48 protein-coding genes, 1 tRNA gene and 7 pseudogenes (2 of these 56 running past the window's edge) are annotated in these 57,671 nt (G+C 50.5%); 12 read left to right on the top strand and 44 right to left on the bottom strand.

Annotation, left to right across the window (positions count from 1 at the left end; translation table 11 throughout):
- Positions 1-537, bottom strand: a pseudogene (locus OC597_RS16035) (tyrosine-type DNA invertase); it reaches 58 nt to the left of the window's first position.
- A 335-nt stretch (positions 538-872) separates the two neighbouring features.
- Between OC597_RS16035 and OC597_RS16030 the strand changes: the two are divergent.
- A complete protein-coding gene (locus tag OC597_RS16030; protein WP_262209520.1) occupies positions 873-1,790 on the top strand; it encodes a bestrophin family protein in 918 nt (305 codons plus the stop codon).
- A 51-nt stretch (positions 1,791-1,841) separates the two neighbouring features.
- Here OC597_RS16030 and OC597_RS16025 read toward each other — a convergent pair whose 3' ends face one another.
- Genes OC597_RS16025 through OC597_RS16015 form a run of 3 tightly spaced genes read right to left on the bottom strand, consistent with a single transcriptional unit; the run spans position 1,842 to position 7,616 of the window.
- A complete protein-coding gene (locus OC597_RS16025; protein ID WP_262209518.1) occupies positions 1,842-3,248 on the bottom strand; it encodes an efflux transporter outer membrane subunit in 1,407 nt (468 codons plus the stop codon).
- A complete protein-coding gene (locus OC597_RS16020) occupies positions 3,245-6,418 on the bottom strand; it encodes an efflux RND transporter permease subunit (protein WP_262209516.1) in 3,174 nt (1,057 codons plus the stop codon). The genes OC597_RS16025 and OC597_RS16020 overlap by 4 nt, the downstream gene beginning before the upstream one ends.
- Positions 6,411-7,616 (bottom strand): efflux RND transporter periplasmic adaptor subunit, encoded by a 1,206-nt coding sequence (locus OC597_RS16015; RefSeq protein ID WP_261424346.1) that lies wholly within the window; start codon positions 7,614-7,616, stop codon positions 6,411-6,413. The genes OC597_RS16020 and OC597_RS16015 overlap by 8 nt, the downstream gene beginning before the upstream one ends.
- Positions 7,617-7,904: 288 nt before the next feature.
- Here OC597_RS16015 and OC597_RS16010 point away from each other — a divergent pair, with 288 nt between their 5' ends.
- Together OC597_RS16010 and OC597_RS16005 are read left to right on the top strand one after the other, a co-directional pair.
- Positions 7,905-8,612: a heavy metal response regulator transcription factor gene (locus tag OC597_RS16010; protein ID WP_261256065.1), complete on the top strand. Its 708-nt coding sequence runs from the start codon at positions 7,905-7,907 to the stop codon at positions 8,610-8,612.
- Positions 8,612-10,066 (top strand): heavy metal sensor histidine kinase, encoded by a 1,455-nt coding sequence (locus OC597_RS16005; RefSeq protein WP_262209504.1) that lies wholly within the window; start codon positions 8,612-8,614, stop codon positions 10,064-10,066. The genes OC597_RS16010 and OC597_RS16005 overlap by 1 nt, the downstream gene beginning before the upstream one ends.
- A 1-nt stretch (position 10,067) precedes the next feature.
- Here the strand turns inward: OC597_RS16005 and nac are convergent, their stop codons facing one another.
- A complete protein-coding gene (gene nac, locus OC597_RS16000) occupies positions 10,068-10,991 on the bottom strand; it encodes a nitrogen assimilation transcriptional regulator NAC (protein WP_261284947.1) in 924 nt (307 codons plus the stop codon).
- Positions 10,992-11,340: 349 nt separating this feature from the next.
- On the opposite strand from nac, the gene OC597_RS15995 reads away from it, so the two are divergent.
- Positions 11,341-11,416: transfer RNA gene (locus tag OC597_RS15995), tRNA-Asn, on the top strand.
- Positions 11,417-11,523: 107 nt separating this feature from the next.
- On the opposite strand, the pseudogene OC597_RS15990 reads toward OC597_RS15995, so the two are convergent.
- The 26 genes and pseudogenes from OC597_RS15990 to admX all read right to left on the bottom strand — a co-directional run.
- Positions 11,524-11,692 (bottom strand): annotated as a pseudogene (locus OC597_RS15990) (bifunctional tetrahydrofolate synthase/dihydrofolate synthase); the annotation flags it as partial.
- A 95-nt stretch (positions 11,693-11,787) separates the two neighbouring features.
- Positions 11,788-12,702 carry an acetyl-CoA carboxylase, carboxyltransferase subunit beta gene (gene accD / locus OC597_RS15985; RefSeq protein ID WP_261416635.1) on the bottom strand — a complete coding sequence of 305 codons (915 nt, stop codon included), beginning with the start codon at positions 12,700-12,702 and terminating at the stop codon, positions 11,788-11,790.
- Between the two features lie 183 nt (positions 12,703-12,885).
- Positions 12,886-13,073: pseudogene (locus OC597_RS15980) on the bottom strand (hypothetical protein); the annotation flags it as partial.
- A 231-nt stretch (positions 13,074-13,304) separates the two neighbouring features.
- Complete coding sequence (locus tag OC597_RS15975; RefSeq protein ID WP_262209500.1) at positions 13,305-14,186, bottom strand: hypothetical protein; 882 nt, start codon at positions 14,184-14,186, stop codon at positions 13,305-13,307.
- Positions 14,187-14,476: 290 nt separating this feature from the next.
- On the bottom strand, positions 14,477-15,190 hold the full coding sequence (locus OC597_RS15970; RefSeq protein ID WP_262209498.1) for a 4'-phosphopantetheinyl transferase family protein: 714 nt from the start codon (positions 15,188-15,190) through the stop codon (positions 14,477-14,479).
- A gap of 79 nt (positions 15,191-15,269) precedes the next feature.
- Positions 15,270-16,478 carry an MFS transporter gene (locus OC597_RS15965; RefSeq protein WP_262209496.1) on the bottom strand — a complete coding sequence of 403 codons (1,209 nt, stop codon included), beginning with the start codon at positions 16,476-16,478 and terminating at the stop codon, positions 15,270-15,272.
- Between the two features lie 71 nt (positions 16,479-16,549).
- The gene (locus OC597_RS15960) at positions 16,550-18,274 is read right to left on the bottom strand and encodes an AMP-binding protein (RefSeq protein ID WP_262209494.1); all 1,725 of its coding nucleotides are present in this window, start codon (positions 18,272-18,274) and stop codon (positions 16,550-16,552) included.
- Positions 18,275-18,297: 23 nt separating this feature from the next.
- Positions 18,298-21,201 (bottom strand): beta-ketoacyl synthase N-terminal-like domain-containing protein, encoded by a 2,904-nt coding sequence (locus OC597_RS15955; protein WP_262209492.1) that lies wholly within the window; start codon positions 21,199-21,201, stop codon positions 18,298-18,300.
- Positions 21,198-21,512 carry a Dabb family protein gene (locus OC597_RS15950; protein ID WP_261416641.1) on the bottom strand — a complete coding sequence of 105 codons (315 nt, stop codon included), beginning with the start codon at positions 21,510-21,512 and terminating at the stop codon, positions 21,198-21,200. The genes OC597_RS15955 and OC597_RS15950 overlap by 4 nt, the downstream gene beginning before the upstream one ends.
- On the bottom strand, positions 21,505-24,138 hold the full coding sequence (locus OC597_RS15945) for a beta-ketoacyl [acyl carrier protein] synthase domain-containing protein (protein WP_262209489.1): 2,634 nt from the start codon (positions 24,136-24,138) through the stop codon (positions 21,505-21,507). Before OC597_RS15945 ends, OC597_RS15950 begins: the two co-directional genes overlap by 8 nt.
- A 57-nt stretch (positions 24,139-24,195) precedes the next feature.
- Positions 24,196-24,603 carry an ester cyclase gene (locus tag OC597_RS15940; protein ID WP_261416643.1) on the bottom strand — a complete coding sequence of 136 codons (408 nt, stop codon included), beginning with the start codon at positions 24,601-24,603 and terminating at the stop codon, positions 24,196-24,198.
- A gap of 200 nt (positions 24,604-24,803) precedes the next feature.
- Positions 24,804-26,492 (bottom strand): non-ribosomal peptide synthetase, encoded by a 1,689-nt coding sequence (locus tag OC597_RS15935; RefSeq protein WP_262209487.1) that lies wholly within the window; start codon positions 26,490-26,492, stop codon positions 24,804-24,806.
- A 197-nt stretch (positions 26,493-26,689) separates the two neighbouring features.
- Positions 26,690-28,258 carry an AMP-binding protein gene (locus OC597_RS15930; RefSeq protein ID WP_262209485.1) on the bottom strand — a complete coding sequence of 523 codons (1,569 nt, stop codon included), beginning with the start codon at positions 28,256-28,258 and terminating at the stop codon, positions 26,690-26,692.
- On the bottom strand, positions 28,245-28,514 hold the full coding sequence (locus tag OC597_RS15925) for a hypothetical protein (RefSeq protein ID WP_262209482.1): 270 nt from the start codon (positions 28,512-28,514) through the stop codon (positions 28,245-28,247). The genes OC597_RS15930 and OC597_RS15925 overlap by 14 nt, the downstream gene beginning before the upstream one ends.
- A gap of 108 nt (positions 28,515-28,622) precedes the next feature.
- Positions 28,623-30,248: a phenylalanine aminomutase (D-beta-phenylalanine forming) gene (locus OC597_RS15920; RefSeq protein ID WP_262209480.1), complete on the bottom strand. Its 1,626-nt coding sequence runs from the start codon at positions 30,246-30,248 to the stop codon at positions 28,623-28,625.
- 342 nt (positions 30,249-30,590) lie between these two features.
- On the bottom strand, positions 30,591-30,986 hold the full coding sequence (locus OC597_RS15915; RefSeq protein ID WP_262209478.1) for a hotdog family protein: 396 nt from the start codon (positions 30,984-30,986) through the stop codon (positions 30,591-30,593).
- Positions 30,986-31,810: a transglutaminase domain-containing protein gene (locus OC597_RS15910; RefSeq protein ID WP_262209477.1), complete on the bottom strand. Its 825-nt coding sequence runs from the start codon at positions 31,808-31,810 to the stop codon at positions 30,986-30,988. The genes OC597_RS15915 and OC597_RS15910 overlap by 1 nt, the downstream gene beginning before the upstream one ends.
- Position 31,811: 1 nt before the next feature.
- The gene (locus OC597_RS15905) at positions 31,812-32,144 is read right to left on the bottom strand and encodes an ApeI family dehydratase (protein WP_261416650.1); all 333 of its coding nucleotides are present in this window, start codon (positions 32,142-32,144) and stop codon (positions 31,812-31,814) included.
- 131 nt (positions 32,145-32,275) lie between these two features.
- On the bottom strand, positions 32,276-34,480 hold the full coding sequence (locus OC597_RS15900; RefSeq protein WP_262209475.1) for a beta-ketoacyl-[acyl-carrier-protein] synthase family protein: 2,205 nt from the start codon (positions 34,478-34,480) through the stop codon (positions 32,276-32,278).
- A gap of 20 nt (positions 34,481-34,500) precedes the next feature.
- Entirely contained in the window at positions 34,501-35,250 is a 750-nt protein-coding gene (locus tag OC597_RS15895) for an SDR family NAD(P)-dependent oxidoreductase (protein ID WP_262209473.1), read from the bottom strand.
- Positions 35,243-35,911, bottom strand: a complete 669-nt coding sequence (locus OC597_RS15890) for a hypothetical protein (RefSeq protein WP_262209471.1) — start codon at positions 35,909-35,911, stop codon at positions 35,243-35,245. The genes OC597_RS15895 and OC597_RS15890 overlap by 8 nt, the downstream gene beginning before the upstream one ends.
- A 29-nt stretch (positions 35,912-35,940) precedes the next feature.
- Positions 35,941-36,228, bottom strand: coding sequence for an acyl carrier protein (locus tag OC597_RS15885; protein WP_261416654.1), 288 nt, complete (start codon positions 36,226-36,228; stop codon positions 35,941-35,943).
- Between the two features lie 274 nt (positions 36,229-36,502).
- A complete protein-coding gene (locus OC597_RS15880) occupies positions 36,503-36,910 on the bottom strand; it encodes a hypothetical protein (RefSeq protein WP_262209469.1) in 408 nt (135 codons plus the stop codon).
- A 131-nt stretch (positions 36,911-37,041) separates the two neighbouring features.
- A pseudogene (locus tag OC597_RS15875) lies at positions 37,042-37,894 on the bottom strand (IS3 family transposase).
- A gap of 366 nt (positions 37,895-38,260) precedes the next feature.
- Positions 38,261-38,521, bottom strand: a pseudogene (locus tag OC597_RS15870) (FAD-dependent oxidoreductase); the annotation flags it as partial.
- Between the two features lie 47 nt (positions 38,522-38,568).
- Positions 38,569-39,483 (bottom strand): HTH-type transcriptional regulator AdmX, encoded by a 915-nt coding sequence (gene admX / locus OC597_RS15865; RefSeq protein WP_261416656.1) that lies wholly within the window; start codon positions 39,481-39,483, stop codon positions 38,569-38,571.
- 162 nt (positions 39,484-39,645) lie between these two features.
- Here admX and OC597_RS15860 point away from each other — a divergent pair.
- A pseudogene (locus tag OC597_RS15860) lies at positions 39,646-39,891 on the top strand (IS3 family transposase); the annotation flags it as partial.
- A 157-nt stretch (positions 39,892-40,048) separates the two neighbouring features.
- On the opposite strand, the gene OC597_RS15855 reads toward OC597_RS15860, so the two are convergent.
- From OC597_RS15855 to OC597_RS15845, 3 genes and pseudogenes are all read right to left on the bottom strand, one after another.
- On the bottom strand, positions 40,049-40,660 hold the full coding sequence (locus OC597_RS15855; protein ID WP_262209467.1) for a dTMP kinase: 612 nt from the start codon (positions 40,658-40,660) through the stop codon (positions 40,049-40,051).
- A 110-nt stretch (positions 40,661-40,770) separates the two neighbouring features.
- A complete protein-coding gene (locus tag OC597_RS15850; protein WP_207978229.1) occupies positions 40,771-40,989 on the bottom strand; it encodes a DUF6500 family protein in 219 nt (72 codons plus the stop codon).
- A 176-nt stretch (positions 40,990-41,165) separates the two neighbouring features.
- Positions 41,166-41,615 (bottom strand): annotated as a pseudogene (locus OC597_RS15845) (nucleoside/nucleotide kinase family protein); the annotation flags it as partial.
- A gap of 358 nt (positions 41,616-41,973) precedes the next feature.
- Between OC597_RS15845 and OC597_RS15840 the strand changes: the two are divergent.
- The 3 genes from OC597_RS15840 to OC597_RS15830 all read left to right on the top strand — a co-directional run bounded on the left by OC597_RS15840 (position 41,974) and on the right by OC597_RS15830 (position 45,598).
- Positions 41,974-44,412, top strand: coding sequence for a penicillin acylase family protein (locus OC597_RS15840; protein ID WP_262209464.1), 2,439 nt, complete (start codon positions 41,974-41,976; stop codon positions 44,410-44,412).
- Between the two features lie 271 nt (positions 44,413-44,683).
- Positions 44,684-44,980 (top strand): hypothetical protein, encoded by a 297-nt coding sequence (locus OC597_RS15835; RefSeq protein WP_262209463.1) that lies wholly within the window; start codon positions 44,684-44,686, stop codon positions 44,978-44,980.
- Positions 44,981-44,998: 18 nt separating this feature from the next.
- Positions 44,999-45,598 (top strand): hypothetical protein, encoded by a 600-nt coding sequence (locus OC597_RS15830; protein ID WP_261256036.1) that lies wholly within the window; start codon positions 44,999-45,001, stop codon positions 45,596-45,598.
- 12 nt (positions 45,599-45,610) lie between these two features.
- On the opposite strand, the gene OC597_RS15825 is transcribed toward OC597_RS15830, so the two are convergent.
- Positions 45,611-46,543: a LysR family transcriptional regulator gene (locus tag OC597_RS15825; protein WP_262209461.1), complete on the bottom strand. Its 933-nt coding sequence runs from the start codon at positions 46,541-46,543 to the stop codon at positions 45,611-45,613.
- Positions 46,544-46,687: 144 nt separating this feature from the next.
- Between OC597_RS15825 and OC597_RS15820 the strand changes: the two genes are divergently transcribed.
- Positions 46,688-47,578 carry an SDR family oxidoreductase gene (locus OC597_RS15820; protein WP_261256031.1) on the top strand — a complete coding sequence of 297 codons (891 nt, stop codon included), beginning with the start codon at positions 46,688-46,690 and terminating at the stop codon, positions 47,576-47,578.
- A gap of 63 nt (positions 47,579-47,641) precedes the next feature.
- Here OC597_RS15820 and OC597_RS15815 read toward each other — a convergent pair whose 3' ends face one another.
- Both OC597_RS15815 and OC597_RS15810 read right to left on the bottom strand, forming a co-directional pair.
- Positions 47,642-48,085 (bottom strand): DMT family transporter, encoded by a 444-nt coding sequence (locus OC597_RS15815; protein WP_261256026.1) that lies wholly within the window; start codon positions 48,083-48,085, stop codon positions 47,642-47,644.
- Positions 48,086-48,107: 22 nt separating this feature from the next.
- Positions 48,108-48,629, bottom strand: coding sequence for a GNAT family N-acetyltransferase (locus tag OC597_RS15810; RefSeq protein WP_261256024.1), 522 nt, complete (start codon positions 48,627-48,629; stop codon positions 48,108-48,110).
- Between the two features lie 39 nt (positions 48,630-48,668).
- On the opposite strand from OC597_RS15810, the gene OC597_RS15805 reads away from it, so the two are divergent.
- Positions 48,669-49,238 (top strand): helix-turn-helix domain-containing protein, encoded by a 570-nt coding sequence (locus tag OC597_RS15805; RefSeq protein ID WP_085117530.1) that lies wholly within the window; start codon positions 48,669-48,671, stop codon positions 49,236-49,238.
- A gap of 27 nt (positions 49,239-49,265) precedes the next feature.
- Here OC597_RS15805 and OC597_RS15800 read toward each other — a convergent pair whose 3' ends face one another.
- The 3 genes from OC597_RS15800 to OC597_RS15790 form a co-directional block, all read right to left on the bottom strand.
- Positions 49,266-49,559 (bottom strand): DUF2623 family protein, encoded by a 294-nt coding sequence (locus OC597_RS15800; RefSeq protein WP_219016254.1) that lies wholly within the window; start codon positions 49,557-49,559, stop codon positions 49,266-49,268.
- Positions 49,560-49,712: 153 nt separating this feature from the next.
- A complete protein-coding gene (locus OC597_RS15795; RefSeq protein WP_262209459.1) occupies positions 49,713-50,300 on the bottom strand; it encodes a nitroreductase family protein in 588 nt (195 codons plus the stop codon).
- A gap of 86 nt (positions 50,301-50,386) precedes the next feature.
- Positions 50,387-51,268, bottom strand: a complete 882-nt coding sequence (locus OC597_RS15790; RefSeq protein WP_262209458.1) for a LysR substrate-binding domain-containing protein — start codon at positions 51,266-51,268, stop codon at positions 50,387-50,389.
- Between the two features lie 120 nt (positions 51,269-51,388).
- Here OC597_RS15790 and OC597_RS15785 point away from each other — a divergent pair, with 120 nt between their 5' ends.
- Together OC597_RS15785 and OC597_RS15780 are read left to right on the top strand one after the other, a co-directional pair.
- Positions 51,389-52,024 (top strand): flavodoxin family protein, encoded by a 636-nt coding sequence (locus tag OC597_RS15785; RefSeq protein ID WP_262209456.1) that lies wholly within the window; start codon positions 51,389-51,391, stop codon positions 52,022-52,024.
- Positions 52,025-52,169: 145 nt separating this feature from the next.
- Entirely contained in the window at positions 52,170-53,279 is a 1,110-nt protein-coding gene (locus OC597_RS15780) for a glycosyltransferase family 9 protein (protein WP_262209454.1), read from the top strand.
- Here the strand turns inward: OC597_RS15780 and OC597_RS15775 are convergent.
- The 4 genes from OC597_RS15775 to OC597_RS15760 all read right to left on the bottom strand — a co-directional run.
- Positions 53,257-54,441: an O-antigen ligase family protein gene (locus tag OC597_RS15775; protein ID WP_262209452.1), complete on the bottom strand. Its 1,185-nt coding sequence runs from the start codon at positions 54,439-54,441 to the stop codon at positions 53,257-53,259. The two genes, OC597_RS15780 and OC597_RS15775, sit on opposite strands and share 23 nt — an antisense overlap.
- On the bottom strand, positions 54,419-55,327 hold the full coding sequence (locus tag OC597_RS15770) for a WaaZ-like lipopolysaccharide core biosynthesis protein (RefSeq protein WP_262209451.1): 909 nt from the start codon (positions 55,325-55,327) through the stop codon (positions 54,419-54,421). Before OC597_RS15770 ends, OC597_RS15775 begins: the two co-directional genes overlap by 23 nt.
- 264 nt (positions 55,328-55,591) lie before the next feature.
- Entirely contained in the window at positions 55,592-56,710 is a 1,119-nt protein-coding gene (locus OC597_RS15765; RefSeq protein WP_261284958.1) for an alkylhydroperoxidase domain protein, read from the bottom strand.
- Positions 56,707-57,671: the 3' portion of a putative FMN-dependent luciferase-like monooxygenase gene (locus tag OC597_RS15760; protein WP_261256005.1), read on the bottom strand. Its footprint extends 82 nt past the window's final position; the window shows 965 of its 1,047 coding nt (coding positions 83-1,047); the start codon falls outside the window, past its right edge; it ends in the stop codon at positions 56,707-56,709. The genes OC597_RS15765 and OC597_RS15760 overlap by 4 nt, the downstream gene beginning before the upstream one ends.

The following is a 57,671-nucleotide window of genomic DNA, read 5'->3' as shown; positions in this document are numbered from 1 at the left end:
TTGAAACGCTGCGAATTGCTGGCGGTGTAGAGCACCGTATGGTTGATATTACGGTGACCCAGATAATCCTGTATCAGTCGGGTATCTGCCCCCAAATCGGCCAGCGCAAACCCACAGGCATGACGCAACATATGCGGGTGGGCAATGACATCCACACCGGCCAGACGGCCAAATCGTTTGAGCAAGCTGTATACCGCCTGCCGACAAAGCGGACCGCCCTTTTGCGATAAAAACAGCCAGGGCATTGACCGGTCGTCCAGCGTAAACCTGTGCCAGCCAGGCATGCAAATAGGGCAATTCCTCCTGAGTTAATGGGTGGGTGGTGGAAAAGCCGTTTTTCAACCGCCTGACATGAACGATGCCGGCCTCCAGATTAATGTCTGACAACGTCAAACGAACCAATTCACTGACCCGAAACCCGTGAATAAAACACATTTTTAACAAGCAGGCATCCCGTTGCGGGTGTCGCCCTTGTACCGCAGCGCGTAAGATTTTTTCAATCTCATTGCGGGTTAAATATTTACGTTGCTTCACCATAGTCTCACCTTACTAAGCAGATTTATCTTCTCCTATGTTGATACCGAGCAGACAGTCTGACCGCAGGTCGCCTTCCCCCGCTCGACGGGAGCATCCCGCGCCCACGCTATTACCTTAGCCTATGCATCATCAGAAAATGAAATAAAAATCTGGGGGTTATGCTGAATAGCGTCGAGGATTGGCACGGACAGAACTTACCTTTTCGCTCCCGAAACTTAACAGGGGCAGTATTCAGCCTGCTGCGAGCTTTTTAACTTTTGAGGCTCAGACCGTTGATGAACAGGCCGCAAATCTGTTACAACTGCGGCTTCTATTCCCCAGTCAGCCCCACACCTATGATTGTCAGACCTCAGCAACACTGGTTCAGACGGCTTTTCGTCTGGCACGGTTCAGTGCTCTCCAAAATTCTGTTTCGCCTCAGCCTTAACGTGGCGATGTCGATTGTCGCCGTACTCTGTTTTCAGTGGTACGAACATCTGGGCGTCAAGCTGACCCTGGCCCCCTTCAGTTTGTTAGGCGTGGCGATCGCTATCTTTCTCGGCTTTCGTAACAGCGTCAGTTATGCGCGCTTTACCGAAGCGCGGCTGCTGTGGGGCAGCCTGTTGATCGTCCAGCGTTCGCTGCTGCGCCAGATTAAAAGCCTGCTGCCGCAGCAGGACCAGGCGGCACGGGAATTCGCCTCCCTGCTGATGGCCTTCAGCTATTGCCTGAAACACCAACTGCGCGGCACTGATATCAGCGCAGACCTACAGCGCCTGCTCCCCAATGCCGATCTGCGGGCGATTGCAAACAGTGCTTCCCCCTGTAACCGGCTGTTGCTGATGATGGGGCAATGGCTGGGTGAGAAGCGGCAATCGGCGCAGTTGTCGGACATGCTGTTTCATAGCATCGATCAGAATCTTAACCGGTTGTCGGAGATCCTCGGCGGCTGCGAACGCATCGCCAATACGCCGATCCCCTTTGCCTACAGCCTGATCGTCCACCGCACGGTTTATCTGTTCTGCACCCTGCTGCCCTTCGCACTGGTGCCGGATCTACACTACATGACGCCGCTGGTGTCGGTGTTTATCTCCTACACCTTTATCTCGCTGGACTCGCTGGCGGAAGAACTGGAAGATCCTTTCGGCACCGCTGCCAACGATCTGCCGCTCAATGCTATGTGCAATGCGATTGAGATCAACCTGCGTGAAGTGAATGATGAAACGGACCTGCCGGCCGCCGCGCAGCCAGACAGCCGCTACCAACTCAGTTAATCTGTTACCGCTTCAGGCCGGTGTAAACCGCGCCTGAAGCCCCAGTGACAATTACTCTCGCCAGCCCCCGCCCAACGCGCGATAAAGATCGACCAGATTGGTCAACCGTGCCAAACGAGTTTCCACCAGAACCTGTTGCGCCGCATACAACGAGCGCTGAGAATCCAGCACGTTGAGGTAGTTATCCACGCCCTGTTGAAAACGCTGCTGCGACAGGGTGTAGGCTCGCTGGTTTGCCGCCACCAACCGCGTCTGTGCCAGGATCTGCTCATCCAGAGTGTCGCGACCGGCCAGGGCATCGGCCGTTTCGCGGAATCCTTGCTGTATCACCTGCTCATAACGCGCGACTTCAATACGCTTTTGCACCTCGCTCAGATCCAGCCCGGCACGTAAAGCTCCCCCAGAAAAGATCGGCAGTGAGATTTGCGGCGTAAAACTCCAGGCACCGGAACCGGAAGAGAATAACCCGTCCAAACCCGCGCTGGCCGTGCCGCCGAAACCGGTCAGGCTGATAGTCGGAAAGAACGCCGCTCGTGCCGCACCAATATTGGCATTGGCAGCGCGCAGTTGATACTCCGCCGCGCGAATATCGGGTCGTCTGATCAGTAGCTCTGCCGGCAGACCGGCCGGGATCGCCTCAGGAAGCAGGCTATCAGGCAAGCTGTTTGCCTGTGCCAACTGCGCGGAAACCTCTGGCGCCAAAGGCTGCCCGACCAATAACGTCAGGGCATTATTGTCCTGCCGGACCTGCTGCCGATACCGTGCCAAATCGCGCTGCGCCGTTCGCACCCCGATCTCTGCCTGGCTGTGATCCAGTTCGGTCGCCACGCCGAGCCGGAAGCTTTGATCTACCAGCTCAAAGGCCGCCTGCTGTGAGTTCAGCGTCTCCTGCGCCAGCGCCAGGAGTTCGCTATCGGCACGTAACGCCAGATAAGCGTTGGCGGTTTCGGCGATCAAGGCCAGTTGTGCCGCCGTCCGCGTTTCATCCTGCGCCAGATACAATTCCAGCGCCTGTTGATTAAGGCTGAGCAGACGGCCAAACAGATCCAGTTCCCATGCCATGACCCCGCCAACCTGATAGCTGCGACCGATAGCGGATTGCCCCCCTGCGGCCAGATCGCCCGGCGTGCGCTGCACCGCAGCCTCCCCCTGTGCCGCCAGTGTGGGCAGAGAATCTGCCCGCTGAATACGGTAACGAGCGCGAACGGCCTCCACGTTCAGCGCCGCAATGCGCAAATCACGATTATTGGCCAATGCCTGCGCGATCAGCGTTTGCAGCAATGGATCGCGGTAAAACTCGCGCCAACCGCTATCCGCAGTCACTGCGCTTGCGGTTTGCCCCGCGCCATAGGCCGGATACAGTGATGCAACCGGTGCGGCGGGTCGTTGGTATTCTGGTGCCAGCGAACACCCCGCCAGAGTGGCGGCTGTCAGCATCATGCCCACAGATTTCATCATGACGGCTCTCCCGGTGCCGGGGCGCTGAGTTCGGCGTCTTCCTCTTGCTGACGTCGTTCACTAGCACGTTTCACCCGGAACAACCGCAGCATGATGACGAAGAACGCCGGCACAAAGAAGATCGCCAGGAAGGTGCTGGTCAGCATGCCGCCAATCACCCCGGTGCCAATCGCATTCTGGCTACCCGAACCGGCCCCGCTGGCAATCACCAGCGGCACCACGCCAAGGATAAATGCCAGCGAAGTCATCAGGATCGGTCGTAACCGTTGCCTGGCGGCCTGTACCGCCGCCTGCTCCGGGCTGGCCCCAGCCTCAAAATGCGCCTTGGCGAACTCCACGATCAGAATGGCATTTTTGGCCGCCAGCCCAACGGTGGTCAGTAAGCCCACCTGGAAATAGACGTCGTTGGCCAGGCCCCGTAACAGCGTGGCCGCCACGGCACCAATCACCCCAAGCGGCACCACCAGCATCACCGCGCTGGGGATGCTCCAGCTTTCATACAGCGCCGCCAGACACAGGAACACCACCAACAGCGAAATAGCATACAACGCCGGGGCCTGTGCGCCGGAAAGCCGCTCTTCAAACGACAACCCGGTCCAGTCGTAGCCCACGCCAGGTGGCATCGTGGCGGCAATTCGTTCCATTTCCGCCATCGCGTCGCCGGAGCTAAACCCCGCCGCCGGCTCACCCTGCAGGTTAAACGACGGCGCACCGTTATAGCGGTTGAGCTTCTGCGCGCCGTAGGTCCATTCGGCGCTGGCAAAGGCGGAGAACGGCACCATGTCGCCGTTATCGTTACGCACAAACCACTGTTCCAGATCCTGTGGCAGCATGCGTGACGAAGCATCACCCTGTACGTAAACCCTTTTCACCCGGCCACGATCGATAAAGTCATTCACATAGCCCGAGCCCCAGGCCAGCGACAGCGTGCGGTTAACCTCGGCTATCGGTACGCTGAGTGCCCGCGCCTTCTCCCGGTCGATCAACAGTTCATACTGTGGTGCATCCTCCAAGCCGTTGGCGCGAACGTTGTTCAGCACCGGGCTTTGTCGGGCAGCCGTCAGGAAGCTATCGCGCGCGGCCAGCAACTGTTGATGCCCAATACCGCCGCGATCCATCAGTTGAAAGTTAAAGCCCGCCACATTGCCCAATTCACGCACTGCCGGCGGCGAAACCACAAAGGTGCGGGTATCGCGGAAATCGCGTGCGAACATGGCATTCAAACGGGCCGCAACCGCTTCGGCCTTTTGCGATGCGTCCGGTCGCTGATCCCAGTCGTGCAGGCGAATAAACAGCGTGCCGACGTTCTGTCCGCGCCCCCCAAAGTTAAAACCAGAGATGGCAAACACCGATCGCACACTGTCCTTCTCCATCTCTAACAGGTAGTCGGAGGCACCACGCAGCATGGTTTGTGTGCGTTCTGCGCTGGCACCGGCCGGTGCCTGCACCTGGGCAAACAGCATGCCCTGATCCTCCTGTGGCAGGAACGACGTGGGGATGCGGGTAAACAACCAGCCGGTGGCGATAGCAATCACCAGATAAATCAGCATCAACCGGCGTGGGCGACTTAGCCCACGCATCACCGAAGCCGCATAACTGTGGTTGGCCCATTCAACGCGGCGGTTGAACCAACCGAAGAAACCTTTTCGCACGGCGTGATCCGCCGCTTTAACCGGCTTGAGCAGCGTGGCGCACAGCGCAGGGGTAAACACCACTGCCACGATCACCGACAGCACCATCGAGGAGACAATGGTGATCGAGAATTGTCGGTAGATCACCCCCGTTGACCCGCCAAAAAACGCCATTGGCACAAACACCGCCGACAGCACCATGGCAATCCCCACCAGCGCGCCGGTGATCTGGCTCATCGATTTGCGGGTCGCCTGCTTCGGCGACAGTCCCTCCTCATGCATTAATCGCTCGACGTTCTCCACCACCACGATGGCGTCATCGACCAACAGGCCGATCGCCAACACCATACCGAACATGGTCAGTGTATTGATTGAATACCCGAAGGCCGCCAGCACGCCAAAGGTACCCAGCAACACCACCGGTACCGCCAACGTCGGGATCAGCGTGGCACGGAAGTTCTGCAAGAACAGATACATCACCGCAAACACCAATACCACCGCCTCCACCAGCGTGCGTACCACGTTTTCGATCGACAGACTGATAAACGGAATGGTGTCATAGGCATCGACAGCCTCCATCCCCGGCGGGAAGAAGGGTTTCAACTCCGCCAGCGTGGCACGCACCGCCTGTGCGGTTTCCAACGCATTGGCTCCTGTCGCCAGCCGAACCCCCAGCCCCACCGAGGCGTCGCCGTTGTAGTAGCTGTCAATAGAGTAGTTCTGCGCTCCCAGTTCGATGCGCGCCACGTCGGCCAAACGTACCCGCGAACCGTCCGGATCGGTTTTCAGCAGGATTTGGCCAAACTCTTCCGGCGTCTGCAAACGTGAAGGGCCAATCACCGTGGCATTAAGTTCCTGCCCGGGCAGCGCCGGTTGTCCGCCCAGTTGGCCGGATGAAACCTCAACATTCTGCTCCTGGATGGCGTTGCTGACGTCGGTGGCAGTGAGGCTGTAGTTCACCAGGGCTGCGGGATCCAGCCAAATGCGCATCGCATAAGGCGCGCCAAACAGTTGGAAATCCCCCACGCCATTGGTCCGGCTGATCGGGTCCTGCACATAGGAGGCGACGTAATCCGCCAGATCCTGACGGGTCATACTGCCGTCCGTTGAGACAAACGCCAGTACCATCATAAAGTTGGCGGTAGACTTGGTGACGCGGATCCCCTGCTGTTGCACCTCCAGCGGCAACAGCGGTTGCGCCAGCGCCAGCTTGTTTTGCACCTGTACCTGAGCGGTATCGGCGTCGGTACCCTGCGCGAAGGTCAGCGCTATGCTCATGCTGCCGTCGGAATTACTTTCGGAGGAAATATATTGCAGGTTGTCGAGGCCGTTCATTTGCTGTTCGATCACCTGTACCACCGTATCCTGCACCGTCTTTGCCGACGCGCCGGGATAACTGACCTGAATACTGACGGTGGGCGGCGCGATACTCGGGTACTGGGCTACCGGTAAATTGGCGATCGACAGCAGGCCACACAACATCATGATGATCGCCAGCACCCAGGCGAACACCGGCCGATCGATAAAGAATTTAGCCATGAGCCGGCTCCTTGCGCGCGCTGTCTCGTTGCGCCGTTGTGGTGGCCGGTTCCCATTCCACCGCATTCACCTGCACTCCGGGCCGAACCGATTGCACGCCCTCAACAATCACCCGTTCACCCGGCGACAACCCGGCCGAGACCAGCCAGCTATCCCCCAGCGCCCGCTCGGTGGTCAGCTCACGCAGTTCAACCTTGTCTGCGGCATTCACCACCAGCGCAGTCGCCTCACCACGCGGGTTGCGGGTAATACCGCGTTGTGGCACCAACAACCCACCCTGCGCTGCCATGCCCTCCATCAGCCGCGCCCGTACAAACATGCCCGGCAGCAATTTGCGCTCCGGATTGGGAAACACCGCTCGCAGGACTACCGAGCCAGTGGAGCGGTCTACCGTAATCTCTGAAAATTGCAGTTTGCCGCTGTGGGCGTAGCGCGAGCCATCTTCCAGCGTCAGGCTGACCGCAGCAGACTGCGGCCCCTGGGCCTGGGCGACTGTACCCGTGTCCAGCGCATTTCTCAGCCGCAGCAACTGGGCGCTGGACTGGGTAACATCCACATAAATCGGGTCTATCTGCTGTACTGCCGCCACCGCCGCGGCCTGCTGCGCCGTCACCAGTGCCCCTTCGGTGACCAACGAACGCCCAATAATGCCGTCGATGGGCGACAGTACCCGGGTATAAACCAAATTGATGCGCGCCGTTTCCAACTGCGCCTCAGCCGCCTGTACATCTGCCACCGCCTGCTGATGAGCGGCCACCGCGTCGTCATATACCTGACGACTAATGGCGCGGCTATCGGCAAGGGGGCGATAACGTTGGATCAACAATACGGCGGTACGCAGTTGCGCCCGCACCCGCGCCAGGGCAGCATTGCTACGATCGTATTCCGCCTGAAACAGTGCGGCATCAATCTGGTAAAGCGGCTGCTGCGCCTTGACCTCTTCCCCTTCGGTAAACAGGCGTTTTTGCACAATGCCCCCCACCTGCGGCCGCACCTCGGCATTACGGAAAGCCGCGATACGGCCCGGCAATTCACTGGTTAACGCGATCGGTTCGCTTTTCAACGTCACCACCCCGACTCGCGGCGGCGGCGGCGGGGCTGCAGGCGGTGCCTCTCTGGCAGCCACCACCAGCCACAGGGAAAGCGAGGTCGCGATGACCACCACGCCGACAGCAAGAGAGGCGATTTTGAGGCTCATGAATGCGTTTCCTTTTGCGTGTTGGGTCTGGGGTTGTTCGGCACACCCGCGGGCAGCCAAAGGTTACTGTACGAGCGGGGAACTGACCTCAACGTGACCGCCAGATAACATTCATGTCAGTTAACCGGCTTTTTCCCTAACACTGTCCTTAGCTGACAGAAATGTCAGCCGGCCGTCAGCTTGACGACCACATGGCTGTCATAAACTCATCACAGAATGTGATGCCTTGTGGTATGGCTGCAGGTTTCATGATTAATTAACCCCCAGGCAACCATGACGGGAGTGGCCATGCGATTACTGTTGGTTGAGGACGAGGAAAAGACTTCGTCCTACGTTAACCGCGCGCTGAGCGAACTGGGTTATACCCTGGACGTCGCCGGAGACGGGATTGAAGGCCTGCACCTGGCGGTGCAACAGGATTATGACGCGGTGATCCTGGACGTTATGTTACCGGGCAAGGACGGTTACGCAGTGCTGGAAGGCCTGCGTGCCAGCAAACAAACGCCGGTACTGATGCTGTCTGCTCGCGGTTCGGTGGACGAACGCGTCAAGGGCCTGCGCCACGGGGCAGATGATTATCTGCCCAAGCCCTTCTCGCTGATCGAACTGGTCGCCCGCATTCAGGCGCTGTTGCGTCGCCGTACCAGTGACGGCATTGATGTGACCCAATTACAGATCGACGATCTGCATGTGGATTTGCTGGCGCGACGGGTGACTCGCGACGGAGACCGCATCGATCTGACCGCCAAAGAATTTGCCCTGCTCAGCCTGCTGGCCCGCCATCAGGGGGAGATCCTCTCCAAAATGATGATCGCCGAACAGGTGTGGGACATGAATTTCGACAGCGACGCCAACGTGGTTGAAGTGGCGATTAAGCGACTGCGCGCCAAAATTGACACCCCTTATCCGCAAAAGCTGCTGCATACGGTGCGCGGCATGGGCTATGTGTTGGAAAATCGTCCACTGCGTCGTGATGCATCACGGATAACCCCCTAATGAAAGTCTCTATTTCCAGCCGCATGGCATTAATGTTTGCGCTGACCATGGCGCTGATCATGCTGGTACTGGCACTGTTTCTGCGCAGCTCGCTGCTGACCTCGCTGCAAAACCAGATGCACAATGAGCTGCATTTTCGCCATTCACTGATCTCGCCATTTATCGAAGCCAAAGGCACCGCGCGCGATTGGCCCATGGTGCAGCAAAAGCTCAATACTTTGTCCAACAGCGAAGGCAACCAGGTGAAATACTGGGTGATCAGTAACGATCCTCGCTACCGTATCGGGGGCCCACCACCGGCAGGTACCCATTGGTCGAAACTGCCGGACGGTTTTGCCACCGCGCCGGATCCACAAGGGGGCTGCCCGCTGTATATGTTAATCGCTACCCTGCCGCCGTTGGGGGATCGCCCTGAAGTGCGCTATGTGGTGGCGATTGATTCCACTCCCTACATGGGTACCTTGAACGAGTTTACCCGGGCGCTGGTGATCATTTCACTGTTGGGGATTGGGCTGGCGGCAATGCTGGGTTACGCCATCTCACGCATCGGCATGCGCCCGGTGCTTAATCTCAGTGAACAAGCGCACAGCCTGGTGCCCGGCACCAGCGGCCAACGGCTGGACAGCGCCGCGTTGCCCGCCGAATTGCGCAATCTGGCAGAGTCCTTCAACGGCGTGCTGGCACGACAAGAGATCGCCTGGCGGCAACTGGAAAGCTTTAACGCCGACGTGGCGCATGAATTACGCACTCCGCTCACCAATTTGATCGGCCAAACTCAGTTGGCACTGGCGCGGGAACGTGGCGTACATGAACTGGAAGAGCTGCTGCAATCGAACCTGGAAGAGCTGGATCGCATGACCTCTATCGTCAACGACATGCTGTTTTTATCTCACGCGCAGGCGGGCCAATACGCCACCCAATTGAGTGAGGTGTCACTGCGCGAGGAGTCACTGAAAACCGCCGAATATGTCGAACCCTCGTTTATGGAAAAGGATTTGGTTATTGAGATTTCCGGAGAGGTACGAGCGCAGGTCGATCGGCGGCTGTTTCATCGTGCTCTGGCCAATCTGTTGGAAAACAGCGCGCGCCATGCGGCAACAGGCAGCGCGGTGTCGGTACGCCTACAAGAACAACGCGGGTATGCCGTCGTGGCGGTCGCCAATCAGGGAGAAACCATCGCCCCTGAGCATCTGACGCGGTTATTTGAACGCTTCTATCGCGTTGATTCTTCACGCGTGCGCAGCGACATGCACCACGGTCTGGGGTTGTCGATCGTTCGTGCTATCGCGTTAATGCACCATGGCGAAGCATTCGTCCGCAGCGTCGATGGCGTCAATACCTTCGGTTTCTCACTGGCACTGTCACTTCCCGAAGAACACCCTATCACCCCCACTTCCGAACCCGTGCAGGCATCCCCCGCCATCGGCAAGATTAAGCGGGAAAGTCTGTCCTGATTTATTGCACCAGCGCCAGCACGCGTTTTTCCTGACTGCGGCTGGCGGCGATCGACAGCAGGATCTCTTTCACTACCAGCGCCGGGGCCGACAGGGATTGCTGGCCGGAAATACACAGCGAAAGCGGCACGCTCAATGACGGGGCATTGATCCGCGCCATCCATGCCTTGGCCGGGCCAATCATCGCGCGGGCCACCGACTCTGGCAAAATGGTGGCACCCAGGCCGCTGGCGATGGCCGCACTCAGCGTGCCGGGGGACTCAATCTCACCAATCACGTTAGCAGCCAATTTGCGCACCGCCATGGCTTCATCCACCTGACTGCGCACCACATCCCCCTCACGCGGCAGGAACAGATTCAGTCGCGCAACGTCCAGTAGTTCAACGCTGTTACCGGGATTTGGCACCGCACGCGTCGCCACCAAATAAAGATCTTCCCGCATCAACGCCGTGGCCTGCAGGCCAACGGGCATTTTGGCGCCGTAGATCACCGCCATATCCAAATTCTGGTTGGCGACTTGCCCGGCCAGCGTCGAACCGATGTTTTCATTCAGGCTGAGCAGAATACCCGGATGCTGATCGCGTACCGCCTGCAACAGCGGCAAAGCCAACTGCGATGCCAAACTTCCCGGTGCCAACCCGACAGATACGTGGCCGCTCATTGCCTGCCCGGCACTGTTGACTGCGCTTTGCGCCTGTTCGCACTGGCGCAAAATAGTCTGGGCATGGGCATACAGAATATTACCGGCTTCGGTCGGCATTACGCCGCGCTTGGTACGGATCAACAGCTGCTGTTTCAGCTCGCCTTCCAGCGTAGCCAATTGTTGGCTGAGCGCCGGCTGGGCGATATGCAACACTTCTGCTGCCTGAGTCAGGCTACCGATATCGACGATTTTCACGAAATACTTAAGACGTCTGAAATTCATATTGCCTCCGTCGTGCCACTTAACTGCGTATCGCTAAACAGCAGCAAGATCCGGGCCAGAGCGACGGAATAAGAGAAAGCCGGAACTAATCGACGGAAAAATAAGAAAAAATGATAGTGGGTGAGTTAATTGCCCTATCCACATCCTGCCGAGCAGGGCCAAAGCTTGCACCAGCATAAGGCATGCTGGTGAGCCCCAGTGGCAGGCGCTGAACCACTGCGCAGCAGTGCAGCAACAAAAGCCATAAAAAGCAGCAGGTTGAATAATCTTGCAGCAAACGAAACGACAAGGCGTTTTCAGGCTTTACAAGCCCAGGTCACCCCGTTATTATTCGCCCCGTTCAAACGATTCCTCTGTAGTTCAGTCGGTAGAACGGCGGACTGTTAATCCGTATGTCACTGGTTCGAGTCCAGTCAGAGGAGCCAAACTCAAGTCAATGAGATTCCATCGAAATCCATTGCTATCCTGAAAAATCCTTGATATTCCTGTCATTACCCTCATATAAACTCTACTTTACTCAACATCGCTCTACATAGCCTGCGGCTATCAGGATCGACTCCCAACGTCCGGCAGTTGATGCTCGACGAATGGCGCCAGTTTCTGCACCGCCATGCGTGTCGCCACATCGCTCACGCGCGTTAACCCGAGATCGCTCGTTTTTGTATGCAGAGATGCTCAAGATAAGAAAGCCACGTGGCCAGGGCGACGTGGTGAGAGGAATTTAGTCTTTTTCCATGATGCCCGCGATGGTTAAAAGCAAAAAGGGCAGCGCCTAGTGGCCCTGCCCTTTGCATTATCAGGCATCCGGTTCCTGATCCGGTACTGGCGGTACCACAACGCCTTCGCGCGGCGTATCTGGATTCGGCGCCGGGAGATTCATCAGCTTCGTCAGGATGCTAGCAAGCTTAAAGCGCATTTCCGGACGGCGAACAATCATGTCGATCGCGCCTTTTTCAATCAGAAATTCACTGCGCTGGAAACCCGGCGGCAATTTTTCACGTACTGTCTGCTCAATAACTCGAGGACCGGCAAAGCCGATCAGCGCTTTCGGTTCGGCGATGTTGATATCGCCAAGCATCCCCAAGCTTGCGGACACACCTCCCAGGGTCGGGTCAGTCAGCACGGAGATGTACGGCAGACCCCGCTCCTGCATCTTCGCAAGCGCCGCAGAGGTTTTCGCCATCTGCATCAGCGACATCAGCGCTTCCTGCATGCGCGCGCCGCCGGAGGTGGAAAAGCACACCAGCGGGCAATTATCTTCCAGCGCCTGCTCGACGCCACGGACAAAACGCGCACCGACCACAGAGCCCATTGAACCAGCCATAAAGGAAAACTCAAATGCCGCCGCGACCACAGGCATGCCGAACAGCGTGCCTTTCATCACGACCAGCGCGTCTTTCTCGTCGGTCTCTTTCTGCGCAGAGGTCAGGCGGTCTTTGTATTTCTTAGCGTCACGAAACTTCAGCGCGTCTTTCGGCTCAAGTTCGCTCCCCAGTTCCACCAGAGTTCCTTCGTCCAACAATCTATGCAGGCGATTGCGCGCTGCTATACGCATGTGATGATCGCACTTCGGGCAAACCGACAGGTTGCGCTCCAGCTCTGCACGGTACAGAACCTGATCGCAGCTGCTGCACTTGGTCCACACCCCTTCCGGGATACTCGCCTTGCGGGTAGAGATTATGTTGCTTTTAATTCGTTCAATCCAGCTCATTGATAACCTTTTATTCCTGAACCTAGTCGATGCTAGTTTTACCATAAGCAGTAAATAATGCTATTTTTACCACTTACAGGCCATGAAATGTTGCACATTAAAACATAAGAGGCAGAAACATGTGAAAAAAAGTGGTATCCCCTCTCAGTCATCTGCTTTACTACGCTCGTGGCGTTATTTCGCCTATTGTGCCGTCGCGCGCTTATTACGGATCATTTTTATAACCCCCGGAAAAACCGACAGAACAATAATCGCGACAATCAGCAGTTTTAGGTTTTCCTGCACGATAGGCAGATCGCCGAACAGAAAACCCGCAGCAGCGCGCCCACCATGTTATAGACGGCAAAGTGGCTGTAGGGCATATGCCCCATCAGGTCACCACCTCCTCCTCAAGCTCCATTTAACCTGCATTATTTGGCAAACAACGCCCTGGTACCCTAAACAACCAGCAACCACATAAAGGGTGGAGTGATTGATGAACAGTTCATGTTCAAATAAGGGGCTTAAACTGATATCAAAGGAAGTGTGCATTAAAAGTGGTGTACGCAAGACACCGGTTTGAGTCCGGTGTCAGGTGATAACTAGATCTGTACATATAGCGCTTAGACCTCAAATACTTGTTCCTCTTTCTTGAAGACACTTTTTCTCACCACCGCTCTCGGCTGACACCGGATAAGATTGGATTCATCGTAAGCAATAAGACAACCTGGCGAGGCCATCATTTCATCCGCAATCTCATCTAGATATTGAAACAACCCTTCGCTGAGATGGTCCGACTGATAAGGGGATAGGACGTAATCATAAATCGATAATAATATATTGTTCATTACTGCCAAGTCATTCACAAATATCCGAGCCACCTCTTCTAATACCTGTTTTTTTTCTTGCTTGTCATGGATACCACGATACATAGTGAAATCCAGCTGTCCTTTCCTTAAGTGACGCCATACCCAGTGGATCGGCTGAGACAGTGTGGTATCCACGTCGCAAAAGTCCACGCTTACCGAAATCTCATTGTGATCCAGCACTTCTTGGTTCATCGAGGGGTCACCCAATAACCAGGCGTTTCTGTCCTCACACCAGTATTCAATCAGAATTTGCTCTGGGTAAATATCTTGACTAAAGTAAGTGCAATAGGCGTACCGTAGTCGTGAAGGGATTTTTTTGTACCTCATCATGTCGAGTGCCATGATAGATATGGTCAAACAATGCCCGACGAACTTACGTTCAAAGGGGATCGGGTTGGTAATGGATGTCACCCCAGTTTTAGACAATCTATCCAGTATGATTTCAGGCTGACTGATATCAATGTCGTTGTACCTTTCCTGTCTTATTTTATATTTATTGATTCCTTTATAATGCTCCACTATATTCCTTGCCACCTTGAATATTTCGTCTACGGAATTTGGAATATTACGATAATAATCATCATACTTTGTTGGCTTACGCTCAGTATACAGCACTTTAATATTTTCAGAGTTCAAAATAATTTCCTTTTTAATCTGTCTTTGGAGTATCCTCCTCTGACGTCATGCTCAAACACTCAGAAAAAAACACATACATCCGATGTCAGACAAAATAACAGTAGAACGTCTTTAACGTCATTAAAATATAACGGAGGGCATTGCGTAAAACTTTCCCTGGGAGAGGTATGAGCGCGTCTTGAAGATCCGTTTTCCTCTCTATCTATGAATGGACAACGCAACGAAAGCGATTTAATTAATGCGAAAGATTGGCCAAAGCGGCCCATTCTGCCTTGAAAGACGCAGTCAGTTTATTTGTGGGAGCCATCAGCAATCACCGTGACGACGGTATGATCAAAAAACTGGAACCACCCAGTAAAATGAGTCCCTGTGCTATAGCCCCCACTCCAGTCACAGGTCAGTTCAATTTGAAACTGTGCCGATTTTTCACATATCCATGTCAGCTTGGCGGCACTAAAATCCTGAAACAACAAAGTGTGAGGATAGAGCGCTTTATACAAGGCTTCTTTGGCTGAAAAAATCAGAGTAACTAGCTGCGGTTGAGCAAGTGCGCAACCACCTCGAATGACGTCATTCCATTCGGCTTCAGACACGATGGCACTCGTTAGCTTGGTACATTGATCAGCCGTGAACACCGTTTCTGTATCAATACCCACTGCCTGATAGTGATCTTGCTGACAGACAGCCGACACCGCTAATGCTCGCGTATGAGAAATGGACCCACGGTAACCCGAAGGCCACTGAGGAAGCCGATGCTCCCCTACTGGAAGAGCGAGTGTTTTGCACCCAAGAAATTGGAGTGCTCGTCTGGCGGCCAGTCGACCAGCGAAGTACTCGGCCTTTCTTTTTGGCCCCGCTCTTGTTAGAAGAGCGGGGCATTCCACATCGAAATCCAAGAAAAGTGATTTATCGAAATACCTGAAATCGAAGGCATTGAACCATAAAACCAAATGCCTAAACAGAGGGGGAACCACCCTCTGACTGGTGTTCAAAAATGGAGGCATGCGTCAATTCCTTAACCCGATAAATGGCATGCATTGAGAAAGCCTGAGTCGTGCCGAGACGTCAGGCTGCTTGGTCGGCTTATGATGTGGCTGGAGACCGCTTTTGATGCTTGAGCAATCGCTGCAAGACCAGTGGCTGCACGAGCGTGAGGGCTAACGCACAGGCAGCCAATATCTCAAGGTTGTGTAGCTGTTGCTGCTCTTCTACCAAGATAGAGGACGAGAGGATGGCAGCCAAACCACTAAACACATTTTGGCAGATGCTTTGAAGAGACATAAAAGCCGCTCTTACGTTGGGGGCTGGGACGGTTGTATTGACTGTGATTGCGACAATAGTTCGCGTTGCCGTCAACGTCATAAATGCGGTAAAAATAACCAAAGGAGGTAAGACAGAAGCATGCATAAAACCGTCGAAAATCACAACAAAGATGCCGACTGCGAGACCAGTCACGACAGAGAGCGCCCCCATCTTGTCGACCATACGACCAAAAATCTGCAGCGCGATCACGCTGACTCCCCCCCCGATCAGGTAATACACACTTAAATCATCCCGAGCAACGCCGGCGTTGAGTTGAAGCCAAACGGCCAGATTCGGTAACAGAAGAAACGTACTTAATACGGCCAAGCCTAGCGAGGAAATCGCCAGTAAAACCCGGCGATTGGCCATCAATGCCAGCAGAGATACAGCAGGCGACATGGACGTCGTTCCCTGAAGGTGCCCCCTTAGGCTTGGCAGCAATACAACCACCATGACTGCCACCAGTATTCCTGAGGCACCGACCACGTAAAAAGGCGTGGACCAGTCATACAAACTTGCCAGCTTGAGACCCAAAGGCACGCCAGCAATCGCGGCAATGGAAAAAGCCCCCATCACGGTGGCCATGGCTCGACCACGACGCTCTGCGGGGACACAGTCCGTCACAATGGCGAGCGAAATGGCGATTAATGGGCCAGCAAAAAAGCCTGCAAGAATGCGGGTAAACATCAAGCTTTTCATATTCCAGGCATGCGCGCACATCAAGGTGGCCACCGACAACCCAATCAACATGACTAACACCACCCGTTTGCGATCGAACCTATCGATGTACTTCGCCACCAGCAGTGAAGAGACAGCGGCAGCTAAGGTGTAACTTCCCCCCAGATAACCGATGTTTGCCGCCGACATATGTAACGCACTTGCAAAATCGGCCCCGAGAGGCATAACGATCATAAAATCCACAGCATTAATAAATTGAATAAGTGCCATAAACCAGATGACTTTCTTCTCAAGCACAAGAGAGTCGTTCATGTATGTCTCCACTTTTCAGACTCATTGGCAGATCGGACGTGCCTATGAGACTGAAAAGACTAAGATTAAAATTATATGCGTTCAAATTCTTTTATCAGCTTATCAAAAGATGGTCGATCAAAGATTTCGTGCAGTTGTAAGTTGGGATACAACTCAAGCATATCGATATGAAGAGAGATGGCTTGCATCGACGTTAACCCCAGTTCAAAGAAGTTGTCTTCTTTTGACATCCGAGTGATGTCCATATACTGACCCAAGATCTTACCCACAGGGTGGGATGCCAGAGCTGATGGCTCACTCATTAATACAGAGACACTGGCCGTTGGCGCCCTACTCAAAAGCTTGAGGCTCATGTCTTCAAGCCCGTTTGCGTCGACTTTACCGCTCAACGTGTAAGGCAATGCCGGGATAGTGAAAATATGATGAGGGATCAAATAGTAGCTCAACTTTGACTCAAGAAATGCCCTTATCGTCGCCTCAGTCAACCCCGTGCACTCCACCCAACCTATCAGTATTGAAGAATCCGATAGGTCATCATGAAGGGAAATAACCGCAGAACCTGACACGCCCTCTATCGATTCAAACGTATCCGTTATTTCCGTAGGTTCCACTCGATATCCATTGATTTTGATAAACCCGCCTTCTCTGTGAAGAAAATTGACGATGCCCTCGTTATCCACATAACCAATATCATTGGTATCATACATCCGTCGATTGACACCGCCGATGCGTACCTCTGCGAATTTTCTCGCCGTCAACTCAGGGTTATTAAAGTAACCCAAAGCAAGGCCATCTCCAGAAATATAGATACGGCCCGGCTCACCTTGCGCGCACTCTTGCTGATGCTCGTTCAATATCAAGAGCTGGGAGTGGCGTATTGGTCTCCCAATTCGTGTGTCCCCCGCTTGCCGAATGACATGCGCACTAGACCAAACGGTGGTTTCTGTTGGTCCATACACGTTGCACAACCAGTCACTTCGTTCAAACAACGATGAAGACAGCTGTGGAGAGAGAGATTCGCCACCTACCAGCACTTTTTGGAATTGCCATCCCTTATCCAGATAGCTTAAGAGTCCTTTAAACAGCGAAGGCGTGGCCTGGTAGACGGAAGGCGACCAACGCATCACCTGTCCTGCGATCTGTTGCGGCGAGTAGATCTCTTGATCTGTCAGCAATATTAAGGTGCCACCACTCGACAATGGCACTGAGTATTCCAGGAAGAAAATATCAAAGGCAATCGACGTTGATGATAACCACGTCTGTCCAGGCCTGAATGCCAATAAGGAGCAAAAGTACTCAATTAAGTTAGCACACCCAATATGGCTAACCATAACCGCTTTGGGTGCACCGGTTGAGCCAGACGTATATATTCGATAGGCCTCTTGAGAAGTACCTGGCAGGTTTTCCTGCTCAAACGGGGCATTAGCCTTCGACAGACTATTGACGTCCACTGTTTTTTGGCATTCGCTTATCTTCGCGTTACTGATATATAAGTAGTGCGCTTGAGAAAGGATATGCTCGATTTTCTCGCCTGTGGTTCTTGGGTCAACGGGAATATACGGAATCCCCAGATAATGACACGCTAATATCGTGGTAATGAGCGATTCATCTCTCTGTAAACACAATACCACGCCCTCGACGTTGTCATCGACTTCAGACTGGATACCGACAGCAATTCGCTTTGCCTTTTGTTGGAGCTGAGAGTAACTAATTGAATCATTACCAGCAATGAGCGCAATATTCGTTGGGAAGAGTTCCGCGATAGATTCAAACCTTTCGATAAATGTAGAATTCATTACTTTTTCATCCAGTGTAGGTTTTATAGATTGCACGAGACACTCTCTATATTGGACACAAACACAGACATAAGGCTTGCCACCGTTTCCCGGGAGTAGTCCGCCTGATTGAACATCATCTCGATCGCTAGCCCCTCTTGCTCGGGCACAATATTGACCGTCAAATTGCCATACACTGGCTGGTAGCGCGTCGAATATTCAGGAAGCGTAAACTGTCGATACCTTAGAACATTGCCTCTGTTTTGATTCTGATACATAAAAAGAATGTCATACACCCCTTGACCCTTTCTCCCTGCCAGGGACGAAATTCTCTCTAAAGGTACGTGGGCATGAAGCAGGCTGTTTTTCAGTGCGGTGTCCGTCTCATTCAGGATCTCGCAGAACTGCCCCGCCCCACAGTTGACGACAACAGGAATATTGTTCATTCGACAATCAATCACTGCCCTGTCGGATTCCGACCGATTGGCCAGTGTCATCCCTGTGCAAATAACGGCGGCATCCAGGAATTCTGACAAGGTTGCATTGAACAGAGCATAGAGCACGACAAACAGCGGTTTCTTATGGATCCTGGCGATGTTCTGAATCCTTGAAACCCGTTCCGATGAAAGATGGGAGACCACCGTGCCGGCGATCAATTCCTTAGCACTTAAAGATCGGGTGGGATCAACCGGTAATGAGGTCTTTGGTACGCCATTCAGAGAGTCTTGCCAGAACGTAAGGCTTGTGCTGGAAATGTCAGGCTTCGTGTTAAGAGGAATACGAGCGCTGTTTAGCGGCCCGTTTTCTTCCCGCGCCTCGGACAGTGCTTCCAATAGGTTGTGCAAACCCGTTCCATCGATCGCGATGTGAGGAAAATTCAACACCAGCAGCCTTTTAGCGCCATGTCCAAGTGTCGTTACCCGACAAAGCGGCCCCGTATCGAGATCAAATCGTTGCTCATACACGGCCTGCAATGGCACTTCCAACGAATCCTCTGCAGACACCTCCACCGAGGTCGTTTCAACGATCTGTGCACGTTTAGCCGCCAGTGCAACACCCTCTTTGGTTATCTTGTACTGGTGACTAAATTGAGGGAGCTGCGCAAGAATTTTATCCAAAGTTTGCGTGAAGGATTCTATCGGAAACGTCTTGGTGATCCCGACACAGAAAGGGACGTTATATTGACTACGATCGCCTCGCTGCAGTTTTTCCAGTAAATAAAAACGCTGTTGATAAGGTGACAGCAAACCGTGTGGGTGGACGTTGTCACTCGTCAGTTGACAATCCGTTACCGGCTGAGCGACAGACGACCGATCTCTGGCAATCGCATTCGCCAGGGCCTCGGGTGTCGAGTACTTGTAGATGGTTTCCGTCGTGATATCAATGCCGAGCTCTGATTTGAATAACGCGAGGAGCTCAACGGCCGTTACAGAATCGCCATACAGATCGAAGTAGTCACTGTCTGGGTAGATCTCATCCTCCCCAAGCACTCGCTGATAGAAAGACAAGACCAGGGGCAACAATGATGACAGCGTAAGCGGTGCCTGTCCTGCAGAGGGAGACTGCCTTATACCCTCCTTCTCACAGCAGGCATCTTTGGCCATTGCCATTTGAGAGAAGAAAGAATACACGCTGCCCTGTGTCTCTTTGTGGGTCGGTTTCTGCAGTGTTTGGGGTCGTGCTTTGCTGTAACCTTCGATCACAATATGCGCATTTGTCCCACCCACGCCCATCGAGCTAATGGCGGCCAGACAGGGCTTGTTAGGATCCAACGGAATATTGTCCGCCGTATACAATAAATGCTGTTTCTCCGTCTCCCGGAGCAATTCATTGAGCTGAGACAGATTGGACGTCCCGGGGTAAACGCCTTGTTTGAGTGCCAGCACAGATTTGATCAAGGATGCGATGCCCGATGCCCAGAAAAGATGACCGATGTTCCCTTTGACCGACCCCACGACTACCGGGGATAACGTGTCTTCCACAGGGTAACTGTCCATTAACTGGCTGAGGGCCTGAACTTCCATTGGATCGCCCACGACAGTCCCTGTTGCATGGCATTCTATAAACTGCAGCTGACGAGGGTTGATGGTCGAATGGCGATAGATTTGAGACAGCAATTGCCACTGCCCGTTAACCGAAGGGGCAGCATAACTGGCTTTGTTCCTTCCATCGTTATTACTCAACGCATTTGCAATCACAGCATGGATACTGTCCCCATTCTCTTCGGCATCCTGAAGCCGTCTAAGAATGACGACGCCCCCACCATCTGAGGGAACGGTGCCATCAGCACGATGGTCAAAAGGCCGGCAAATACCTGTTTGAGAATAAATGGAGCCGGGTTCATACTTATGACCCACCGCCAGCGGATAGGATATATGCACCCCTCCACAAATCACGGTATCGCAACGTTTTGTTTGTAGCATCCAGCAGGCTTCAACAATAGCGGTCAATGACGAAGAACAGGCGGATTGCAGATTGAAACACGGGCCCTGAAAGTTAAATATATGGGCGACACGGGTAGCCATAAAATCGGTACCCTTATTGAGGTTAAGGAGCAGTGCATTAGGCGGTTCAACCTGCCCTTCTGCGACGCTTTTTTGCAGTTGATCATGGTAGGTATGATTGCTGCCCTGCGTCGCTATTACGGCAACCGTCCCCAGCTCGCCTGGGTCGTGATATTCGCCATCAAGCAGCGCCGAGTCGACAAGTTCGATGAACTTTCTCAACTGAGGATCCATGACCAACGCTTCTTTCTCGGAAAGACGATAGCGCTGTGCATCAAACGTTTCCGGATCCGGGCACTGCCCCTTCGATCTGACGTGTCCATCCTGATCGGTATATGACTGATAGGACACCCGTCCATGACACAGGTTGTCCCAAAATTCGTGGTAGTTGCTGGCTTCTGGAAACAGTCCCGACATTCCTGTAACTGCGATCTTATCTTTCATCTCTCTTCCTCGGCTACAACCATATCGAAGACAATCGCCTCTGAAATGGCATAGTTCAGTGTTTCATTAATAAACGTTTGATGGTGCTCATTGATTTGATAGGCGTCTCTGTCTTGTTTCGAGCCAAATTCCATAACAAATGCGTACTCAAACCCTAAATTATTCGTATTGTCACCATCATCCATTCCATAGCTGTATTTCCTGATCCCGGGGATTTTATTTTTCAATTCGCCTAGCTGGTGAAGTAATTCCAGAGCATTCGCTGTAGAAATAGACTCTTTGAATTTGAACAAAATAATATGCTTATACATGCTGGTCTAAAAACTCCCGAATGAATCCTGAAACTTCATTAACATTTAATTCGGTCATTAATCCAACATGGTCAGTGTTGATTTTCCTGACCATCATTAAGTCGCTCACTGGCCAGTTATTGTTGGCTTTTTTCAACGACTCAAACGCACCGGAGAGCATGTTATTTTTAATTTGTACAAGAGAAGACATCGCTACGACGTTGAGCAGTGGCAGGTTGATCCGGGGATTATCAAACTCCTTAACCATATTTCTCTCTATATCAAATAATGACTTTAGATTGTCTCTTGCTCTTTCATCTCCGGTAATCGAATTAGAAAAATAGCTAAGATCCATGAAACAGGAGAGATAATCATCCGTAAAGAGCACTGAACTATCCTGAGAATACAGAACAGAATCCAGTAATATATTTCCTTTTATTGTTATTTTCTTTCTTAATAATTCCGTTATTTTTATGGCTAATAACCCACCTAATGACCACCCTCCAATAAACACTGGGGCGGTGTTATCTTCCACTCTCTCTAAAATATCATCTGCATACGTTTCCGCGAGTCTATCTATTGAGCGTATCTTATTTTCATTATAGAGATTATAGGAGTCTACCCCGAGCACTTCGATGTCACTGGCAATGTTTTTCGATATTTTTTTGTACATTTCCACGCCTGAAATCGAAGCATGAACCAATATAAGCGTTGCTCGTGTTTCACCCAGCGGAACAAAAAGCGTTTTTATCAGCGAAGATGCTGTTTTAGTTCTGATCAGTCTGTTCAGTTCATTCAGCTGCGCACTGAAAACATCATATTTCTCAACCCAATCCATCGTCAAAGTAAGATTTAGCGCGGCATTGATATCGGTGACCAGTGACAGTGCGAGGATAGAATGCCCCCCCAGATCGGCAAAACTATCTTCCTCTTTTATCGAGTCAAGCATAAAATTATCGAGCCAAATATTACGCAGTGCCTCTTCACAAATAAGCGTATTGGCCAGGGATTCTTCTCTCGGAGCTTCGTCGACTTTGGTTTGCGGCCTAGGGGTGGACTCGAGCATGACGACACGTTCAGCATCAATTTCGCTGGCGTTGATCGCGATCGCTTTCCCCGTATATTCCTTTAGACAAACGTCCAGGGGATGACCGACAACGCCTGAGCGCAATGTGGCGGCAATTTGCTCTTGAAGCTCGCTAAGTGACGCAACAGCAAACGTCGCAATGCAGCCTTTCCCCACAGAACGTCTTGTCAGGGTGTACGCCACATCTTTCAGCGAATGAGATACGTTCTTTAATTCTTCCTGAAGCTGACATAACAGGTGCTGCAGGCGTCCACTATTGTTTGCACCAATCATGACGACGACCGTCTGCGACGAGCCTTCCCCCGCTAATGAAGAACACTCTTCGCCACGAATGACTAACGCACAGTTGGTTCCGCCGATCCCTAAAGAGTTAACCAGGCCGGTTAATTTTTCCTTTCGACGGCTTTCTGTGGGAATGTAGAAAGGCGTCCGTTCCAACTGTAAATTCGGATTTAACGATGAAAAATTGGCTGCCGGATATAACTTATGGTTCCACACTTGCAGCACAGACTTTAACAAGCCGGCATGACCGGCAACGACATCCAGGTGGCCAATATTGGCTTTGACTGACGACAGGGCCGTATTGTTGGTTGCCAGCTCGTGACTTATGAAGACTTTTTTCAGCGCCGCGACTTCCAATACATCCCCAATTTTTGTCCCCGACCCGTGACCTTCAACAAAGTCGATGTCCTGCGCCGTCAACGCCGATTTAGCGAGAACATTTTGGATGTTTCTTGCGATACCACTGGTTGAAGGCGCGGTATAACTTGATTTCGCTCTTCCGTCGTTGTTGATGCTGCTCGCGGTAAGCACACCGTATACCCTGTCTTTGTCGCTGCGAGCTTTATCGAGGGCTTTAAGCACAAACACCACGCAACCAAACCCAGGCACCATGCCATCAGCCGTGTGAGAATAAGAGGATAAAACACCGCTTTCCGACAAGTTCATGCCCGGTTGGTACTGATACCCGGAATGAAGAGGGTAAGGCAAGCAGGCTCCGCCTGCGATGGCCATATCACAGTCTCCGGTCGCGATCCCTTGCATCGCCATGTGGACAGAAAGTAAACCGCTTGAGCATGCCGACTGTACCCCTACGGCCGGACCTTTCAGATCAAACAAGTATGCGCATCGCAATGACTGTTGTTCTTTGTTCGAGCCAATCTCAATCTCGAAAGGATCGTACTTATCCAATGCTAACTGGCTATCTGAAAGAAAGGAGGGGTAATGGCTATCAGAAGATGAGGAGTAGACACCGACGTTCAGTGCACAACGTGTTGGGTTGTAGCCAGCCTGTTCCAATGCCCGCCATGCACATTGAATGAACATACGTTGTTGAGGTTCAATAATGTAACTGTCTCGCAGTGACACCCCAAACAAGTCGTAGTCAAACTGATCGACTCCCTGCACGTAGCCCGCCCGGCTGACCCAACCTTCACGAGGGTTGTCGGAGGAGAGAGGGTCGGTCAACGCATCCTGACCGGATTCCAACAACGCGTCTAGCTCTTCCATGTTACTTGCACCAGGCAAGAGAAAAGAGAAGCCAGTGATCGCTATATCCATTTTTTATTACCTGTTGACATAGGCATAGAATAGACCTTCTATGCCTGGGTTATCGGGTTATGCTGACTGTTGTTTTAGCCAAATTTCGCTGTACATTTCGTCATCGACCATGAACCACAGCTCTGCGACTTTCCCATCAACAAATCGTTTTTCTACCATGATTTCAATATCACGGGGTTGCCCTTCACCTTTTAACGTGGCCTGGCGATTAAGGCGAGCATAGGTGCGGTCACCGGCAGCAAAGACCGATTCGATCGAAGTTGAGATCGACGCGTGTTTTGCAACAAATTCAGCCATTCCCCCTTTCATCTGTTCAATATGTAGTGTTTTACCTTTTAAATGGCACTTTGCACCCTCATGATAATAGCTGTTAACCACCGGGCAGTTGCCCGTATCAAAAACATCGGTATACAGTGATTTTACAATTTCAATGTTTTTCAGTTCGTTTTCATTATACTCAGTCATAACATAGTTCCATTTATATAACGCCAAATATTGGCTGTTATTTTTCGAGTTGATAAAATAGTAAGTAAAAATCGATAACTGGATGATTAACAATCCAACGAGTAATATTTATGATTGAAATTTAAAATACATTAACCCCAATAATAAAACTTTAACTCATTAGATATATCTCACCGAGAACTGCAAAATAAAAATAAGCTTTAAGCATTGATTTTGGTGGCCACCAAATCGTCCACACCTTGCAATGTTCCTGCAACATAAAGGTCAAGGAGATTGATTTTAATATCAAACTTTTTATTCAGTTCATAACTAAACGTGAGCATAGATATGGAATCAAAGCCAAGATCAAATAAACCGATATCAAGCAGCTCAACAGGCTTATCCAGTACCTGTTCGGCAACACTCTTAACAGACCGTCCAGCGGAATCGACTTGCCGAATTTCCAGATTTTTTATCGTCTTATTGACTAAGTACTTCGTATCTATTTTTCCATTCTTATTGAGCGGCCACTGAGTATTTTCGATAAAAAAATCAGGGAAAGAGAAGGGACTTAACTGTGATCGCAGTCGGGCAGCGATCGCATCGAGATCTGCCGTTTTATCCTGTATTTCGATCAAAGACACAAGATGGTTGTTCCATATAAAGCACAGTGCTTTCACTATCGACCGATCGTTTTCTAACGTCTTTTCAATATCATCTAATTCGACCCGATACCCATTCAGTTTAACCTGACGGTCCTGCCGACCCAGAAAATAAAACTCGTGATCCAATGTGCACTCGACGATGTCACCGGTATCGTAATATCGGGTGCCCTCAATTATCGTAAACACCTTCCCAGTTTCAACGGGGTTATCGTGGTAGCCCAGGGACAAACCTTTCCCCGTCACATGTAGTCTCCCGATGCCAGATTTTCGGTATTTGCCAGTGTTATCATCGAAGAGAAGGTAATCAACCCCCTCGACCAGTTTTCCTATTGGAATCCGTTTCTCACGTTTCAATTTGTGGAGCTCTAACTGAGCAACAGTGGTGAAAACGGTGTTTTCTGTTGGCCCGTAACCGTTGTATAGCCGCGTACCGGGTGAACGTTCCAAAAAAGACACAGCAGCGTGAAAATCCACTTTATCTCCACCGACGATCAGATGTCTGAGACGTGTTAATGCGTGGCAATCACCGGACAGCATGTGGCTCCTGAAGAGGCCGGCCGTCATCCACATACAGGATATCTTGTACTGCTCAATCGCGTGAAGAAGAGACGCCTCATCCAGCACCACCATCTTATCCAACAGCACCAGCGTGCCGCCGGAGAGTAAGGGGGTAAAGATTTCGAAGGTTGACGCATCAAAAGACAGCGACGAATAAGATACAACAACGTCTTCACTACTTAAGGAAATGAAAGAGGGACGATGCAGCAAATTGAGCACAGAACTCGCTCTGACCTGCACACCTTTAGGTTCACCCGTGGAGCCTGATGTATACATGATTGACATCACCCCTTGCTCAGGGCAGCGAGGAAGTGCGTGCACGTATTCATGATGCGCCAGGGTGTGTGAGACAAGCTGCCCCGTGTCGAAACACACGTCATTAATCACTCGAATCTGAGGGAACTTTGCCGCGATCTCAGTCAAAAATGAACGGGGCCGATCGCCATCAACCGGTATAAATGTTATGCCACAGTCTATGGCAGATAACATCAGTATGATAGCTTTCAGTTTATCTTTGACATTGATAATGACCGCTGTGTCACTGAGTGAAATTGCCTGATTGCAGATCCCAATGCGTTGATCTAACTCCTGATACGAATATGTTACCTCATTAAACACGATCGCGTTTTTCTGTCCATAACGCGCTCTTACCGTACGAAGCAAATTTTTCAAGTCAGCATCTTGCACCGATTCACCTCTCCTTGTTTTTGACCATTCGTAATGCGTAGAAGTCTTTTACGTCTCCTGAATGATTTGTCTGTGGAAACAGGAAACTGAGAAGACGCTGGTATTCCGATGAAGAAACCACCCCAACAGCGTCACACGTTGACATTCAATGAGGACGCTTTTAAAGGGAAAGAAGAGTTAGCAGAACGAAGGTTGATTCATTTAATATGTAATAAAATCAGTTTTTTATCGGTTAGACATACCTTAGAGCGGATGAACGCTGAGTTCACGGAATTTTTGACTTTGTTCCTGTCTAGCTTTGAACTCCTCAGCTTAGGTAGTGAATCAAAAATGGCGAAGATATTGGGAATCATATACTTTGGCAACCGCTTCCCTAATAATGAAATACATTCTTCAGGATTAAGTAACGATGTATTCTCGTATGAAAGAACCAAATAGTCTTTGTTGTTATCCGTATACTTATGTAGAAAAAGATCGCCAATATTCAGCGCTTTCTTAATATTCTCCGCAACATCCTGAAGGTGCACTCTGAATCCATTCAGCTTAACTTCATCATCCGATCGTCCGAGAAAGTAGAAAACACCTTCATCATCCAATCTAACAACATCATTGGTACAGTAGTATTGGTCATCGCCAACAAAAATAAACGGGTCATCAACTTGTGATTGATTAATATATCCTTTCATGACTTGTTTGCCAGATATCAATAATTTTCCTTCTCCGGAAGTTGAGAAACCAGAGCGGGTTTCGAGCAAGTATTTGGTGCCATTAAATGGCTTACCGATACTGATATCGCCGACTAAGCTATCAAGGGTGATCTCTGAAGAAAAGCAACACATGGTTCCTTCTGTCGGGCCGTATGCATTAAGGACTTTCAGATCAGGGATGTTTTCCAGCAATGTCTTGATGGATTGCCCGTGGGGTTTTTCAGCACCAAACAGGATGAGGTTCAGAGAGTTAAGCTTGTCAAACCCGGTCGATTCATTGAGCTGTGGCAACAATATTTTCAGCACTGAAGGGACACAGCTCAACCTGGTGATCTGATATTTCTCAATAATCCCAGAGAAAATTGCCGGAATGAAAGGCGCCTTATACAAATAGACAGAGTGCCCATACAGAGGCGGCACAATACTGTCGAGTATGGTCATATCGAAATACAATGGACCAATTGACAGATAATTTTCTGATTGCTCACTGACGTAGCGAGGATACAGCGCATTTAAGAAAAAATTCAGATTTTCGTGAGTGATTTGAACCCCTTTAGGCTTCCCCGTCGACCCGGAAGTAAAGATGATGTACGCAACGGTATCTGTATCAATATCCGTCACATTGTCTTCATCGCGGGCATAATCGTCGGCTAATGCGCTGACACGTCCATTAGACACTACACAGTCGGGTGGAATTAACAATTTTTGCCTAAAGGCGTTCTCTTCGCCTATATCGGAGTCCTCCGCTATGACCATATCAGGTTGAAGATCTGACATGATCATCGCCAAGCGGCTGGTCGGCAAGCTTTTATCTAATGGACAAAAAGAGACGCCTTTCAATAAACATGCAAAGAAAATGGCATACTCTGAAAATGACTTATCCAAAAATGAGACAACTCTTTTGCCCTGAGTCATGCTCGTCGATTCAAAGTAATTCATTATCATAACTATTTCCAGATACAGTTCTGAAAATGTCATTTTTCTTTCAAAGTCGTAATAAGCAATATTATTATTACTTTTGAATCGCCTTATCATCGACAATAGGTTATTTGTCGTCATCTTCGGCCTTTTTATTGATTGCAGAGTGCACCCAAGAGACCACTTTATCAAGCGTATCCAGGTATTGTTCATCGCCAATATTACTGCCAAATGACAGGCCATAATCTTTATTTATTTTGTAAACAAACTGAAGAATATCCACCGAATCGAGGATATCTTTCAGTTTAACCTGCCCGTCGATATTTATGCTATCATTGTAATTGTTTATTAACTTAATTTCATTTTTAAGTATTTTTTCAATCTCAGATTTTTTCATATTTCGCTTTCCATTATCATTCGTTCTGCGATCCATCACTAGGGATCACCAAAGTCAGCAACACGATTAGGCTGGAGGGCTAAGTCACGCCCCCTCCTGCTTCAATCGCTAAATATCACGATTTTTTGTTAACACGGTTTGAGCAATGGATTCGATATAATCGGTAATGGTTTTATCTTTTTCTAAATAAGGCACAAGCGTGCGAGTTTGTTCATAGAGCGTACGCGTTCGTTTCGATAAGCCAGCGGTTCCACGTATATCGACGGCCTGACAAGCACAGAGTAATTCGAACGAAACCACATATTTAAGATTCTTTAACTGCTCCCTTACGCGGCGAGCGGCAACCAGCCCAAAAGAGACAATGTCCTGAAAGTCTCCGGTGGTGCTCAGCGACTGTATTGACATAGGCATACAGGAGGCTCTGGATTCAGCAGTGATCGATGCTGTCATGAATTGCCCCCCCATCAACCCCAAACGTAATCCCGGATTTTCTGCGCACAGAAACGCTGGTAAACCGTTGCTGTTGGACTTATCCATGAACCTGTCGATGCGTCGGTTGGCGAGGTTCATCATCGTCACCAGCGCAATATTCAGATGATCCATGGCCATGGATACGTATTGACCATGAAAATGCCCATTATGGAATACCTCTTCCGTGGTTTGGTCAATCAACGGATTGTCGTTGGAAGAGTTAAGCTCGTTAGCCAACGTTTGTTTAATATTCTTCAGGGTATCCGCGACTGGTCCAAGAATTTGAGGTGTACAACGGATCGAATACGCGTCCTCAATCTGATGGTTACTCGCTTTGACTAAGCCATCCATTTCCTCAGCAATCATCTTTTCGACTTCATGTTCGTTCACGGCCAGTGAAGAATCAGCCAGTGTTTCCCATACGGTGGTGGCAACTTCAAGCTGCCCTGGATGTGGCTTCATTCGGTGTACTGCGGGTTCAAATGGTTTCGTTTTACCGTGCAGCCCTTCAATCGACAACGAGGTAATGGTGAGGTACGTGTCGAATAACTGTTTTACTTCGTCATACAGTAATACCCCTAAGCCCACCATGGCTGACGTACCATTGATCAGCGCCAAGCCTTCTTTAAAGCTGAGCTCCATCGGAGAGATCCCCGCTTTTTTTAGCGCCATCGACCCACTCATCTGCTCGCCCTGGTAACGCGCCTTCCATTGACCTGTACAAACCAACGCAATGGCTGCCAGCGGCCCCAGATCACCGCTTGTCCCAAGCGAACCTTTTTCAGGAACACAGGGGACTATCCCTCGGTTATAAATTTCGACTAATTTTTTGAAGTTAGCGATCGAAATGGCTGAGTTGCCACGAGACAATGAGACTATTCGCGCAAGCATGGTGGAGCGGACCGTCGTATCGTCGAAATATCTCCCCACATTGGTCGCAACGGCATTAATTAAGTTGTTCTGAAGCTCATTGGCTTTATCGATAGGGACGATATAGTTGACGAAACCGCCCATACTCGTATTGACACCGTAAATGACTCTGTCGTCTGATACCATGCTCTCCAGGATTTCGCGCGATTTTGTCACTCTGTTTACGACGTCGTCATCGAGGGTGACAGGTTGATGAAGCCTTGCCGCACATGCGATTTCTTCCAGGGAAACATCTTTACCCGATACAATGTGGAAACTCGTCATTTCGGCTTGAGACAAGTTTTCTTCAGAATAAATAACAGATCTATTACCATTTTCGTTTATAATACTCATTTTCATCCACCAATTAATTTCAACTTATATTAGTCACTTTTATATTTAAATATAAATTCGTTTTGGCGTCATCCATTTAAATGACGGTTATTTTAAAATTAAGAGAGCCGTTACATGTGATAAATTAAACATGCCACTATTACTGCACTCATCTTTAAATTAACGTCTTAAATGGAATTAAAGCCCCCAGCGATATAATACGAATGCAACTCCACATTTTAAAATTTAATGTATTTAAAGTTATGTAGGCTAACGTATTCACCGTCTGAGTTTTTCGCTCAATATTATTCATATCGAATTATAAAATTTACGATCCTGACATGCCCATTAATGGGCTCAGTTTCAATCTGAGCTTGACAGTAGAATGTTACAAGAAAGGAGCGAATGGTTGGTGCTGGTGAACGCTTCGCAGTGATATAAGTATTTCTTATCAAGACGGCTGACCATTTTTGTGACTAAGCGGTAGTCAGGTTTAATGTCTCCAGCTTGCTGAATACTTAGATCATCCAAACCGACTAAATAGCCATTGTAATTAGGGTCCAGTTGGTTTTTTATATGAATCCCTGCTGCCTGAGCTAATGATTCAACAATCAAAGGCCATGCATTTTGGCAACACTTTCTGTAGGTCTTCTCTTCAGAGAAATCCGCCCTGGACGTCATTTCATGTTCAGACATATCCTCAACGCTTCCAATAAAAGAAAAAGGTTGAGCATGGGCCCCTTTCATAAACTCTGGCATTACTTATAATCTCTTTGATAAGGATGTAAGTTAATGAACCCTTCAAATTCAAGATTGATGCTGTTCATCTCTTTTCTACTTTCATCGATATTTTCAATGATCTCGTCCACTAGTTGGGGCTCGTTCACATACTGCTTAAAATCAAAGTAGTCCCAATAAAAAAGTTCCACTTTATGCAAAGCCAAAACGTCCTGTAGTGTTCTCCATACGAATCGTTCCAGCCCAAGGATCTTTCTGTACGAACGATGATGAATGGTATCGAGGTCTAAATCACCGCACCGATACTTTTTCCATAGATCGGTAAAAAGATTGGACTTATTTCTCGGAATGTTATCAAACTCGAAATCGACAAAATTTTGAGTTTGGTTTTTTTCAATAATCTCGCGGGTGACCGTTGGATCCAGAATCTGCCATTTTTGGCCTGAAGTGCACCAGTACTCAAGGACAATGTGTTCTGCGTAGGAGTTGGGCTCAAAATATTCGCACAAACAGAATCGATATCGTGCCGGGATCGACAGCTCACGCATGATACCGAGACATAACAATGAAATGGTTTGGCAATTGCCAATTATTTTCTTTTCAAAAATATTCTCTGTTCTTAAATCAAGCCCGCGTCTCTTCGCTTCTTGCAGAACTTCTGTGACCGTTCGCAGTTCGTAATCTTTATGCCGGGACAACGGGATCTTGTGAGCATTGACCCCACTTTGATGCTCGATGAGATTCCGACATCCTTTAGCAATGCTCAGCAGAGAGTCGTCCACATCGAGAAAAGGTGCCGCATCGCCTAAGGCCGTAATATCTGATTGAGTTGAGTAATCGATCATATTATTGCACTTTTATGTAACTGACTTTGAGTACTTTACCTGTGTCATTTTTCACAGTGCAAACTACTTTATCCGGTTGATCATTGATTTTAACAATGACTTTTTCGTTGGGCAGGACAGTCTTGTAAAACCGAGCATTATCAATCCCGGCAATATTCGACATCCCTGTTTTTAACAGATTGTCATAGATGGTATCTAACAGCAGTACACCCGGAACAACCGGATTGTCAGGGAAATGTCCTCCAAAAAAAAGACAGTCACTGTTAAATAGCATAGAGAATGATCCATTCGAGACGGCATCAATAATAGCCCCATGCGTATTTTTGTGGCGCATAATAAACCACCTCCTCAAGACTTTATATTATTTAATCAGAATACAGGATGTTAATGTAAAGGCGGCGGTGCGCTTCACTCTCCCGGATGAAATGAAATCAAACCACTGCCTATCCTTTTCGTTTATAAACACTATCTCATCGGACTGTCTTGACTTGAAATGATGCATGCTCCCACATTAGAAGACAGATCAATGGATATTACCAACACGTTGCTTTTAATGCCCGTCGAAATCATCTCAGTTGCGTCAACGATATGTGTCATAAAGTCGGATGAGAGTCTCTTATAATTCTTACTCTCCACAACAAGATGGGGGTGATATTGGGTCAACAAGTGTTTCACACCGTCGACGATGCTGTTGTCTACCAACGCATTTGATACGAGACAATGCTCTATTTCAGTAAAACTAATGCAGGCTTCTTCACAAGATTCGAGGATGAGTCGATCCAAGAGGCGATGGAACTTTTCATCATTCCTGAGCACCAATCCGTTGTAGGACGAATGAAGCATGCTTCGAACCCATGCTGCAGGCGCATAATCACATTTGGAAAGTTGCTCCCGGCTCGAAAGAAGAAGGGCCGCACTTCCTTTAGCCATCGCATAGTCTGAGCTTGCTAAAAATTGATGGATAAATTCTTCCTGAACCGTTGTCACATCGTCACTTGAACAGGCAATCATAAAGTCCTGCGTATCATTTCTCAGAAGATCCACGGTATATTCGAACGCCGCTGTCGGACTGCACAACACCGTTGAGTGACCGATAATCTTGTGCGCGATAGACACCTGACCACAAGTTGCACTGACAATATGCCCTGGAAAGTGGCGCGCACTTGCATACCGGGGATCACCCTCATAGATCGACGTGAGGAAATTTTCCAGACATCGTTGTGGACGCTGTGAGTTGCCAGTAATCACCCCTGCTCTGGCATTACTTTGCAAGACCTGTTCAAAACCATTCATCACATCGCCTACCGACTCAATGCAGTATTTGATTTCCGGTGAGTCGCGTTTGAACCTCTTGTTTTGCAGGTGAATCTTACATTCGTCCTTAATAACACCCTTTTGAGTGTCAATAACCGTTTTTGCCACCCCGTCATTCGCGCTTGCTTTCACAATAGGTATTGCTGACTTAGTGTATTTGGGTTCTCGTTCATTCGTTCGCTTAGTCACAATAACGGCACTGTTACTGCCACCAAATCCAAAACTGCTTGCCAGGACGGTACGAACTTTATCGCTAGGGTAATCCCTGTAGTTGAGGTTTATGGGGCTGCACCCTTCTCGCAGTTCTCTCAGGTTGTTGTTTTCTGGTGTGATGCCCACATCTAGCAGAGATAAGACACTAATCAGTTCTACGATGCCAGACGCCCCTAAAGTATGGCCGTAAAATGGCTTCATTACGCTGACTGGCACATCAAGACCAAACAATTTCTCGTACGCTTTTGACTCTGGGATATCGTTTGCCCCCGTGCCGGTAGCATGCGCTGAAATCAAATCGACATCATTTCTGCTCAGGCCTGCGGCCGATAATGCCGCATCAATTGCTTGAATAGCACCAACTCCATTCGGCTCTGGGGAGGTTTCGTGATACGCATCGCTGGAGGCACCGTAGCCGGTGATTAACCACTTATTATGAAAGTTATCTTTGTTTTTGGTGAGTATAAGTATGCCCGCCCCCTCCCCTAAGTTGATCCCTGCAGGCTTAGAAAACGGCGCACATCGGCCTTCATTCAACGCACTTAGACTGTTGAAACCGGCCACCACGGGGAGATCAACACAATCAGAACCACCACAGATCACCACATCCGCTTTATCGGAATGAAGCAGATCCGTCGCTATCCCAACCGCAGTTAAGCTCGAAGAGCAAGCGGAAGATACGACAATTTTCTTCCCTTGGATATTGTAACGAGCGGCAATGGCGTTCCCACAATGCGATAACATTGAAGACATCAGTTCGCTGTACGATACGGTGTCCTGCTCATTGTTCAGCACCTTATTAAACATTTTTGCATAGCTGTCGGTGCCGGAATTATAGCTGCCTAATACGATAGAGATTCGACTCATATCGTACTCTGCCAGGTTTATTCCCGAGTTTTTGATAGCGGCTGCCGTGGCTCTTAAGGCAATAATAGAGGCGTTATTCACCCAGCCGTGTTTACCAAAGGATTCCGTACATGTTTTATCGAAGATGGACACGGTGGCATTCTTAATCCCCAACTCATTATATTCATGATTGTTGATTAACCGATGATGATCTGTAGAAAAACGTGTTAATTCGCTTAAATCAGTAACAGGTGGGGTGTAGAGCCCCATTCCAGAAATTACTATTGAACCTTTCATTATCCTGCCTCATTAAATCTCTAGCAAAACTTCCCGCCATCGATATGGAGCACCTGGCCAGTCATGTAATTACAGTGGTCGCCGCATAGCAATTGCACGATTGAACTCACGTCTTTGACGCGGCCTGTTCGCTTTATCGCCGACACGAGTAATACATGGGAGTACGTACTTTCAGGAAGATCATGGGTCATATCAGTATCGATGTAGCCCGGAGCAACGGCATTCACAAATATATTGTGACTGGCAAGCGTTCTTGCACATAAGCGAGTAAAACCATTTACACCTGCTTTGGTTACGCTGTAGGCGACCTGGCCTGCATTTCCGCATAGAGAGGTGTTAGATGATATGTTAACAATTCGTCCGGGTTCATCATTCCTGGTCGACTTTTTCAAGGAGGGTACTGTCGCCAGCGTCATGTTCATCACACCTTGAAGATTGGTCGATAACACGGCTTTGTTTTCCGCTTCATCGCAATTTACGAATTGTTTACTCAGCGTCACCCCGGCATTGTTCACCAGAACATTAATGGTCCCGTACTCACGTTCAACCGCTTCGACTACTGACTGACACATGTGAAAGTCTTGGACGTCTAGCTTATGAACGGAACAAGATACATTGCTTTCTTCCAGCGTCTGCCTGACCTGTTCTGCGCTATGGGCATCGCATGTATACGTCAAAGCTACATGGGTGTTTTCAGAGGCGAATTCCATGCAGATCTCTCTTCCGATCCCTCTTCCTCCTCCAGTGACGAGAACGACTTTCTTAGACATAGTCAACCACTCCATTTCCTAGCCGTATCGTTGCCCCGTTAATCGGAAAATTATTTTCAATCATCGATAAAATAAATTCCGAAACGTCCAGGTAGCTATTTGACTTATATTTTAATGCGTAATTTTTTAAAAGTTCTTTGCCCTGCCTATTGATATTCAGCTCTTTTAATTCAGGTTGGATAACCAGTGAGTTGAAAAGCATATTGTAACGAGAATATTCTTTTGCCAGGGATTTCGACATTGATATCATGGCTTCGTTGTATGTGGGCGAGCTATCATTAGCATCCAAATATCCAAACGAATCATCTTTTAACAAAAAGAAAAACTTGCAGTTATCTAACCTCATGTTAGTCAGAATTACTCGTTTTATTACCTTCATTAAAAAATTTATGTCATCAACCAACCTTCCTGAAAAAATATCACTATCACTATGAATGATATCGTCATTAAATATTGATCTCAGGCAATGCTCTTCATTATATCTTACGTCAACAATGACATTGTCGTATGTCCGGCCATCCATTTCCAGCTTCTTTATCAGGTCTTCTTTCACGTCATCGGTTTCATTAAATGAAAACAAGTCGACGCTGTCCTCAATGAGATTATTCTGTAAGCAATCAACGATTGCTGATTGATAATTTTTTATAATCAGTGTTTTCATGTTATCCAGCGCTATCTATCGGATTGTTTTCAGCGAGCACCACATTTATCGATAACCAGTTCGGCCAGGGTCAAAGGAGATTGACAATGTTTTTCCATCAACTCATTTGTGATCTCCCCCAGGTCAATACTGTATTCTTTTTGGATTCCAACAAAAATATCCAGAACATCGACAGAGTCTAATGCTAAGCCTTCCTCAGACAATAAAAGAGTGTCATCTTTAATATCTGACAATTGATGTCCCCATTCGCTGAGTTCTAGATCTTCAAAGATAATTTTTTCTTTTATGTGGGTGATAACTTCATTTATATTCATCATTTTACTTATTACCCTTCGTTTATTGGATAAAATTCAACTGTTACTGAAGAATTAAGTGGTTCGATAATGCCATCAATCATCTTGATGGATGATGTTGATTGTCATCAGTTCGATACGAGTTTACCTGGAGGCGTAATATATTTGGTACCTCACAGATCAGGAGGTTTAATTGACTTAAGATTTCACGGTCGGTTAATTGTCCATTTCGCCAATTAGTTTCACTATTGACCTACATTCGATCGCAAAACGGCTGGTATGAGAAAGAAAACCCTTTTTATATACCGGTGGATGCAAAGCGAATGGCTTCTTTTCGGCGGACGAACTGGGTCCAGTTATCTTCGGTCAACGATCTATTATTCTGTTTACGACGGTCTTTTTTGAGTTTTCTTAACAGATTTCGATTAGCAACATCACGCAAATCCGTGCCGGAGTGGTTCAGCGCCGGAGAATATAACTTACTGAATATTATGTTCTTTTCAGCAACAATTTTACTCTCGGGGATCTCCCAGTTGTGACAGGAAGAGCGGTCAGAACATTGGACTAAGGCAGCATACAGAAACTTGTTTCCTTCGGAACCAAAATATTTAATACGAAGAATACGTGAAGAGGTGGAAATTTTATTACCGAGTTGAACGGGAATATCAGAGGTAATTGATGTTAAATAGACAATTCGTAGAACCATACTATAGCACTCCTTACTGTGTATTTTGTATACGCCACATACAAAAGGGCACCTGACAGTGCCCATGCCGCTTCCTTGGTTTAAGGTCTCGAAACGGTCGCTGATCCTACCCGCGTAATATGGACACGGCCCTAAGCGAGGTTCTGGTTTTCAAACTGTTCCGGGATGAGACCACCACAAGCACTGTGGCGTCGCCAGCGATTGTAATCACGCTCGATATAATTAAATACTGCCGTTCGCATTATTTCCCGGCTGATGAAGTCCTCTCCGTGGATACATTCCACTTTCAACGTGTGGAAGAAACTTTCGCACAGGCATTATCGTAACAGTTACCTCTGGCGCTCATGCTGCCACGCAAGTTGTACCGTTTCAGAAGCGCCTGATAATCCGCTGAACAGTACTGTCCGCCACGGTCAGTGTGAACGATAACGTGCTGCGGTCGTTTGCACCGCCACAACGCCATCTGCAACGCATTGCAGGCCAGTTGTGCCGTCATCCGCGAATACATTGACCAACCGATGGCCCGTGACTACAGGTTGATGACCACCGCCAGATACAGCCAACCTTCATCCGTGCACAGGTAGGTGATGCCTCCGGACCACTTCTGATTCGGGCCGCTGGCGTAAAAATTTTGCTTTAGCAGGTTCTCTGACACCGATACTGAAATCAGCCTGATGTTTTTTGATGAAGACATACTTCATTTCAGGCGCTTCGCGAAGTATGTCGCGGCCTTTTGGAGAATGGCCAGTTCCTCAGCCTGTTCTGCCCGCTGACGCTTCAGATGGGTGAGTTCAGTAGCCATCTCCTGTTCGCGTTCAGAAGAAGAGTGCTAATTTTGCTGTTTGCTTCGCCAGTTGTAGAGCTGAGATTCATACAGACTAAGTTCGCGGGCGGCGGCGGCTATCCCAAGTTTAAGGGCTTCCTGGCGGAATTCATGGTGTACTGCTTGCGTGGCTTTTTGGTTGTTGACGCCGGTTTTATCATGTGAGCTACCTCTGGTTGAGAGTTTACTCACTTAGTCGCATGTCCACTATTGCTGGGTAAGATCACGCGACCAATATATACCGTTTATTCCCGTCCCTTTTCGGTAACGGTCTGCGCCTTCGGTTATAGCGCCGTATTTAGTTAGGGCATGTTTAACGTCCCCCCTGCGCCCCTCTCGGCGCTTTGGGACTACAACCCACGATACTAAAAGCGTATTAACTCGGGTTGTCATTCATTTCTTTAGATGATTTCAGATGCGATTCTAGTTCGTGAACTTTTTAGGTTTAACTACATAGAAAACATCTCCATATGACACTAATCACCCAGTAAACTATATATACATATTACATATTACATACACGAACATTGGGAAAACGACATCCGCAGGCGCATGTTCAATGGAGTATCCGCTTTATCCATCCATTTCAGTCCCTGCAATGGTACGTCGCTGTCGGCAAGCGGTCCCACACAGCGCTAACTCAACTGTCCGCCATTGGCAAAACTGGTCGCCATCACCGGCTGACTACTACGTTCCAGCAGGTGTACCTGATAACCGCTTTTAATTGATACCCGGACAGTTGCCAAGCCAATCACACCGCCGCCGATAATCACAATGCGTTTTTTCATGACCTGAGATAAGCACCGATACATTCATGACGCTTATATGAAAACATTTAGACTGTAGAAACAATTGACTTTTTATTTCCAGGGTATAACTCCAGGTTAACCTCCCTGAGCTGGCTACGTAGCTGTTTGCAGAGGAAATCGACAAATTTTTGTGTGACAGGGCTGAGGGAGGCATCGGCGCGGCGCAGCAGGTAGAGGTCAATCTTCATCGGCGGTGAAATCTGATGGATCATCTCCGGGGTCAGACTATGGCGGGCGGAGAAAATGTCGGTGATGCTGCATCCCACTCCGCGTTTCACAAATTCCATCGCCATGTAACAGGTCTCCACGTTCAGCCCGGTGGCGGAAAAAACCCGGCGTGTGGCGATGGCGGTTGAAAGCGAGTGTAAACCAGGGGAAATCCAGCGCTGCTGGTCAATATTATCAATCTCGACGGCGCCCTGCCGATAATCCTTGTCAACATAGACTAATGGCACTTCGGCTATCAGCGTGGCCATGATTTCACCCTGCTGAACGGGCTGCATCGTCAGGGCAAGATCGATTTCGCGCAGGCCCAGTTTTTTGACCAGCGTCTCAGTGTGTTCGGTGGTTAATGTCATCACCAGATTGCTGTTCTGTTGATAGAAATCGGTGGCGATTTCCGGTACCAGGCTCAAACCCAGGCAAGGTAAGCAGCCTAAGGTGAATTTTGCGCGAGGATCGCGGGCCAGGTTGTCAGCCAGTAAACGCAAGTTAGACAGATCCTGATAGATACCCTGGGCTTTTTCGAAAAGCTCGAGCGCTTCGCGGCTGGGCAATAGCTTGCCGCGGACCCGCTGAAAGAGCTTAAAACCGAGCTTCAGTTCCGCGTTTTTCAGCGATTTACTGGCGGCTGGCTGAGAGATGTTCAGTGATTCCGCCGCACGTGAAAGCGAGCCGCATGTCATCACGGTGTAGAAAATCTCCAGATGGCGAAGTTTCATAGACTGTTCATCCAGGGTTATGGGTGACGAAAAATTCACTTTATAACAACAATTAATCATCATAAATTCAACCTCGGAGCAGCGCTAATCTTATTTTTTGCGCTGGCTGAACATCAGACGCGGGTCACAGTGGAGTGCCCCGTGCCCATAGACAAATCTGCCCTATATGTCTGGCTTCATTACCCTGTTTCAGCAGGAGAAAAGGATAATCATCGGCTGCTGGGATTAATCTGTGACTCTTACGCATTGAGCGGCGGAGTTTATGGTTACCGCAAGATTCATGGTGATCTGCGCGAAATCGGTGAAATATGCAGTAAAAACCGTGTTGCCAAAATAATGAAGAAAAACAAGATACAAGCCTTGCATGGCTATAGGATCCTCCGTGGTGTCAGAGGCAGAGCGTCACTAGGAGGGGAATTCAGGATCAGCTTACTTATTAGCCGGTTATTGGCAAAGGTGATCCCAGTCAGAGGAGCCATATTAGAAAAGCCCGCTCAGGGAAACCTGAGCGGGCTTTTTGCGTTTGCTGAAAGGCCACCAAGAGCGAAAGCAAGAATGTGGTACATCAGCCAAACACTCTGTAGATCTCGGAAATCACCTGCATCGTTGCGTCTTCGATAGTTCCTTCATTACGACATAAAACCCAGCCGTGATTTGCAATTTCTCGCTCGAACGCCTTGGTACAAGCGACATGCTCTTCCAGCTTATAAATCACCGTACTACTTAACCCACGCGATCGGGCCGCGGCCCTCGCCCATGAAATATCAGGCGCAGTAACAACCCCGACATGCAGGTCTGGCGTTCGCACGTTTCGTTCAATGTTAAGCTGTAAAATCTCTGCAAATGGCACCATCCGGCGAAAAGCGGCATCCGACGGGTACCAGCGATCCATCAAGATAATGCTGTCCGGTGGCTGTTTAGTCAGCACTTGCTGGGAAATCCAGGCACGGCTATCAGCAAAGCGCTCACAAACCTCCAATTCCAAATCCAGGGAGGGATTTCTGGCGAGCTGGTTAACGAGGGCCATTGTTTCCCCCCTGTAGGGATCGCTTTTTTTCTCGCAAAGTCGGATCACCTTCTTGTTGTCTGCCCTTAGTGCTTTCGTAATGGCCTCCAACAGTGTGGTTTTACCGGCTCCTTTGGGCCCATCCAGAGAAACAAACAGCTGACGACTCATTCTTGAAATGACGATTGATATAGGGTTTTTGTATAGCTTGCATCTGGCAAAAGCATCTTACTTCCTTCGTATGAATAGCTGCCCCTTCTTCGTTCGTGGGAGCCGCTTGTTTACTTCATGGCTAAAACGAGAGATTTTATCTTTTCTGCCTTTTCAAAATGATCCAGTTTCATCTCCATAATCCACCAATGCGCAACCTCCATCAGCAGTTCCGGATCATCATTTTTATTGGCAAAAAAAGCATAAAAAGACAGCCCTACGTTACTGCCCTTGGTCACAATTTTTGCCTCACACGTCCTGATGATCTTTTCCTTCATTCCAGCCCGCACGTTCTCTCCTTTTTCGCTGGGTTTAAGTCTACTAACCATAACATCTGTACGTACAACACCCGAACGCCACGTATCTCGTAAGAATCATAATATCTCTTCGGTTCATCGTCCGTGTGAGTTCAACGTGCCAACGTCTGCTTCTGGCACAAAACTGCCCATGGCAAGAACGTGGTGCATCATCCAAACACTCTGCAGATCTCGGAAATCACCTGCATCGTTGCGTCTTCGATGGTTCCTTCATTACGGCATAAAACCCAGCCGTGATTTGCAATTTCTCGCTCGAATGCCTTGGTACAAGCAACATGCTCTTCCAGCTTATAAATCACCGTACTACTTAGCCCACGCGATCGGGCCGCGGCCCTCGCCCATGAAATATCAGGCGCAGTAACAACCCCGACATGCAGGTCTGGCGTTCGCACGTTTCGTTCAATGTTAAGCTGTAAAATCTCTGCAAATGGCACCATCCGGCGAAAAGCGGCGTCCGACGGGTACCAGCGATCCATCAAGATAATGCTGTCCGGTGGCTGTTTAGTCAGCACTTGCTGGGAAATCCAGGCACGGCTATCAGTAAAGCGCTCACAAACCTCCAATTCCAAATCCAGGGTGGGATTTCTGGCGAGCTGGCTATTCCTCGTCCAGAGTGAGGACAGTCTCCCCATGTCCAATTTTGTCCACAGATACGTTTAATTAATGATTTACTCTTAAATTAAAAAATAGAAATTAAGTATCTCTTTTCCATTCATTTGAAATCAATCACAACAAAAAAACTACCATTAATCAGTAAATCAATAATTAGATTAACGTCAACATCTACCGATGGAGTGTTTCCGAACAGTGAGTCAGGACACACAAAATGACTTTAATGCTTAAATTATGTATCACTTTATTGATTTTATGTAGCAAGCTAACGAGATCCTCACGGCAAGGTCACCCGCCGTGAGCGCCCCCTCCGCCGCGATAACAACGAGTTAACGAGGAAACCAGATGAAATTGTTACTTCAAACGCGTACTGCTTTGCTACTGGCTCTTGGGTTGGGTTGCAACCTGGTTATAGCCCAAACTTTTGCCGCCGATGTGACGATAAAACGGGACACCTACGGGACCCCTCACGTGTACGCCAATGACGTTTACGGGCTGTTTTATGGCTATGGTTATGCCATCGCTCAGGACCGCCTATACCAGTTGGAAATGTCCCGGCGTAGTACTGAAGGACGTGTCGCCGAAGTTTTGGGTAAAGACTACTTGTCGTTTGATATAGGTATCCGTCAACAATACTCTCCTGCCAATATCAAAGCCCAGCTGGCCGCGTTACCCAAGAGTGATCGGGATATTCTTGATGGCTATGCTCAAGGCATTAACGCCTGGTTAAAAAAAATCGATGCCAACCCGCAACAATTGATGCCAAAGCAGTTTATTGACCATAACTTTAAACCGGCCCCCTGGACGGACTTCGATGTGGCCATGGTATTCATCGGTTCCATGGTCAACCGGTTCGGAGACTACAACACCGAACTGGAAAATCAGCAATTGCTTGCCGGGCTGATAAAAAAGGATGGCGAGACACAGGGCAAAGCGATATTTAACCTGCTGCTTTCTAAAGATAACCCAGACGCACCTACCACCATTCCCAAGGGGGAATGGCAGCCTTCGGTGCGCAATGGCGCCTATGTTTCTGCCCCGTCGGCGGCATCTGCCCTGAGCCCTGTAGCTCTCCCGTCAGAGACGACAACCAATGAAAAAGCGCCACGCTGGACACCGCCGAAGGAGAAAGCTTTCAGTAACATCATCGTCCTGAGTTCCCATAAATCCGACGGCGCCATGAGCATTTTGTTAAATGGGCCTCAGTTCGGTTTCTATCAGCCTTCCTATACTTATTCTATTGGGTTACATGGGGCGGGTTATGACGCGGTGGGGAACAGTCCTTTTGGCTATCCGATGGTGGAATTCGGCTACAACCGTGACATCAGCTGGGGGAGCACATGGGGGGCTGGCGACAATGTCGATATATACCAGTTGAAACTGAATCCTAAAAACCCTGAAGAGTATTTCTATCAGGGAAAATACCGCCTTCTGGAGAAACGGATTGAAACCATCGCGGTGAAGGATAGCGAAACCCAGCATTTGGCCGTTTACCGAAGCGTGCAAGGTGCCGTAATCGACTACAATCCCAAGCTGGGTCTGGCTTATGCCAAACGCCGTGGCTGGGAAGGCGAGGAAGTCGCCACCTTACTGGCCTGGAATAAAGTCGGCAAAGCGAAAAACCATAAACAATGGCTCGATCAGGTCCAGCATTCCGCCATCAACGTCAACTGGTACTACGCCGATAACAAAGGCAACATTGGTTATGCCTTGGGGGGGCGTTATCCCATACGTCTCAAGGGGCACGACAACCGGTTACCCGTACCGGGTGACGGCAGCTCCGAGTGGCAAGGTTTCATGCCCTTTTCCACCAATCCTCAGGTCTACAATCCTAAAACGGGTTACATCGCTAACTGGAACAACCGCCCTGCGGAAGGTTTCCCTAATCCGGACGAATGGTGGTACTCCTGGAATACCGCCGACCGCATCCAGACGTTATTCACCCGCATCGATAGCCAGCCGCGTTTTACACCTACACAGTTATGGAATTTGTTGATGGATGCCGCCTATGAGGATCCCAACGCGCGCTTTTTTGTGCCCCAACTGGTCAAAGTCGCCAGCGAAAGTAATAACCCGAAACTGCGTGAAGCTGCCGCCATCCTGGGTAAGTGGAACTATGAGGAACGGGATCTGAATGCCGATGGTTATTACGATACCCCGGCGACGCCGATCTTCCGGGCCTGGCTGCAACATATGCTGACTCTGTCGCTGGGGGGAATATTGCCTGCAGAGCAAGCGCCATGGTTCCTTGACCCCGGCTATATGACACCGGGAGAGAGTACTACGGGCAGCCAGAATATTTCGGTTGGTGCCAAAATTCTGTATCAGGGCATGACCGAAAACCACCCGACATCGGGCTTTGATATCTTCAAAGGCAGGGACATCGATGGCCTGATGATTGAAGCACTGACGCTCACCCTTAACGATCTGGAGAAATCGCAAGGCGAGAAGATGTCGGCATGGCATACCAAGGTGTCAAACACGACTTATCAGACGAAAAACTTCCTTAACATTCCGCAGGCGGGCTCAGACGAACACATTCAGAATCGCCTCGCCATGAACCGCGGGACCGAAAATGACATGGTGGTATTTACCGATAAAGGTGTCACCGGTGTCGAGGTAACGCCCCCTGGACAGTCAGGTTTTATCGCTCCGGACGGAAAACGCTCGAAACACTTTGACGATCAGTTGTCATTGTTCGGTGATATGAAAAATAAACGCACATGGCTTAGCAGCAATGATGTTCAGGCTAATACGGCCTCCCAGGAAACCATCAGCTATTGAAGCCAATGAGTGATAGTGTTGCCGCCTACCGATAATGGGTATAAACAGCCCGGTTCATGTTTGAACGGGGCTGTTTATACCGCCTGACGGGGGACGCAGGAAGTTGCCCATTGCATCATTGTGCGAGACGTCCCGCCTTTTCGTCTTTTGCCCCGGCCCTACCCCCCTATCAGTTGGCTTCCCTGCCACCTCCCCCAGTAGACTTGGTTGTTATGAAATTCTTCAGACGGCTTGACTGTACGATAAATATCGTACAATATAAGGAGGTAGTATGGGGTTCAGGGACGTAAAACAACTCGCTATACGCTGTCGTCAGCAAGGAGCGTATGACCATGAGGTCCGCAGCAATATCGATGTGAAAAATCTGTTCGCTACCGGGCAAATTGATGAAAACGATGTTATTGAACTTATCAGGAAAACGACCGGAGATGCGTATCAGTGCCGCCCGCATCACCAGGACGCCGCTACTGATGTTCACATTCTTCAACCCTGGAAGTCAGGTTGCTACTGGTACGTGAAATTTTATTTTATGGAACCCGACATCATCTTTATCAGCGTGCATCAATAACTCAGCAAGGAGCTCACGATGAGAATTGTCAAAGAAGGCGATACGCGCACCGTTCTGTGCCAGCACTGCGGAAAATCAATGGCGACTTATCGTTTACGCGATGTGGACTTCAGCGATCGTCGCGGTACGGTGAAGAACATTCTGGCTGCCGTCTGTAACCAGTGCGATGCGGTAGTCAGTATTCCCGCCCAGTCTACGCCACGTGTTAAAAGCGAGTTTGAACAAACAAAATCAGCGTTGGAAGTGAGAGTTCCGGCCCACTATCTCGATATTCTTAACGTTGCCACGCAAAAAATAGACGCTTCGCTGGACGAAGATTTTCATAAGATACTGATCCTTTACTATCTCCATGCGCTAACCACCGGCCGTTATCAGCAGCAAGAGCTGAAAACGCTGTTGGACAGTGAACTGGCGAAGGCCAAATCGTCTAAACGCTTGTCGATGAAAGTCAGTAAAAAACAGCTGGAAGAATTAAACAGCATAATGGAACAGCAGAGCCTGACCCGAAGTTCCGATGTGGTAAAAGCGGTGATCCTTAAAATTTATCAGGACCTGGTGCAGGAAAAAAACTTAGGTATATTGCCGGAATTACGCAATGTTGCCGCCGCGTTTTCCTAAGCCTTGTGCTCCTCAGAACTGATTCAGTGTGCTACCTGACGGCCCCAGACTGTCAGTCAGGATCTTCAGCAGCGCGCGGACTTTGGGCAGTGTCTGACGGCTTTTGAGCCAGGCCAGATTAATGGGTAATCCCTCGGTCGCCAAATGGGGCAACACCTCAACCAAGCTGCCATCTTCGAGCTGCCGCGCCACCAGCCAAGTGGGCAATTGTGCGATGCCGTGCCCGGCCAATACCGCCGTGAGCTGCCCTTCCGCATCACCGATCGCCACTCGCGCCGGCAATATCTTTTTCTCGCTGTTATTCGGCTGCACGCCAGCAAAATGCCAAGGGGTGAGCATGCCGTTTCCCTCGCCATAAACCACACAACTGTGATTTTCCAAATCGTGCTCGGTTTTCGGCTCCCCTTGTTTTTTCAAATAAGCGGGCGAAGCGCAAAAGATATGCCGCTGAGCACCCAGATAACGGTGCCCCAAAGCGTTCGGCCAAATATCAGCGCCACCGATGCGTACAATGATGTCGATGCCTTCGATCACGGGATCAACAAAGCGATCGGAAAACGAAATATGCGGCATCAACAGCGGATGATCTTCAATCAGTTTGAGGATCACCGGCAAAACATGCAGGCGGCCATAAGCAGCGGGAAGATCGATACGCACCTTCCCCCGTGGCTCGGAGTTTTCGGCCTGCATTGAAAGTTCCGCCTCCTCCAACTCACCCAGTACGCTGGTGCAGGTGCGATAGAAAGCCGCCCCGGCATCGGTCAGCGACAGACGCCGCGTGGTGCGGTTAAACAACTGCACCTGCAGCCGGCTTTCCAAACGGGCGATGCCTTTGCTGATGGCGGAGCTGGTCAAATTCATGAGTTCTGCGGCGGCAGTGAAACTCCCCATATCCGCCACGCAAACAAATAAGTCGATACCTTTAAGTCGTTCGGAAGAAAACATAGCCCGCCACATTAATGAATTTAATTCCACAAACTCGGTAATTTATAGCCTAAATAGGAAAAAAATTCTCAGTAAACTCCTTCTTGCAGCAAGTCATTAGGCCTATGACTTATTCAGCAACAAACTACAAAAAGGGGTTATTTCGTGAGCATCATAAAGAAACCAAGGGTACTGATTACCGGCGCCACCGGCCAGATAGGCGGCGATACTTTGCGCAACCTTCAGGCGGACAACTCCATCACCCTAGTGGCAGCCGTACGCTCCCCGCTAAAAGCCGCACCTTTGGAGGCTCAGGGCATTCACACCGTCATTATGGATTTTGATAAAGAAGAAACGCTGGCACCAGCGCTGCAAGGCATTGACCGCGCCTTTTTGGCAACCGGTTACACGGTAGATATGCTGCGCCAGAGTAAGGTGTTTCTCGATAAAGCGAAGCAAGCCGGCGTGCAGCATATTGTGCACTTGGGTGCCTGCGGCCGTGACGACACGACCATTGCGCACTGGGCCTGGCACCAACTGGTCGAACGCTATATTGAGTGGTCCGGTTTCTCCTTCACGCACTTGCGGCCGGAGTGCTTTATGCAAAACCTGATCGGCTACGGTGGCGTCCCAGCAATCGTCAATGGCGTCATTCAACAATACACCGGCGATGCGCCCTTCAGTTGGGTAGATGGCGAAGACGTTGCGCTGGCGGCGGCGTATTCGTTGCTACATCCTGAAAAACACGCGGGTAAAACCTATCGCTTGGGTTATGACGCCAGATCTTATGGCGAGATCGCCGCAATGATGACCGAAATGCTTGGCCTGCCGTTTCGCTATGAAGCACTGGATCACAGCGTTTTCATTGAGAACATGCGGCAATCCGGTGCCGAAATGGCTTATATGAGCTGCGTTGGTGACAATCTGCGGCGTATTGCCGAACGCGACATCCCCGGCGTTGAAGAGACTTTTGATAATTTCCCGGAGATAGCCGGTAAAGAACCGGTGCGCTGGCCAGAGTTTATCCGCAAGCACCGGGCCGCCTTCATCTATTGATGGCAATACCGGTGTTTTTATCAAAGACCGTTCAGAGAAACCTGAGCGGTTTTTTTTTAGCGCTCAAAAACTTCTTCTGGCCACCAGAAAAGCGCCAATCACCAACAATATACCGCCCAGCAGTGCGGGCAGGTTTTCGCGCAGTGCCCCGGGGCCGGCCTTGTAGATATCGGCCATCAAGCCCGCCACCAACTGGCTGGCCACCAACACGGCAATGGTGGTTGCCGCCCCCAGTTTCTGGTAGCCCAGAATGCCGGAGAAGACAAAGAACGAGCCCAGCAGGCCGGGCAATAACATCCACAACCTGAGGGTACCGGTGACCTCCGCCAGGGCGCTGACGCCATTTTTGGCAAACAGCAACCCCATCAACAATACCAGACCGACGCTGGAGTTGATCACCAGCGTAATCAGCACCGTCGAAACGCTTTCGGTGATACGCACCATCAACAGGTTCTGGATAACCAGGCTGACCCCGGCCGCCACCAGCAGCAATAGCATGATATTCATAGAGGTTCCGTTCTTTGCAGCGTCATTGGCGGGCTGGCGGTGCGTTGCTGTCGTCGAGTTTTAACTGCAGGAAGGTCAAATCCAGCCATTTGCCGAACTTGGCCCCCACTTCACTCATCCGGCCGACCATTTCGAAACCCAGATTGATATGCAGCTGCACAGAGGCCTGGTTGCCAGACTCAATGCCCGCCACCATCACGTGTTTGCCCATCGCCCTGGCGTGTTCAATCAACGCAATCAACAGCGTTTTCCCCACCCCGCCGCCACGGCTGTCTTGCCGAACATAAACCGAATGTTCCACGGTGTGACGGTAACCGTCCCATGCCCGCCAATCGCCAAATGAGGCGTAGCCCACCACCTCGCCCGCCTCATTGCTCGCCACCAGCACCGGATAGCCCGCCGCTTGCCGCTCCGCCATCCACGCGGCACGGTTTGCCTCGTCGACGCTAAGTTCATTCCAGATCGCGGTGGTATTAAGCACAGCGTCGTTATAGATAGCAGCAATGCCTGCGCTATCGGTTATAGTCGCGTTACGGATAAGCATGTTGACCTCTTGGTTGACCGTCTACTATCATACTACGATATGAATAATAAATTAGACAACCTAAATCAACGCATCGGTGCGAGGATCCGCATTGAACGTGAAGCACGCCATTGGTCGTTGTCCGATCTGGCCGAACGGGCCGGTGTTTCACGGGCGATGGTGCACAAAATTGAGCGTGGTGACAGCAGCCCAACGGCGATGTTGCTGGGCAGGCTTTCCGGCGCGTTTGGACTGAGCATGTCCAAACTGATCGCGCGGGCGGAAACGCAGGAAGGCCGATTGATGCGCCGCCAGGACCAACCGCTGTGGGTCGATCCCGACAGCGGCTACGTGCGTCGCCATGTGTCACCCCAGTCAGATATCCCGCTCGATCTGGTGCGCATTGAACTGCCCGCCGGTGCTGCGATCCCCATGCCGGCTTCGGCCTATGCCTTTATGCGACAATTAATCTGGGTGTTGTCCGGCTCGCTGGTGTTCCAGGAGGGTGAAACCCGCCATGAAATGGCCGAGGGTGATTGCCTGGAACTCGGGCCCCCCACGGACTGCGTGTTCAAAAATGAGAGCGCCGAAACCTGCATTTATCTGGTGGTGGTGATGAATAAGGCCTGAGTCCGTCAAGCCATACGACGGCGGTGCTTAGTTTTGCCGATCGCGGTTATATCCTGCGCAGAAAAATTTTTCGGCCAGGCGATTGGCACCGCCAGAAAAGAACTCGCTCATCACTTCCCCATTGAGACTGTACGCCCGACACAGCAACCCGGCTTCGAATGCCGCCTGGTTTTCGTCGCCCAGGCTTTGGGCCAAATGGTGAGCATAGCCCAGTACAAAGCCACGTTTGTAGTCACAGCAGAACCGGGTAAGCTCCGAAGCCGGTCCGGCGTTTTGTGCAGCCAAACCGGCCATCAGCCCCTTACCGAAGTGATTGTTCATGGCACCTCCTCTATCATTAATCGCTATATAAAATATTATATAACGATCATTGTGCGCATGGACATACTCACAAAGTTTTACCTGGTTACCTGAGCACATAAAAAACCCGCAGAGCAAAGCCCTGCGGGCGGATGAACATTTAGATCAGGACGATTACAGGGTAAAGTTCAGCCCTTCTACCACCGTCTGCTCAAGCGGCAGGCGCCCTGAAGGGATCTCTTTTTGCTGCAGGAACTCCGGCAGCAGGGATTTATCGCCCGCTTTGCCGATCGCCACCATGCCGTGCACCTGATAGTTGTCCGGCAGGTTCAACGCAGCCTTGATTTTGTCATGGTGAACACCGCCCATGCAGTGAGTCAGCCAGCCTTTCAGGTGCGCCTGCAGCGCCAGATTGGCCCAGGCAGCACCGGCATCAAAGGCATGACTCGGGTTACTGACTTCCTTCTCACCGTTCAGACTGGTGGTTTTGGAAATCACCACCACCAGCGCCGAAGCGTGCTGCGCCCAACCGCGGTTGAACTCAACCAGGAAATCCAGATAGCTGTCCCAACTTGCCGAGCCGTGCTTGCTGTAAGCAAAACGCCACGGCTGAATGTTATAGGCCGAAGGTGACCAGCGCGCCGCTTCAAAGAAGCTCAGCAGGGTCTCATCGTCGATAGCATCATTGGCCAGCGCGCGCGGCGACCAACGTTCAATAAACTGCGCATCAATCGGGTAATCAGAAACTCTTGGCTCGCTCATGGACATCTCTCTCATGGGAATGGATAACAAAGTTATCTGATATTCCCATGTCTCACGCCAGAAAAACTTTTATTTTGTGCCCTGACTCAGCGCCGAACCTCCTGTTGCAACCAGTCCAGAAAGGCCCGTACCGGCGGGTGCCGTTCGCGGCCAGGCACGCACAGCGCAGTATAAGCCGCGCCCGGCACGCAAATATCCGGTCGATAAGATGCCAGCAAACCGTTACGCACCAGATCGGACACCATCACCGAACTGGCCAGCACCAGTCCCTGCCCGGCCACCGCCGCCTGCAACGCATAATGCTCTTCGTCATAAGCCCGCAACGCGCTATGCCGCTGCCACCAGTCGACTCCCGCAGCCTGGCACCACTCGCGCCAGCCGGTTTCATATAGGGTGGAGTCATGCCAATGAACGGTGATCAACGTGGGCGCGGGTTGCTCCATTACACACAAATCCGGGGCACCGTAGACACCAAAGCGCTCCTCCAGCCGCACCGCCTGATGCAGTTGTGGGTAGCTTGCGCTGCTGTAGCGAATGGCAATGTCCACGCTGGCGTCCTGCTGCAGATCAATCACCTCGCCGCAAGCCTCCAGCCGTACCAGATAATGCGGATAGGCCTGATAAAAACGCCCCAGGCGCGGCACCAGCCATAACGCAGCAAAAGAATGGGTGACGGAAACACACAATGAACCGGCGCTGGGCACCGGCCGCAAAACATCCAGCGTGGTGGCAACATCAAGCAGCGCGCCGTGGACCCCGGCGAACAAACGCTCGCCCTTGTGCGTCAACCTAACGCCACGCGGCACCCGGTCGAACAAGGCAAAGCCCAACTGCTGCTCAAGCGCCTTGATCTGATGTGACACCGCCGTCGGCGTAACCGCCAGTTCCAGCGCCGCCTGTTTGAAACTGCACAGGCGGGCAGCGGATTCGAAGGTACGCAATGCTGTCACGGGAAGTGAAGCAAACATGGTCAAGGCCTATACAGATGAATTTATCTCATCCTGACAGAGTAGCCGTCATTTGTCGCTGGCGCTGCACTCACCGTAAATTGACAGCCGTATTCCCCTACTCAGCAAACGGAGAGTGATATGAATTCATCTCAGCAACCCAAACGCCTTATCGTCCTGGTGGGCAGCCCACGCCGCGACGGTAACAGTGCCAGCCTGGCGCAAGCCGTCATGGCGGGTGCTGCCGAAGCCGGTACCGAAGCCAGCCTGCATTTTCTCGATGACTACATCAGTGGTTTTCTGGTGGATGGGCGCCATGCCGAACCGCCTGCCGACCGCTATGGCGAACTGTTTCTGGAACACTTCTTGCCGGCGGATGGGGTGGTATTTTGCACCCCGCTTTACTGGTACGGCATGTCGGCGCAAACCAAAGCCTTTTTCGACCGCTCTTTCAGCTATTACTCCAATGCCTATCCGGACGCAGAACAGGTACATCAGCGTATGAGCGGCAAACGCATCGGGCTGACGGTGGCCTCGGAAGAAACTTATCCCGGCGGAGCTATGGGGATCGTGCATCAAATTCAGGAATTCAGCCGCTACTCGCATTGCGAATTCGTCGGGGTGGTCCAGGGGGCGGGCAACAACCGGGGCGAAGTCAGCCGCGATCCGCGCAATCCACTACAGGCAGCCCGCGATTTGGGGCGCGAGATTTTCACTCGCCACTATTCGGATTACCGGATGGATACGCCACGCAGCACGCAGGTTTGGCAAGACTGACTCAGCAAAGGGGTAATCTGTTGCCCCTTTAACAAGGTTACGCAAGCATATGTAGCAAACTATTACCGACCATTGGCCCACCAGGACAAACATCATATGATGCAGATGCCAGACTGGCGCATCTAATAACTCGAAGTGAAACCCGATGTCAAAACAGTGGAAAATAACGGCGGCCAACGCCTGTCTGCAGGTGTACACCCGGTTGGGTGGCAACTTTAAAGAAAAGGCCAGTTTTAAACCGGAGCTGACCTTCGAACGCATCGTTATTTTTTCCACCACCGCCCTCGGCGACCTGATGTTTAATACACCGGCCATTCGCGCAGTGCGTGAACGCTACCCAATGGCGAATATCACCCTGGTTTCCAGCCATAAAAATAAACAACTGGTCGCGACCAGCCGTTACTTTAATGCTGTCATTTATTGGGATCATAAAGCCAAAGACATGCTCAGCATCATCCACCAGTTGCGTAAGCATAAGCCGCAACTGGCCGTCATCCTGCACTCAAAATCCCCTTATGATGTGATTGTCGCCATCACTGCCGGTTGCCAATATCTTTTCAAAGACGTCTACGGCAATAAAGCCAGCGGTATGGAAACCTGGCTGAGCGGCGTAAGCCAGAGCACCGGTGGGCATTTAATTCAGCGCAAGCTGGATCTGGTAGCGCAACTCGGGTGTAAAACCGACAACACCGAGATGTTTATTCCCGTTGAGTTTTCGCCGGTGAATAAAACCGCGGATAAAATCCCAATCGGTTTTCAAATGGGCGCTTCTGAAACGCTGCGCTGCTGGCCCGTCGACCAGTTTATTCGCCTGGCGAAACTGCTGCTGGCACAGTCGCCACACCACCAAATCGAATTAATCGGCTCCCCGAAAGAGCTGGCTATCGAACGGGAATTTATGGCGGGGCTAACGGCGGACGAACAGCAACGCGTGGTCAGCCATATTGGCAAAACCACCCTGCCGCAACTGCTGGCGGTAATGTCAAACATGCAGGTACTGGTGACCGGCGATACCGGCCCATTGCATCTGGCCATTGCGCTGAAAACACCGACCATCAGCCTGTTTGTCACGGCCAACCCGCAGCATACCGGCCCCTATCAAAACAGCGAATTGCATCAGGTAATGAACGTGTCGGTGGATGCGCAAAAGCTCACCACGGCTCAACGCCGCCAACCGCTCAGCATTATCTCTGAAGATGAAGTGTTTGATAAAGTGACGAGCGCGCTGGCGTTCACGCGCCCGCAGGCTGACTAACGAACCCTTTGGTCGGCTGGGCGAAAACCATCGCCAATGGGAACCAGAACAGGTACCAGAACTCCGCCGGGTTGGCGATGACAAACATCCCCTGCGAGCAGTAGAAGATCAGCATAAACAGGTACAAAGCCGCCTCCAGCCGCCGCCCGGCCCTGAGGTGACGTGCGGCTTGCCGCGCGCCAAACGCCAGTAATCCGGCGAACAGACAAAAACCAACCAGCCCGCCTTTGAGCAATGCGCCCAGATACAGGCTGTGAGTGGTATGAATAAACTCGCCGGTATAATTGGTAAAAGTCAGTTCTCTATCAAATCCATAGCCAAAAAACGGCGCCTGTTCTATCAACGCCAGGCTGTGTCGCCAAATACTCATTCGCACAAAACTCTGCTGATACAACTCTGAAAAACGCGTAATCAGCATTTCTCCGATGGATGACCATAGCACCATGCCTGCGGTAAATATGATCATTGCCACAATCAACATCGCCAATTTCTTATTCAACGCCCGGTAATGCGTGGTTAACACCAGAGCCGCCATTAAGGCAATCAAAGGCCCGCGGCTCTGTGTCAGTACCATAAAGGCCAAAAGTGCGGGGATCACCAGCAGTATCTTTTTCTGCTGGGTATCACGAAAAACCATCAGGCTTAAAATAATGCCCAATGCAGCATAACCGGCAAGATCTATCACATTGCGCGGCCCGGGATTGGCGTCAGAGGTTTCTCTGAGGGTATAAATTTTAGAGTAGTCGACCCAGGCAAGATACAGACATAGCAGTGTAATGCCGGCGATCACGCAGCAGAGCAAGAGATTACGCCGGGGGCTATCCAGCACGCTGACCAACAGACCCAAATAAATCAGGATATAAGTGCTATGCGTCAGGGCAGACAGCGCATCTTCCGGTGTGCCTCCCCAAAAATTACTGGCGGAATAGTACGCCAGAAAATACGCTGCCAAAGCGATACCGATGAGTGCAGCACGCCTGCCAAACCAGGCCTGACGAAATTCCGGTCGGGTGGCCAGCGTCAGCAGGAAAAAAAACGCCGAGATATGAAATAGATTATTCACCCGGGTATGACCGCAAAAAATGGCGCTGAAGAAGGAGAATGTCAGGAAGACGTAAACAGCGATCGGTGTGGTGACATCAGTTTTCTTTGAAAAAATCACTGCAATCAACCTTTTCAAAAATACGGGTATCTATGGCGCTCGCCAATGAAAAATTCTTTACGTCAATATTGTTGATTTTCATTCTTTCAGCCGCATGGCTAAAAGCCGGGATGATCATATCCTCGACCTTTTCGGGTAAAAATGTCGGCAGTTTGTTTTCTGGCGTTTCATAGAAGCGCGGCAAATGGAAGTTGTTCATATCCAGCCCGGCAATAAAGAGCTGTTTAAACCCCAGGAAGGAGATGATCTGAAACACCCAATAAACCACCGTGCCGGCATCGAAAATACCCTGCCGGATATCATGACTAAAGGCTATGGATTTACAGACAGAAGAAAAATAGACGTTACTGTCATGGCGGTAATGTTCCCACAATGCTGGAGGATTTATTTTTGGGCTGTAAATTTTGAAAGCCGCATCTTCGATGACGGCAAACTGGCACTTAACGCCTGCCAGCGTGAAACGATCAATGATTTTCGTCACGCCGTGGACCGTCGTAAACAGGATTAAATCCTCTGCCAGAACAATATCTTCTATAATATCCGGCCGTTGATCAATAAACCCCATATCGACAATGACGTAAAAACGAAAGCTCACCTGTTGGTTTAAGAAGTAGGCCCCATTGACCCCGATGGCCGGCATATCAGGAATATCGCTAAAGCAAACAGAGCTCACCGATGGCCCGGTAGCCGTCAATAATATCGGCCCCTGAAATCGGTCTTTTAACGCTGAAAGTTCCACTATAGGAATCGTCTGACTCTTATAATAAAACTCGACAATCTCACCACTATCCGCACGTTCAATTTTCACGTAAGGCCAGAGATTTTCATTATGCCGATAAGGGCGAGAATGTGAATAACGGTATATCTGCTTAAAAAAACTTCCCATCGAACCCATTTCCCATCATAAATTTATCCACACCAACAAAGATTCGTCTGATCTAAATTAAATCCATTGATGGGGTGAGTATCGGAGCATTCATGACGGCGAGCAATTTATGCAATTTGAGTTCTTCGTTATAATAACGACAAGAGATATATCAATTTGTTAAAAGTGTAAAAATCATGCCTGAAAAGGTAATTATTATCTTAAATTGCACAGGGGCGAAAAATTTCGCCCCTGTTTACACAGCGATTATTGGCGGGAGACTTATTAATCGTCGAAGGGCTCACCCAGAGTCAGCATCAGCCGGTTAGCCCAGGCAAAGAACGCCGTCGACTGCACCAGATCCAGCAGCGCCAGCTCATCCAGCCCCTGCTCGCGCAGCAGTGCCAGTTGTTCGGCGTTAGCCTGCGGCGGCGTAGCGGACAACGCGGCGGCAAAGTCTATCTGTGCCCGCCACGGCTCCCCTTGCCCCTCACTCAACACGCCCCCCGGTGCTACCTCCAGCAGACGTTGTACCTCATCCGCCTGTTTGGATAACTGTGCCGCCTTGCGCGCATGCACCGAAGCACAATAGATACAGCCATTCACCTTGCTGGCCACCGTGGCCGCCAGTTCGCGATCCTTACGTTCCAGCCCGCCTTGCGTATAGAAAATCGCCCGATCCGCCAGCGTTCGATGCTCCAGCACCGGATGATTACGTGCCAGCAGGCGGAAATAATCCGAGTCGCCATGCCCGAAGCGCGTCAACAGCGCCTGACCCGATGCATCAAACTCCGCCAGCGGCCTGGCGGCGATCCACGGCTCCCAGCCCAGTTCCTGACGGGTAAACAGCGGCGGCGCATGGCGGCCGCTCAGGGTGACGGATTCGGTGCGCCAACTGCCGGCTCTGACCGGTGAGCCGCTACTGTCCCCCTCAACCGGCTGACCGCCAAGTAGCCGATAGCCGGTTAACAGACGGCTTTGGAAACTGACAAACGCGATCAGTTGCGACAGGGTGACGATAGCGTCCAGTGACCAACCGGCTTGCTGCAATGCCTGCAAATGCAGGGCATCGGCGCTGGCGGGTTTGAACGCCAGCCGTTCGGCATGACCCAGCGCCGCCTGCAAACGCGGGCTATCCTCTGCACCTCCCTGTTGTTGCAGCAACGCCGCATAGTGGGCCGCCAGTGATTTATCAGCATGCCATTCGCTGATGCGCTGGGCGATTTGCAACCGCTGCGCTACAGGAAAATCGCCGGCATCCGCGGGAGCGAATAACGCCAGGTAGCTGGCCTGAATCGCGTCCGTCGCCGCCTGCCGTGTCACTCTGGCCTGTGCCAATGCGGAACCGGGCGCGATCTCTGCCAGTACGGCCAGCAGGTCGTCATTATTCAATATTGCAGTCATACCTTTTCCTCAGCGTGATGTTCATGGGTGACGGAAGCGGGAGTACGACGTTGCCAACCCAGCTCCGGGGCAACGTGACGGGCGATCAGCTCAATAGAATGCAGAATGTAGGCGTGCGGTGGATCGATGGAATGCACCTGAAACGCCAGGTCGGTCACCCGCGCCAACGCGCTGTCTTTCTGCAACGAGGCAATCACCTGATCCGGGGTACCGAGATGCACGTCAAAGGCCCGGATCAGCCCATCGAGCGACTCATCGGATGGTCGGTGGCCACTGGCGCGCAGGCGTTCAAGCCCACGACCCAACCCCTGCGCGGCAAAGTCCCGCGCCTGTTGGCTATTATCGGTCACCAGGGCGGTGCGCGACCCCATAATGCGCGGTGCAATGCCGGGCGGCAGCGCCGCCAGATAGGCGTCAATAATCGGGTTCTGCAACTCGTCCAGCGGCAAATCTGGCGCCTCTGTCGGGCGCGGTTGGGTGCGCGACAGCATTAAGCCGTCACCGGCACGTCCGGCGCGTTCGCCACCTTCCACCGAAAAGGTCGCCTGCCAGACCCGCTCCGCCAGTTGCGGCGCGGCCGGGTACAAACGGTTATCCTCACCGCCCAGGGCCTCGCCACGCCAGGCGCGCAGCAGTGTATTGAAGTTGTCGGCAAATACCGCGTGGCGCTGCTGAGCATCAAAACCGAAGGCGCTGAACGAAGACGGCGTGCCGCCGGCGGCAATCCCCACCTCCAGCCTGCCGTCAGACAGCAGATCCAGTACCGCAGTATCCTCCGCCACCCGAATGGCCGACTCCATCGGCAGCGTGATCACCCCGGTGCCCAGCCGGATATGGCGAGTTCGTGCCGCCACCTGTGCCAGAAACACCAGGGGTGAAGGCAAGCCGCCCTCATCCTCATGAAAATGGTGCTGCGCCACCCAGGCACTATCAAAACCGACCCGTTCCGCATGCACGATTT

Origin of the sequence: Serratia proteamaculans, assembly GCF_946227095.1 — a bacterium.
In the GTDB taxonomy this organism is placed as follows: Bacteria; Pseudomonadota; Gammaproteobacteria; order Enterobacterales; family Enterobacteriaceae; genus Serratia; species Serratia proteamaculans_E.
The sequence above is the reverse complement of the archived record's forward strand: the minus strand, read 5'-3'. Positions and strand labels throughout refer to the sequence as shown.

Bases quoted from the DNA above. Each gene is read 5' to 3' on its own strand.
- OC597_RS16030 (WP_262209520.1), top strand. From the start codon at position 873: ATGATTGTCAGACCTCAGCAACACTGGTTCAGACGGCTTTTCGTCTGG.
- OC597_RS16025 (WP_262209518.1), bottom strand. From the start codon at position 3,248: ATGATGAAATCTGTGGGCATGATGCTGACAGCCGCCACTCTGGCGGGG.
- OC597_RS16020 (WP_262209516.1), bottom strand. From the start codon at position 6,418: ATGGCTAAATTCTTTATCGATCGGCCGGTGTTCGCCTGGGTGCTGGCG.
- OC597_RS16015 (WP_261424346.1), bottom strand. From the start codon at position 7,616: ATGAGCCTCAAAATCGCCTCTCTTGCTGTCGGCGTGGTGGTCATCGCG.
- OC597_RS16010 (WP_261256065.1), top strand. From the start codon at position 7,905: ATGCGATTACTGTTGGTTGAGGACGAGGAAAAGACTTCGTCCTACGTT.
- OC597_RS16005 (WP_262209504.1), top strand. From the start codon at position 8,612: ATGAAAGTCTCTATTTCCAGCCGCATGGCATTAATGTTTGCGCTGACC.
- nac (WP_261284947.1), bottom strand. From the start codon at position 10,991: ATGAATTTCAGACGTCTTAAGTATTTCGTGAAAATCGTCGATATCGGT.
- accD (WP_261416635.1), bottom strand. From the start codon at position 12,702: ATGAGCTGGATTGAACGAATTAAAAGCAACATAATCTCTACCCGCAAG.
- OC597_RS15970 (WP_262209498.1), bottom strand. From the start codon at position 15,190: ATGCCTCCATTTTTGAACACCAGTCAGAGGGTGGTTCCCCCTCTGTTT.
- OC597_RS15965 (WP_262209496.1), bottom strand. From the start codon at position 16,478: ATGAACGACTCTCTTGTGCTTGAGAAGAAAGTCATCTGGTTTATGGCA.
- OC597_RS15960 (WP_262209494.1), bottom strand. From the start codon at position 18,274: ATGAATTCTACATTTATCGAAAGGTTTGAATCTATCGCGGAACTCTTC.
- OC597_RS15955 (WP_262209492.1), bottom strand. From the start codon at position 21,201: ATGAAAGATAAGATCGCAGTTACAGGAATGTCGGGACTGTTTCCAGAA.
- OC597_RS15950 (WP_261416641.1), bottom strand. From the start codon at position 21,512: ATGTATAAGCATATTATTTTGTTCAAATTCAAAGAGTCTATTTCTACA.
- OC597_RS15945 (WP_262209489.1), bottom strand. From the start codon at position 24,138: ATGGATATAGCGATCACTGGCTTCTCTTTTCTCTTGCCTGGTGCAAGT.
- OC597_RS15940 (WP_261416643.1), bottom strand. From the start codon at position 24,603: ATGACTGAGTATAATGAAAACGAACTGAAAAACATTGAAATTGTAAAA.
- OC597_RS15930 (WP_262209485.1), bottom strand. From the start codon at position 28,258: ATGACGACAAATAACCTATTGTCGATGATAAGGCGATTCAAAAGTAAT.
- OC597_RS15925 (WP_262209482.1), bottom strand. From the start codon at position 28,514: ATGAAAAAATCTGAGATTGAAAAAATACTTAAAAATGAAATTAAGTTA.
- OC597_RS15920 (WP_262209480.1), bottom strand. From the start codon at position 30,248: ATGAGTATTATAAACGAAAATGGTAATAGATCTGTTATTTATTCTGAA.
- OC597_RS15915 (WP_262209478.1), bottom strand. From the start codon at position 30,986: ATGCCAGAGTTTATGAAAGGGGCCCATGCTCAACCTTTTTCTTTTATT.
- OC597_RS15910 (WP_262209477.1), bottom strand. From the start codon at position 31,810: ATGATCGATTACTCAACTCAATCAGATATTACGGCCTTAGGCGATGCG.
- OC597_RS15905 (WP_261416650.1), bottom strand. From the start codon at position 32,144: ATGCGCCACAAAAATACGCATGGGGCTATTATTGATGCCGTCTCGAAT.
- OC597_RS15900 (WP_262209475.1), bottom strand. From the start codon at position 34,480: ATGAAAGGTTCAATAGTAATTTCTGGAATGGGGCTCTACACCCCACCT.
- OC597_RS15895 (WP_262209473.1), bottom strand. From the start codon at position 35,250: ATGTCTAAGAAAGTCGTTCTCGTCACTGGAGGAGGAAGAGGGATCGGA.
- OC597_RS15890 (WP_262209471.1), bottom strand. From the start codon at position 35,911: ATGAAAACACTGATTATAAAAAATTATCAATCAGCAATCGTTGATTGC.
- OC597_RS15885 (WP_261416654.1), bottom strand. From the start codon at position 36,228: ATGATGAATATAAATGAAGTTATCACCCACATAAAAGAAAAAATTATC.
- OC597_RS15880 (WP_262209469.1), bottom strand. From the start codon at position 36,910: ATGGTTCTACGAATTGTCTATTTAACATCAATTACCTCTGATATTCCC.
- admX (WP_261416656.1), bottom strand. From the start codon at position 39,483: ATGAAACTTCGCCATCTGGAGATTTTCTACACCGTGATGACATGCGGC.
- OC597_RS15855 (WP_262209467.1), bottom strand. From the start codon at position 40,660: ATGAGTCGTCAGCTGTTTGTTTCTCTGGATGGGCCCAAAGGAGCCGGT.
- OC597_RS15840 (WP_262209464.1), top strand. From the start codon at position 41,974: ATGAAATTGTTACTTCAAACGCGTACTGCTTTGCTACTGGCTCTTGGG.
- OC597_RS15835 (WP_262209463.1), top strand. From the start codon at position 44,684: ATGGGGTTCAGGGACGTAAAACAACTCGCTATACGCTGTCGTCAGCAA.
- OC597_RS15830 (WP_261256036.1), top strand. From the start codon at position 44,999: ATGAGAATTGTCAAAGAAGGCGATACGCGCACCGTTCTGTGCCAGCAC.
- OC597_RS15825 (WP_262209461.1), bottom strand. From the start codon at position 46,543: ATGTTTTCTTCCGAACGACTTAAAGGTATCGACTTATTTGTTTGCGTG.
- OC597_RS15815 (WP_261256026.1), bottom strand. From the start codon at position 48,085: ATGAATATCATGCTATTGCTGCTGGTGGCGGCCGGGGTCAGCCTGGTT.
- OC597_RS15810 (WP_261256024.1), bottom strand. From the start codon at position 48,629: ATGCTTATCCGTAACGCGACTATAACCGATAGCGCAGGCATTGCTGCT.
- OC597_RS15805 (WP_085117530.1), top strand. From the start codon at position 48,669: ATGAATAATAAATTAGACAACCTAAATCAACGCATCGGTGCGAGGATC.
- OC597_RS15800 (WP_219016254.1), bottom strand. From the start codon at position 49,559: ATGAACAATCACTTCGGTAAGGGGCTGATGGCCGGTTTGGCTGCACAA.
- OC597_RS15795 (WP_262209459.1), bottom strand. From the start codon at position 50,300: ATGAGCGAGCCAAGAGTTTCTGATTACCCGATTGATGCGCAGTTTATT.
- OC597_RS15790 (WP_262209458.1), bottom strand. From the start codon at position 51,268: ATGTTTGCTTCACTTCCCGTGACAGCATTGCGTACCTTCGAATCCGCT.
- OC597_RS15785 (WP_262209456.1), top strand. From the start codon at position 51,389: ATGAATTCATCTCAGCAACCCAAACGCCTTATCGTCCTGGTGGGCAGC.
- OC597_RS15780 (WP_262209454.1), top strand. From the start codon at position 52,170: ATGTCAAAACAGTGGAAAATAACGGCGGCCAACGCCTGTCTGCAGGTG.
- OC597_RS15770 (WP_262209451.1), bottom strand. From the start codon at position 55,327: ATGGGAAGTTTTTTTAAGCAGATATACCGTTATTCACATTCTCGCCCT.
- OC597_RS15765 (WP_261284958.1), bottom strand. From the start codon at position 56,710: ATGACTGCAATATTGAATAATGACGACCTGCTGGCCGTACTGGCAGAG.